This window comes from Virgibacillus alimentarius (genome assembly GCF_017874635.1).
GTDB classification, from domain to species: Bacteria; Bacillota; Bacilli; order Bacillales; family Amphibacillaceae; genus Virgibacillus_B; species Virgibacillus_B alimentarius.
This window is the reverse complement of the sequence record NZ_JAGIKX010000009.1, coordinates 1-57,671: the sequence shown is the minus strand read 5'-3', so window position 1 is coordinate 57,671 and position 57,671 is coordinate 1. Positions and strand designations below refer to the sequence as shown.

The 57,671-nt window shown below is 36.2% G+C and carries 52 protein-coding genes and 1 riboswitch (1 of these 53 running past the window's edge); of the genes, 20 read left to right on the top strand and 32 right to left on the bottom strand.

Going from position 1 to position 57,671, the window contains the following annotated elements; genetic code table 11:
• On the top strand, positions 1-238 hold the end of the coding sequence (locus J2Z81_RS07225; protein WP_226981274.1) for a FecCD family ABC transporter permease. 770 nt of this gene lie to the left of the window's left edge; only the last 238 of its 1,008 coding nucleotides appear in the window; the start codon falls outside the window, past its left edge; it ends in the stop codon at positions 236-238.
• A complete protein-coding gene (locus J2Z81_RS07220) occupies positions 235-1,242 on the top strand; it encodes a FecCD family ABC transporter permease (protein ID WP_226371022.1) in 1,008 nt (335 codons plus the stop codon). Before J2Z81_RS07225 ends, J2Z81_RS07220 begins: the two co-directional genes overlap by 4 nt.
• A gap of 58 nt (positions 1,243-1,300) precedes the next feature.
• Here J2Z81_RS07220 and dapA read toward each other — a convergent pair whose 3' ends face one another.
• Entirely contained in the window at positions 1,301-2,200 is a 900-nt protein-coding gene (gene dapA / locus J2Z81_RS07215; protein ID WP_029267509.1) for a 4-hydroxy-tetrahydrodipicolinate synthase, read from the bottom strand.
• A 118-nt stretch (positions 2,201-2,318) separates the two neighbouring features.
• Positions 2,319-2,497, bottom strand: a riboswitch (Lysine riboswitch).
• A gap of 204 nt (positions 2,498-2,701) precedes the next feature.
• Between dapA and J2Z81_RS07210 the strand changes: the two genes are divergently transcribed.
• The 7 genes from J2Z81_RS07210 (at position 2,702) to J2Z81_RS07180 (ending at position 7,767) form a co-directional block, all read left to right on the top strand.
• Entirely contained in the window at positions 2,702-3,022 is a 321-nt protein-coding gene (locus J2Z81_RS07210; RefSeq protein ID WP_029267507.1) for a hypothetical protein, read from the top strand.
• Positions 3,023-3,111: 89 nt separating this feature from the next.
• On the top strand, positions 3,112-3,576 hold the full coding sequence (locus J2Z81_RS07205; protein ID WP_226371021.1) for a spore coat protein: 465 nt from the start codon (positions 3,112-3,114) through the stop codon (positions 3,574-3,576).
• A 292-nt stretch (positions 3,577-3,868) separates the two neighbouring features.
• Complete coding sequence (locus tag J2Z81_RS07200) at positions 3,869-5,059, top strand: coenzyme F420-0:L-glutamate ligase (RefSeq protein ID WP_029267503.1); 1,191 nt, start codon at positions 3,869-3,871, stop codon at positions 5,057-5,059.
• A 208-nt stretch (positions 5,060-5,267) separates the two neighbouring features.
• On the top strand, positions 5,268-5,753 hold the full coding sequence (locus tag J2Z81_RS07195) for a hypothetical protein (protein WP_226371020.1): 486 nt from the start codon (positions 5,268-5,270) through the stop codon (positions 5,751-5,753).
• Positions 5,754-6,013: 260 nt separating this feature from the next.
• Positions 6,014-6,559, top strand: coding sequence for a PadR family transcriptional regulator (locus J2Z81_RS07190; RefSeq protein WP_226371019.1), 546 nt, complete (start codon positions 6,014-6,016; stop codon positions 6,557-6,559).
• A gap of 60 nt (positions 6,560-6,619) precedes the next feature.
• Positions 6,620-7,321 carry a DUF2306 domain-containing protein gene (locus J2Z81_RS07185; protein ID WP_226371018.1) on the top strand — a complete coding sequence of 234 codons (702 nt, stop codon included), beginning with the start codon at positions 6,620-6,622 and terminating at the stop codon, positions 7,319-7,321.
• Between the two features lie 152 nt (positions 7,322-7,473).
• Positions 7,474-7,767 (top strand): hypothetical protein, encoded by a 294-nt coding sequence (locus tag J2Z81_RS07180; protein WP_198020905.1) that lies wholly within the window; start codon positions 7,474-7,476, stop codon positions 7,765-7,767.
• 311 nt (positions 7,768-8,078) lie between these two features.
• On the opposite strand, the gene J2Z81_RS07175 is transcribed toward J2Z81_RS07180, so the two are convergent.
• Entirely contained in the window at positions 8,079-8,738 is a 660-nt protein-coding gene (locus J2Z81_RS07175; protein ID WP_226371017.1) for an SDR family oxidoreductase, read from the bottom strand.
• A gap of 372 nt (positions 8,739-9,110) precedes the next feature.
• On the opposite strand from J2Z81_RS07175, the gene J2Z81_RS07170 reads away from it, so the two are divergent.
• Positions 9,111-9,995: a fructose bisphosphate aldolase gene (locus tag J2Z81_RS07170; protein WP_226371016.1), complete on the top strand. Its 885-nt coding sequence runs from the start codon at positions 9,111-9,113 to the stop codon at positions 9,993-9,995.
• Between the two features lie 207 nt (positions 9,996-10,202).
• Here the strand turns inward: J2Z81_RS07170 and J2Z81_RS07165 are convergent, their stop codons facing one another.
• From J2Z81_RS07165 to J2Z81_RS07110, 12 genes are all read right to left on the bottom strand, one after another.
• Positions 10,203-11,042, bottom strand: coding sequence for a YitT family protein (locus J2Z81_RS07165; RefSeq protein ID WP_029267612.1), 840 nt, complete (start codon positions 11,040-11,042; stop codon positions 10,203-10,205).
• Between the two features lie 359 nt (positions 11,043-11,401).
• Positions 11,402-12,955: a malate:quinone oxidoreductase gene (locus J2Z81_RS07160; protein WP_226371015.1), complete on the bottom strand. Its 1,554-nt coding sequence runs from the start codon at positions 12,953-12,955 to the stop codon at positions 11,402-11,404.
• Positions 12,956-13,271: 316 nt separating this feature from the next.
• A complete protein-coding gene (locus J2Z81_RS07155; RefSeq protein WP_102416202.1) occupies positions 13,272-13,961 on the bottom strand; it encodes an acetylglutamate semialdehyde dehydrogenase in 690 nt (229 codons plus the stop codon).
• A 299-nt stretch (positions 13,962-14,260) separates the two neighbouring features.
• On the bottom strand, positions 14,261-15,379 hold the full coding sequence (locus J2Z81_RS07150) for a hypothetical protein (protein WP_226371014.1): 1,119 nt from the start codon (positions 15,377-15,379) through the stop codon (positions 14,261-14,263).
• 296 nt (positions 15,380-15,675) lie between these two features.
• A complete protein-coding gene (locus J2Z81_RS07145) occupies positions 15,676-19,257 on the bottom strand; it encodes an ATP-dependent DNA helicase (protein WP_226371013.1) in 3,582 nt (1,193 codons plus the stop codon).
• A gap of 192 nt (positions 19,258-19,449) precedes the next feature.
• On the bottom strand, positions 19,450-21,306 hold the full coding sequence (locus J2Z81_RS07140; RefSeq protein ID WP_226371012.1) for an ATP-binding protein: 1,857 nt from the start codon (positions 21,304-21,306) through the stop codon (positions 19,450-19,452).
• Positions 21,299-22,423: an SIR2 family protein gene (locus tag J2Z81_RS07135; protein ID WP_226371011.1), complete on the bottom strand. Its 1,125-nt coding sequence runs from the start codon at positions 22,421-22,423 to the stop codon at positions 21,299-21,301. The genes J2Z81_RS07140 and J2Z81_RS07135 overlap by 8 nt, the downstream gene beginning before the upstream one ends.
• 124 nt (positions 22,424-22,547) lie before the next feature.
• Positions 22,548-25,505, bottom strand: coding sequence for a type III restriction-modification system endonuclease (locus tag J2Z81_RS07130; RefSeq protein ID WP_226371010.1), 2,958 nt, complete (start codon positions 25,503-25,505; stop codon positions 22,548-22,550).
• A gap of 13 nt (positions 25,506-25,518) precedes the next feature.
• Positions 25,519-27,441 carry a site-specific DNA-methyltransferase gene (locus J2Z81_RS07125; RefSeq protein WP_226371009.1) on the bottom strand — a complete coding sequence of 641 codons (1,923 nt, stop codon included), beginning with the start codon at positions 27,439-27,441 and terminating at the stop codon, positions 25,519-25,521.
• Positions 27,442-28,206 carry a DUF4391 domain-containing protein gene (locus tag J2Z81_RS07120; protein WP_226371008.1) on the bottom strand — a complete coding sequence of 255 codons (765 nt, stop codon included), beginning with the start codon at positions 28,204-28,206 and terminating at the stop codon, positions 27,442-27,444. It lies immediately after the preceding gene.
• Positions 28,207-28,214: 8 nt separating this feature from the next.
• Positions 28,215-31,451: a helicase-related protein gene (locus tag J2Z81_RS07115; protein WP_226371007.1), complete on the bottom strand. Its 3,237-nt coding sequence runs from the start codon at positions 31,449-31,451 to the stop codon at positions 28,215-28,217.
• A 12-nt stretch (positions 31,452-31,463) separates the two neighbouring features.
• Positions 31,464-31,727: a TIGR04540 family protein gene (locus tag J2Z81_RS07110; protein ID WP_226371006.1), complete on the bottom strand. Its 264-nt coding sequence runs from the start codon at positions 31,725-31,727 to the stop codon at positions 31,464-31,466.
• Positions 31,728-31,989: 262 nt separating this feature from the next.
• Here J2Z81_RS07110 and J2Z81_RS07105 point away from each other — a divergent pair, with 262 nt between their 5' ends.
• From J2Z81_RS07105 to radC, 4 genes are all read left to right on the top strand, one after another.
• A complete protein-coding gene (locus J2Z81_RS07105; protein ID WP_226371005.1) occupies positions 31,990-32,193 on the top strand; it encodes a hypothetical protein in 204 nt (67 codons plus the stop codon).
• A 37-nt stretch (positions 32,194-32,230) separates the two neighbouring features.
• Positions 32,231-32,737 carry a hypothetical protein gene (locus tag J2Z81_RS07100; protein WP_226371004.1) on the top strand — a complete coding sequence of 169 codons (507 nt, stop codon included), beginning with the start codon at positions 32,231-32,233 and terminating at the stop codon, positions 32,735-32,737.
• Between the two features lie 25 nt (positions 32,738-32,762).
• A complete protein-coding gene (locus J2Z81_RS07095) occupies positions 32,763-33,524 on the top strand; it encodes a hypothetical protein (RefSeq protein ID WP_226371003.1) in 762 nt (253 codons plus the stop codon).
• A 192-nt stretch (positions 33,525-33,716) separates the two neighbouring features.
• Positions 33,717-34,325: a RadC family protein gene (radC, locus tag J2Z81_RS07090; protein ID WP_226371002.1), complete on the top strand. Its 609-nt coding sequence runs from the start codon at positions 33,717-33,719 to the stop codon at positions 34,323-34,325.
• A 311-nt stretch (positions 34,326-34,636) separates the two neighbouring features.
• On the opposite strand, the gene rlmH (J2Z81_RS07085) is transcribed toward radC, so the two are convergent.
• The 4 genes from rlmH (J2Z81_RS07085) to J2Z81_RS07070 all read right to left on the bottom strand — a co-directional run bounded on the left by rlmH (J2Z81_RS07085) (position 34,637) and on the right by J2Z81_RS07070 (position 36,856).
• Positions 34,637-35,116, bottom strand: a complete 480-nt coding sequence (rlmH, locus tag J2Z81_RS07085; protein ID WP_226371001.1) for a 23S rRNA (pseudouridine(1915)-N(3))-methyltransferase RlmH — start codon at positions 35,114-35,116, stop codon at positions 34,637-34,639.
• A gap of 82 nt (positions 35,117-35,198) precedes the next feature.
• Positions 35,199-35,528, bottom strand: a complete 330-nt coding sequence (locus J2Z81_RS07080; RefSeq protein WP_226371000.1) for a hypothetical protein — start codon at positions 35,526-35,528, stop codon at positions 35,199-35,201.
• A gap of 102 nt (positions 35,529-35,630) precedes the next feature.
• Positions 35,631-36,647, bottom strand: a complete 1,017-nt coding sequence (locus J2Z81_RS07075) for a hypothetical protein (RefSeq protein WP_226370999.1) — start codon at positions 36,645-36,647, stop codon at positions 35,631-35,633.
• Between the two features lie 56 nt (positions 36,648-36,703).
• Positions 36,704-36,856 (bottom strand): hypothetical protein, encoded by a 153-nt coding sequence (locus tag J2Z81_RS07070; RefSeq protein WP_226370998.1) that lies wholly within the window; start codon positions 36,854-36,856, stop codon positions 36,704-36,706.
• A 127-nt stretch (positions 36,857-36,983) separates the two neighbouring features.
• Here J2Z81_RS07070 and J2Z81_RS07065 point away from each other — a divergent pair, with 127 nt between their 5' ends.
• Both J2Z81_RS07065 and J2Z81_RS07060 read left to right on the top strand, forming a co-directional pair.
• A complete protein-coding gene (locus J2Z81_RS07065) occupies positions 36,984-37,775 on the top strand; it encodes a hypothetical protein (protein ID WP_226370997.1) in 792 nt (263 codons plus the stop codon).
• On the top strand, positions 37,759-39,474 hold the full coding sequence (locus tag J2Z81_RS07060) for a recombinase family protein (protein WP_226370996.1): 1,716 nt from the start codon (positions 37,759-37,761) through the stop codon (positions 39,472-39,474). Before J2Z81_RS07065 ends, J2Z81_RS07060 begins: the two co-directional genes overlap by 17 nt.
• On the opposite strand, the gene rlmH (J2Z81_RS07055) is transcribed toward J2Z81_RS07060, so the two are convergent.
• A complete protein-coding gene (rlmH, locus tag J2Z81_RS07055) occupies positions 39,418-39,897 on the bottom strand; it encodes a 23S rRNA (pseudouridine(1915)-N(3))-methyltransferase RlmH (protein WP_226370995.1) in 480 nt (159 codons plus the stop codon). The genes J2Z81_RS07060 and rlmH (J2Z81_RS07055) overlap by 57 nt on opposite strands.
• Before the next feature lie 177 nt (positions 39,898-40,074).
• On the opposite strand from rlmH (J2Z81_RS07055), the gene J2Z81_RS07050 reads away from it, so the two are divergent.
• Positions 40,075-40,434: a Lin0512 family protein gene (locus J2Z81_RS07050; protein ID WP_029265837.1), complete on the top strand. Its 360-nt coding sequence runs from the start codon at positions 40,075-40,077 to the stop codon at positions 40,432-40,434.
• A 114-nt stretch (positions 40,435-40,548) separates the two neighbouring features.
• Here J2Z81_RS07050 and J2Z81_RS07045 read toward each other — a convergent pair whose 3' ends face one another.
• Complete coding sequence (locus tag J2Z81_RS07045) at positions 40,549-41,043, bottom strand: DinB family protein (protein WP_319023825.1); 495 nt, start codon at positions 41,041-41,043, stop codon at positions 40,549-40,551.
• Between the two features lie 163 nt (positions 41,044-41,206).
• Between J2Z81_RS07045 and J2Z81_RS07040 the strand changes: the two genes are divergently transcribed.
• Entirely contained in the window at positions 41,207-41,773 is a 567-nt protein-coding gene (locus J2Z81_RS07040) for a GNAT family N-acetyltransferase (RefSeq protein ID WP_226370993.1), read from the top strand.
• A gap of 70 nt (positions 41,774-41,843) precedes the next feature.
• Here the strand turns inward: J2Z81_RS07040 and J2Z81_RS07035 are convergent, their stop codons facing one another.
• Both J2Z81_RS07035 and J2Z81_RS07030 read right to left on the bottom strand, forming a co-directional pair.
• Positions 41,844-42,140 (bottom strand): 4a-hydroxytetrahydrobiopterin dehydratase, encoded by a 297-nt coding sequence (locus tag J2Z81_RS07035; RefSeq protein ID WP_029265843.1) that lies wholly within the window; start codon positions 42,138-42,140, stop codon positions 41,844-41,846.
• A gap of 181 nt (positions 42,141-42,321) precedes the next feature.
• A complete protein-coding gene (locus J2Z81_RS07030) occupies positions 42,322-44,037 on the bottom strand; it encodes an ABC transporter ATP-binding protein (protein WP_226370992.1) in 1,716 nt (571 codons plus the stop codon).
• Between the two features lie 179 nt (positions 44,038-44,216).
• Here J2Z81_RS07030 and J2Z81_RS07025 point away from each other — a divergent pair, with 179 nt between their 5' ends.
• The gene (locus tag J2Z81_RS07025; protein ID WP_029265846.1) at positions 44,217-44,573 is read left to right on the top strand and encodes a DoxX family protein; all 357 of its coding nucleotides are present in this window, start codon (positions 44,217-44,219) and stop codon (positions 44,571-44,573) included.
• Positions 44,574-44,803: 230 nt separating this feature from the next.
• Here J2Z81_RS07025 and J2Z81_RS07020 read toward each other — a convergent pair whose 3' ends face one another.
• From J2Z81_RS07020 to J2Z81_RS06975, 10 genes are all read right to left on the bottom strand, one after another.
• A complete protein-coding gene (locus tag J2Z81_RS07020; RefSeq protein WP_226370991.1) occupies positions 44,804-46,000 on the bottom strand; it encodes a S1C family serine protease in 1,197 nt (398 codons plus the stop codon).
• A gap of 79 nt (positions 46,001-46,079) precedes the next feature.
• Positions 46,080-46,886: an MBL fold metallo-hydrolase gene (locus J2Z81_RS07015; protein WP_029265850.1), complete on the bottom strand. Its 807-nt coding sequence runs from the start codon at positions 46,884-46,886 to the stop codon at positions 46,080-46,082.
• Positions 46,870-47,808, bottom strand: coding sequence for a two-component system regulatory protein YycI (locus J2Z81_RS07010; protein ID WP_051681335.1), 939 nt, complete (start codon positions 47,806-47,808; stop codon positions 46,870-46,872). Before J2Z81_RS07010 ends, J2Z81_RS07015 begins: the two co-directional genes overlap by 17 nt.
• Before the next feature lie 2 nt (positions 47,809-47,810).
• Positions 47,811-49,094, bottom strand: a complete 1,284-nt coding sequence (locus J2Z81_RS07005; RefSeq protein ID WP_029265854.1) for a YycH family regulatory protein — start codon at positions 49,092-49,094, stop codon at positions 47,811-47,813.
• Positions 49,091-50,923 (bottom strand): cell wall metabolism sensor histidine kinase WalK, encoded by a 1,833-nt coding sequence (gene walK / locus J2Z81_RS07000; RefSeq protein ID WP_029265855.1) that lies wholly within the window; start codon positions 50,921-50,923, stop codon positions 49,091-49,093. The genes J2Z81_RS07005 and walK overlap by 4 nt, the downstream gene beginning before the upstream one ends.
• Before the next feature lie 6 nt (positions 50,924-50,929).
• Positions 50,930-51,634 carry a response regulator YycF gene (gene yycF / locus J2Z81_RS06995; RefSeq protein ID WP_226370990.1) on the bottom strand — a complete coding sequence of 235 codons (705 nt, stop codon included), beginning with the start codon at positions 51,632-51,634 and terminating at the stop codon, positions 50,930-50,932.
• Positions 51,635-51,960: 326 nt separating this feature from the next.
• Positions 51,961-53,337, bottom strand: a complete 1,377-nt coding sequence (gene dnaB, locus J2Z81_RS06990; protein WP_226370989.1) for a replicative DNA helicase — start codon at positions 53,335-53,337, stop codon at positions 51,961-51,963.
• A 36-nt stretch (positions 53,338-53,373) separates the two neighbouring features.
• On the bottom strand, positions 53,374-53,823 hold the full coding sequence (gene rplI, locus J2Z81_RS06985; protein WP_226370988.1) for a 50S ribosomal protein L9: 450 nt from the start codon (positions 53,821-53,823) through the stop codon (positions 53,374-53,376).
• Entirely contained in the window at positions 53,820-55,799 is a 1,980-nt protein-coding gene (locus J2Z81_RS06980) for a DHH family phosphoesterase (protein ID WP_226370987.1), read from the bottom strand. The genes rplI and J2Z81_RS06980 overlap by 4 nt, the downstream gene beginning before the upstream one ends.
• Before the next feature lie 31 nt (positions 55,800-55,830).
• Entirely contained in the window at positions 55,831-56,775 is a 945-nt protein-coding gene (locus tag J2Z81_RS06975; RefSeq protein WP_226370986.1) for a YybS family protein, read from the bottom strand.
• A gap of 294 nt (positions 56,776-57,069) precedes the next feature.
• Here J2Z81_RS06975 and J2Z81_RS06970 point away from each other — a divergent pair, with 294 nt between their 5' ends.
• Complete coding sequence (locus J2Z81_RS06970) at positions 57,070-57,555, top strand: DUF1189 family protein (protein ID WP_029265864.1); 486 nt, start codon at positions 57,070-57,072, stop codon at positions 57,553-57,555.
• Positions 57,556-57,671: the final 116 nt, after the last annotated feature.

Genomic DNA, 57,671 nt, shown 5'->3' with positions numbered 1-57,671 from the left:
AAACATGGCATTCATTGGATTAATCGTGCCACATATCACCCGTTTCATCGTGGGCACCGATTATCGTTTTATTATACCAATGTCAGCAGTAGTAGGAGGCATTTTTATGCTTTTAGCTGATACAGTAGGCCGTACCATTTATGCGCCATTTGAAACGTCTGTCATCGCGATTGTAGCGATTATGGGACTTCCCTTCTTTCTGCTCATTGTGCGAAAAGGAGGAAATGCATTCTCATGATTCATCCAGCTTTCATAAAAAAACAACGCATCTTCCTTTTTATATTGATAATGCTCATTATAGCAACAATGATTGTCGGAGCTGGTGTCGGATATGCTTCGATTTCCTTTGACCGGATCATTCCTACTTTACTTGGTCAGGGTACATTCAAAGAAGCATTTATTTTATTTTCCATCCGGCTGCCGCGCATTTGTATCACCTTACTAGCAGGCATGGCACTTGCTTTATCAGGCGCCATTCTGCAAGGAATTACACGAAATGATTTGGCAGACCCCGGTATTATCGGCGTTAACAACGGAGCTGGCGTAGCGATTACTGTTTTCTTTTTATTTTTTCCAATAAGCAGTGATACGTTTGTTTACTTGCTTCCACTCGTTGCTTTTGCAGGAGCTTTATGTACTACCTGTTTGATCTATATTTTTTCTTACAGCAAGCAATCTGGCCTGCAGCCGATCAAAGTCATTCTTATCGGAGTTGGATTCTCTATGGCATTGTCAGGTATCATGATTGTGCTTATGTCCTCTGCGGACCAAGAAAAAGTCGATTTTATTGCCAAATGGATAGCAGGCAATATCTGGGGAACCGATTGGCCTTTTGTGTTAGCCATCCTTCCTTGGCTAATCATTTTAATTCCATTGACACTATACAAAGCAAATCGTTTAAATCTCCTCCATTTAAGTGAGTCAGCAGCCATTGGTGTTGGTGTACCGGTGGAAAAGGAACGCATCACTTTACTTTTCATCGCAGTTGCGCTGGCAGCTTCAGCAGTATCGGTTACTGGCGGCATTGCCTTTATCGGACTCATGGCACCGCATATGGCAAAAGCCATTATCGGCCCAAGAAATCAATTATTTATCCCCCTTGCCATTCTGATTGGCGGATGGCTGCTTTTGCTGGCGGATACCGTTGGGCGTAATCTGACAGACCCAGATGGCATTCCGGCGGGGATTATGGTTGCATTAATTGGCGCCCCGTACTTTATCTATTTACTTCTAAAAAAATAGAATTTATTATGTTAAAAATCCCATCTGAGAAAATGTCTCAGATGGGATTTTGTGCGATTTAATAACCTGCCACTCGATTATGATATACCTGAAGCGGCTGCAGTGCTGTTTTTACAATGTTGTTTTCTTCCTCATTTAAAGGAATCATTGGCAAGCGAACTCCACCAACGGATACTCCCAACATATGTAAAGCCGCTTTAACCGCTGTTGGATTTGGTGCGATGAATACAGCTTTCATGATCGGAAGCAATTTACGGTGCATGGTAGCTGCTGTCTGGACATCGCCATTTTGATAGCTGTTAACCATCGTCTTCATCTCATTCCCAATGACATGCGAGGCAACAGACACAACCCCATGTCCGCCAATGGAAAGCACTGGCAATGTTAAACTATCATCGCCGCTATATAAAGAAAAGTCACTAGGTGTTTGCTCTATAATTTGTGCCATCTGGTCCAAATCACCGCTGGCCTCTTTCACAGTAACAATATTATCAATCGCTGAAAGTCTCACAATAGTTTCTACGGACATATTGACAACACTTCGGCCCGGTATATTATAAAGCATGACCGGAAGAGAAGTTGACGCAGCAATAGCACTAAAATGCTGATATAGTCCTTCCTGTGAAGGTTTATTATAATAAGGCGTTACAAGCATAATACCGTCAACCTCGCATGCCTCTGCCTTCTTTGTAAGACTGATAGAAGCTCGTGTGTTATTCGATCCTGTCCCAGCGATCACCGGTACCCTTCCCTGAACTACCTCTACAACAAATTTAAATAATTCCACTTTTTCTTCATCTGACAACGTTGGAGATTCTCCAGTTGTCCCAGCCACAACTAAGCCATCCGTTCCATTTGCAATCAAATGATTTACTAATGAGCGTGTAGCTTTAAAATCAATCTCTCCCTGCGCATCGAATGGTGTAACCATAGCCGTTAATACTTGACCAAAATTCATAACCTCACACCCTTTTCCTATTTTATCAGAGGTGATGAGAGCTATTTCATACGACGCAAAAAAGCAACAACGAGGGATTCGCTGCTGCCACAGAAACAGTTTAGTGTATAAACGTTCTATGTGCGATAGCCCTCCATATAGTTTCCTATATGACAGTTCTGCATTTATTCAAGTACAGACCCAGCTCTAAAACCATGAGTATTTTAAAGCTTCGGCAAAATCCCCTTCCCACAATAATCTTCGGATCCCATTATCCTCCTACTATGTACTAATGGATATTGCACCTCTACCCTCACTTCAAAATATAAAGTGAGAAATATCTAGTTAACTCTGATCATAGCAGAAATCTGATTCTATTGCAATACATAAAAACATCCCACTTGACCAGAGGGAGAATCATAGACATTCATTTATTTTCCGGCTTTCTTAAGTTGTCTGCCCTGCCATTCCTACGGCAGCCCGAATATAAAGTAGTAACAGTGCTAAAAGGGGGTGTATTTCTTGGAGAAGATAAATCGAAAAGAATTATATAATCTTTCCAATCAATTCATCGAATTATTTATCACAGATATTTTTTCCAAAAATCAAGTTAACCTGAAGGAAGCAAAAGAAAGAATGACCGATGAGCAACGAGAAAAATTAAAACAAACAGTTGAAAATTTAAAAGAGGAAGTGGAAGGTTTTCTCGACGCAAGTGGTAAAAAAACAGTGAATGAAGAAGAGCAAGAGACAAAAGAAAAGATGGAGTCATCCAGGCCGCTACGTGAAAAATTTATAAATAAAAAAGAAACAAAGAAAAAAGAAAACGAGGATAAGGAGTAAAAAATGTGCGCTTCCTCTAAGGTCTTTGTCCACTCAAAAATGCAATTAGTGCATTTACTATAGTATGAAAGAAGAAAGGAGGATAATTCATGAACAGTAATCAATATCCAACTTCTGAGAAAAAATGGCATGCTCATGATCGAAGTGCACCACATCCTATCGAACCTTGCAACACAAATGATCATGAAAATGAAAATGTTGCTGAACAAGTAGCTGAAATCGACCAAACTTCAAATGAGGTTATCGTGATCCGTGATTCTTGTGACATTACGGTAGAAACAACAGACACCCAGGTAGCTGTTTCCCTGCAAGTAGCCCTACAGGTGGCAATTGCTATTGTAATAAATATTACAATTGCGGACAACAGCCGTGCTGAAGCAGTTACAGCAGATTTACTTGAAACAGCAGATGTCCGTCAAGCAAACCGTCAAAAACTAATTATCGTAAATTCACGTTCCATCGATGTAGCAACAACAGATACGGACGTGGCTATATCCTTACAATTATTGCTTCAAATCCTAGTAGCACTTGTAGTACAATTGGATATTTTATAATAAACAAAGAACTATTCTTTTATATATATATGAGGATCTTTATGCCAATGTTCCTTTTTCATGGTGTAAATAAGGCTACCGCTTCGTTAGCCTTATTTATATCTGTTTTTTCATTTTTTCTTACATTTTTTTGAAACAAGTATTTTTTTAATCATATCGTCTTATACTTTATAGTGGAAATTCTTCCTTTATTGTTAATTTATGAATTAACTTTACTTCTAATACTAAAAAGTTGTATATTACAAGTGGATATTCTTTTTTTAAGTACCTTAAGTCATAAGGAGCGATTATATTGGAAAGAGTAGTTGGAACTGTGGTAAGAGGCCTCCGTTGTCCAATCGTAAATGAAGGGGACAATATTGAGGAGATCGTTGTAGATAGTGTATTAAAAGCCTCAGAAGTTGAAGGCTTTGAAATTCATGATAAAGATATTGTTACATTAACAGAATCAATTGTAGCCCGAGCTCAAGGCAACTATGCTACCATTGATGCGATTGCAAAAGATGTCAAATCCAAATTCGATGATGATACCATTGGTGTCATATTCCCCATTTTAAGCCGAAACCGGTTCGCAAACTGTCTTCGCGGAATTGCCAAAGGCGCTAAAAAGATTGTATTAATGCTCAGCTACCCATCTGATGAGGTAGGAAACCATTTAGTGCATATCGATATGCTTGATGAAAAAGGCATTAATCCTTGGACAGATGTTTTAACTGAAAAACAATTCCGTGATCATTTTGGCTACATAAAGCATACGTTTACTGGTGTGGATTATATTGAATATTATAAATCACTCGTAGAGGAATATGGGATTGAATGTGAAGTCATCTTCTCCAATAACCCAAGAACCATTTTAGATTACACAAAAAACGTCATTACCTGTGATATCCATACAAGAATGCGAACCAAGCGAATACTAAAAGCAAATGGCGGGGAAAAAATTTATGGGCTCGATAATATATTAGCCGAGCCTATTGATGGCAGCGGCTATAATGAAGCATACGGATTGCTTGGAGCAAATAAATCAACAGATGATGCGGTAAAACTTTTCCCGCGTGACTGCCAGCCTACCGTTGATAATATTCAACAAATACTCAAAGAAAAAACAGGCAAAGCAGTAGAAGTTATGGTCTATGGAGACGGGGCATTTAAAGATCCGGTAGGGAAAATTTGGGAACTTGCTGATCCAGTTGTATCACCTGCCTATACAGAAGGGCTTGACGGGAGACCAAATGAGATCAAGTTAAAATATCTCGCGGACAATAACTTTTCCGATTTAAGAGGAGAAGAACTCCAACAAGCAATTTCCGAGTTCATTGATAATAAAAATGATGATCTTGTCGGAGCTATGGAAGCACAAGGTACTACACCAAGAAAACTCACTGACCTGATTGGATCGCTGTCTGACTTAACTTCAGGAAGCGGCGATAAAGGAACACCGATTGTGTTCATCCAAGGCTACTTTGACAACTATACGAAATAAGAAAAAAAGCAATACATCTTCTTGGTGTATTGCTTTTTTATATATATGGTGCCTGTCACTTCCCGAATTTTGTCGAATTGTTATATGGTGCCTGTCACTTCCCGAATTTTGTCGAATGGGTTTATTCTTTTCCATAGTAAACAAATAAACAATAAGAGAAAATATACATATAATACAGGAGACTACTTCAGGGGAGAGGAGCAATAGGATGATACAGTTTAAATCATTTCGCGGGGAAGTTATGGGAATTCAAGATATATCGACTGGAGAATACGGGGAAGGCTGCGTTAAAATGATTGCACTACAAAATGAAGAAGGTGCTCAGGTAAATTTTATTTTGTCGCCAGCAACCTATGTCGTAAACCAGGAGATGATCAAAACAGGAGATATCGTGACCGGATATTATGACGGGAATGCTCCTACCATCATGATATACCCACCACAATACCAAGCGCTTGTTATGGTAAAGGAGTATGCCCATCAACATAGAATGGCAAGTTATTTTGACAGTGAACTCATCAGTCAGGATCATCAACTGAAATTAAACATACATCCTTCTACACAAATCACTACAACAAACGGGCAAGCCTATACAGGCAGTATTGCCAATCGAAACCTTGTCGTAATCTATGGACCATCTACCAAAAGTATCCCTGCACAGACTACGCCTTATCAAGTAATTGTTTTGTGTTAGAGAAAGTCTGTCCATTTTTATTAGAGGCGAATTGGGATCTTTAAGCTATTTACTTTGGTGCATTCCAACAATCCAAGCGGATGACATGATTCATTTTACCTACAGACGATATCATCCGCTTTGCATTCTTTTCTACACCGATGGAAAATCACATCTCCATGCATGCAAATGTTCATTCACCCTTTTATTTATAAAAAACCTATGGTATCATATATCAAAATGATACATATCAAAAAGATACAGAAATGGGATGAACCAACTTGAAATACAATCATACAACTTATGCAATTCTTGGAATATTAACGACAGGTTGCAGAACCGGCTATGCTATTAAACAGCTCATGGACCAAAGTTTAAATCACTTTTGGAAAATCAGTTATGGCCAGATTTATCCAACACTAAAACAAATTGTAAAGGAAGGCCTTGCGACTGTTGATACATTATCAGAGGAGGGGAAACCAAGCAGAAAAGAATATTACCTCACTACAAAAGGAAAACAAACCTTAAAAGACTGGCTACAAAAACCAGTCGAACAAGTACCCGTAGAAAAAAATGAAATTTTACTTAAATTATTTTTCAGCCGCCATCAATCCAATACAAATGCTTTATCGCTTATAAATAATTACAGGGAGAAGTTAGAGGAGAATTATCAGACCTATCAAAACATTGAACAAATGATTGCAAACCAACAGCAAAACCAGGCAGACGCGAAATACTGGCTGTTTACCTTAGATTACGGAAAGCGCGTGACAAAGGCGGCAATTGAATGGTGCCACGCAACCACCACACAAATGAATAAAGGATAAACGAGACGTGGGATCGTGCGCATGAATAAAGTTAGTGCCAAATCAGAAGGAGGTTTTTACATGGAAGGATTATTTATATTTGCTCGCCTACTGCATATCGTCGGTGGATTCCTGGCATTGTTTGTGTTTTGGCTTCCCATTATTACACGTAAAGGCGGAAAGCTCCATACTCAAATCGGCTGGATTTACGTATTTGCAATGGCTAGCGTTTCCATTACTGCACTGTACATGGGAGTTTACCGATTAACATGGGAGCCAGGTCACGATCCGGATACGACTGCGTTCTCATGGTTCCTCCTATTTATTGCCATCCTCAGCGGAGCAACTGCATGGTATGGTCTGCGTGTCCTCCGTTATAAAAAACGAAAAAGAAGCCATCGCCAGGCGATTGATTACATTTTTCCTATTTTGTTGCTTACATCCGGCATTGCAATCAGCATTTACGGCTGGATCATACATTTTCCGCTGCTTCAATATTTCCCGGTCGTTGGCATCTTCCTAGGCGCGACTCAACTGCAATACTGGCTTACATCACCGAAACGCAAATCACACTGGATCGTGGAGCACATCGTTGGTATGCTTTCATGCTGTATTGCTACGATAACAGCTTTTGTCGTTTTCGGGGCACCACGATTGCTAGGAGTCGATTCCGTCAGCTTATTCATCTGGTTCATTCCAACAATCATGATCGTACCGCTTATTATTGGATTTACAACCTATTATGCAAAAAAACTAAATGGTAAGCCGGCGGAAGGTAATTAGAAAAACAATGGAGTGGAGAGCTGCTGAGGTTAGGCTTGATGTTCTTCGACTTCCCTCCCTGGAATGAGCGACTACCGCTATGATGTGAATTTTCCTCTGTCATTGCGCGAGTTCTTCTCTGTATTGCTCAACTTCCCTACTTTTTGCCCGAGTTGAACATATTATGGCTCGACTTCCCACTTTGTTGCGCGAGTTGGACATATTATGGCTCGACTTTCCACTTTAAGTATTTAATTGTTGCAGATCGATTAGAAAATCTATTAGACCTTGAAAAAGACTTCCAGCTAAAAGGCGATTCCGTTTGGAAAAGTTTTAATGCCGGAAAGGAAAAACAAAAGTGGTATAACGTATCGATTATTGAAAACATGTATGCAGATTTAGCAGATGAGGATATACCTGGTTATTTTCTAGAATATGAAGAAACTGTAAGGCGTGTGTTTGGTTGATGTTTATGCGATTGCTTGATTCTAGAGCCTCCCATATGATGATGTAGGAGGCTCTAATCTCTACTTTTCGTTTCTAAGCTCTTTACTAATTGTGTTATCACTAGAGGTGAAATTGCTGTATTTGGATCCCTCTATTATTATAGATCCACCCCATTCCCTGAATCTCCTTAAACAAATAATCATTGGATTAATATTAATATCTCCATACTCCCTTTTAATATGTCAACTCCGACAATAGCCTGACCAATAACTAAATAATTGTTTACTCAAAAAAAGAACTGTTCACCATAGAACAGCCCTCTTAATACCACTTAAATGATATCGATTGCATCCTTAATAGACTTTGCTCCAGTCACTACCTGAAATTCCTTACCAATCGTTTTCTCATTTTCTAGACTCGCAACAATGACACTTGCTACATCTTCTCTAGGAATTTCATTTCTTTCCACTTCAGTTGCTGCCTCTACTTTTTTGGTTCCTTTATCATTTGTTAACCTACCAGGATGTATAATCGTATAATCTAAATCAGTTCGCTTAAGCCATTCATCTGCATAATGCTTTGCTGCTACATATGGCGCAAAGGACGATGAAGCATCCTGAATCGCTGCACGGGTCGTGTCAAACGAACTAATCATGATAAATCGCTTCACACCAGCTATTTTTGCTGCCTCAACTGTTTTAACGGCACCATCCAAATCCACCATAATGGTTTTGTCTTTTCCTGTATGCGGACCAGAACCCGCTACGAATACGATTGCATCGACTCCTTCAGCAGCCTTTGCAATCGCTTCGGTGTCTTGCTCCAGATCGGCCACTACCGTTTCTGCACCCAAATTTTCAAAAAAGGAGGCTTGCTCTTGCTTGCGGATCATTGCCTTTGCTTCTAAGCTATCATTTTCCTGAATAAATGATACAAGATGTCTTCCAATTTGGCCGTTTGCCCCTACTACAAGAATTTTCAATTTATCCATCCTTTCTTTGTAAACCTAGCTATTGTGATTCTCTTATCCCTATCATAAAGGGATAAGAAGGAAGTTGTCTAGATTTACCGTTCAAAATAAGCATGGGGCCAGCCATTTTTTATGTTTTACAAGATTCACTTTGTGATAACATATTGGCTACTTTATAATTGATTTGGACTTATTATGTATTTTTGTAATGCTAAAATATACACTAAAATCCCCTGCGCAGGAACCATTCCAAAATCAAGCACATTTGACTATATTCTTTCCCCTTTTAATGCTAAAATGAATTTGTAAAGGATGCTTCCTTCCTTTACTTTCTAATGCATATTAAATGCTAAGCTGAAAAAGCTAGCACTATAACGATAGAGGAGTGGAATGATGAATCAAAAACAATTTGAAAAAATCAAAAATGGAAAAGGCTTTATTGCTGCTCTCGATCAAAGTGGTGGCAGTACACCAAAAGCACTGGCTGCTTACGGTATCTCAGAAGATGCGTATGCAAACAAGGATGAAATGTTTGACTTAGTGCATGAAATGCGTACACGTATTATTACATCACCTGCTTTTGATTCAGATTTTATTTTAGGTGCTATTCTTTTTGAACAAACAATGGATCGCGAAATTGAAGGTCTGTACACAGGCGATTATTTGGCTGAAAAGAAAGGGGTTGTCCCTTTTCTAAAAGTGGATAAAGGACTTGCTGAGGTGTCCAATGGTGTTCAAATGATGAAGCCGATTAATGACTTGGACGAAACACTTAAACGTGCAAACGAACGTCATATCTTTGGTACAAAAATGCGTTCGGTCATCAAAGAAGCCAACGAGGAAGGCATTCAAGCTGTGGTTGATCAGCAATTCGAAATCGGTAAACAAATCCTAGCAGCAGAACTTGTTCCAATTATAGAACCAGAAGTTGATATTCATAGCCCTGAAAAAGAAAAATGTGAAGACTTATTAAAAGCAGAGATTCTAAAACATCTGAATCACTTAGGTGAAAATGAAGATGTCATGTTAAAATTAACCATTCCTACGAAAACAAACTTATACAAAGAGCTCATTGATCATCCAAAAGTGATTCGTGTCGTAGCACTTTCCGGTGGTTACTCCACGGACGAAGCGAATGCAAAGCTAAAAGAAAATAATGGCCTCATCGCTAGCTTCTCTAGAGCTTTAAGCCAAGATTTAAATGTTAACCAAACAGATGAAGAATTTAATACTGCGCTTCAAAAAGCAGTTAAATCCATTTATGAGGCTTCAATTTAAGGTGCGTAGTTATAAAAGGTCTTCCATGTACGGAGACAATTGAATATCTATTTGCATTGTGAAAAAGAGCGAACGGTTTTATTGTCCGTTTGCTCTTTCTCATTGTAAATGATCTTTAACAGTTCCCAGCTTCGTTCTACCTTCTATCAATCGTTTTGAATCATGAAGTACACAGGTACTCTACGACTGTCTAAAGTTCCTCCATCATTACGATTTTTTTGACCAGGAAAAACTGCCGCCGAAAACATCGCGCACATCATGGATAACGACAAAAGCTTTATCGTCAACAGAATTAATAATACGCTTGAGTTTCAAGAGCTGATATTTGCTAATGATGATATAGGACATATCAGCTTCTTCTTTTAAATATCCCCCGTAGCCTTTAAACACCGTGGCACTTGTATTCATTTGTTGCATAACGACATCCGTGATTTCAGGAGCACGGGCAGAGATTACACTGACTGCTTTTCGAGAGTCAAGTCCTTCCATAACGACATCTGTTGACTTTTTGCCAATGAATAATAGAATAATCGTATACATCGTATTTAATGGACCGATGATAAATAGACCGGATAACACAACACAAGCATCAAGCGTAAAATTCGTCCGTGTCAAATCCCAATCCAGGTTGTGATGGAGCATTCGGGCAATCACACTCGTTCCACCCATGGAACTGCCCGTACGAAAAATCAAACCTGTGCCGACACCACTAAAAAAACCGGCAAATATAGCGGAGACGAGCGGGTCGCCAAGTGGTTCCACACTGCTTTCGGTTATATAAATGAAAAAAGAAATGAGTGGTGCGGTGAGCACTGTCAGAAGTATGTTGCGTTTAGGCAAAACGCGATAACCAATCAATAGAACAATGGATGCTAAAGTAAAGTTCACAATGCCAGGTGACCAGCCGAAAGCATAGTGCAGGATGACAGATGCCCCCGCCAGACCACCATCAGCCAGGTTGTTTGGGATAACTAAGAAGGTTAGCGCTAATGCATATAACAGTGACCCAATGGTAATAAATGTAATGTCCTTTAATAATTTCCCCATCTCTCGCAGCCCCTCTCCTTTATAATTTTCATCGTTAGCCGGCTTATTCATTCTTTGTGAAGAAAATAAAACATGATCATTTTATCTTTCCGGTTGATGTTAGTTGAGCTAACTTAGGATGATTTTACAGTGCAATGTTATGATACGCAAGTTTTTTAGAGCGGGATATGTACTAACTTTATCTAGGACTATTTATAATGCGGTTCAACGCATCTTTTTAACTGGCGTCTTTGACAGTGAAAACGTTTACCGCTCGCAAGGACGAAAAAAGACTCCTCACAAAAGTGAGAAGTCCTTTTAATAGAATAGCAGAGCTTGAATGCTGTAATAGTAATATAGGTTTATTCTTATGATATGCCTTACTCTGCTGTTTGTAAGTTTTCGCTCAGACCAAGCGCTCGTGCTGTTGTAGTATGAATTTCTTGAATAAGTGCTGGATTGTCTACTAATGACTTACCATAAGATGGAATTATTTCTTTTATTTTCGGCTCCCATGCTTCCATATATTGTGGGAAGCATCTGTTGAGCAAATCAAGCATAACGTGAACAGCAGTAGATGCACCTGGAGAAGCGCCAAGCAATGCAGCGACTGAACCTTCAGCCCCTGTAATAAGCTCTGTACCAAATTGAAGTGTACCTTTTCCTGCTTCCGTATCTTTAATAACTTGTACACGTTGTCCCGCAACGACGGTACCCCAATCTTCACTTTTAGCGTTTGGAATGAATTCCCGCAACTCTTCAATCCGTTGCTCTTTTGATAACATAAGCTGCTGGACCAAGTATTTGGTTAATGGAATATTTTTTGCTCCTGACGCTAACATGGTGAAAACATTATTTGGTTTCACAGACCCTAATAAGTCCATATTGGAACCTGCTTTTAGAAATTTTGGTGAAAATCCGGCAAAAGGTCCAAAAAGTAATGTTTTTTTGCCATCAATATATCGTGTGTCAAGATGCGGAACAGACATTGGCGGCGCACCAACTTTAGCCTTACCGTATACTTTTGCATGGTGTTGCTCTGCTACTTCTGGATTATTACATACCAGGAATAATCCGCTTACAGGGAATCCGCCAATATGCTTACTTTCTGGAATTTCTGTTTTTTGCAGTAATGGCAGGGCTCCTCCACCAGCACCGACAAAGACGAATTTTGCAGTATGATATTCAAGGGTACCGCGTTCAAAATTCCGTACTTTCACTTCCCAAGAGCCGTCCTCCGTACGTTTGATATCCTCCACCGTATGATTGTACCTGATACTAACATCTTGACTCTTTAAGTGATCTAACAATTTACGCGTCAATGCTCCAAAGTTAACATCCGTTCCAGCATCCATTTTTGTTGCTGCCATTGATCCATTTGACGTGCGGCCTTCCATAATAAGCGGAATCCATTCCTTCAGTTTTTCCGGATCTTCCGAAAATTCCATGCCTTGGAAGAGGGGATTTTTGGACAGTACTTCAAAGCGTTTTTTCAAAAACGCTACATTATCTTCCCCGTGCACCAAACTCATATGAGGCAACGGCCTGATAAAATCCTGCGGGTTACTCATCTGTCGACTGTTTACAAGATATGACCAGAATTGCTTTGACAGCTGAAATTGTTCGTTAATTTTTAGGGCTTTGCTAATGTCGATCGACCCATCCGGTTTTTCGGGTGTGTAGTTAAGCTCACACAATGCAGAATGTCCTGTTCCTGCATTATTCCACTCATTAGAGCTTTCCTCCCCTGCTTTGTCAAGCTTTTCAAATACCGTAATCTTCCAATCTGGTGCCAATTCCTTTAGCAAAGATCCCAAAGTCGCGCTCATGATCCCAGCGCCAATTAAGATAACGTCTGATGTCGTATGTCTGTTACTCATAATTACCTTCCTTACGATAAGATTTGCAGAAAGGATGCAACTGTTCTTGCTCATTCCTTAACAAGTCAGAACACAAGCCAGTTACACATCTTTTCTTTATTATTTAGAACCTACTTTATAATATATCATTTTCTGATAAAACGTTCATTTCCTATTATACACCCAAAGCTGTCCGAAAAACAGGGGGGACAGGTGTTCAGTCTTGGGAAAATAAATTTAACAGAAGTAAGACTCTTTTTATTTTAATAAGAGGTTACAGATTTTTTTGCAGCTATTTATGGTAAGGTTCACCGTACCGGTTTGTAGGGTAAAATAGGTAGAAAATATAAACACAAAAAAGGGTAGCTATCGCTTATGACGGCTACCCTTTCTATTCTTCTGCTGGATGTTTTTCTATGAACCTAGAAAGATCCGTATCGAATTTTAAAGACTTTACTTTTGCATCAATTAATTCTAAGATACTATGTCCATCCAAGATAGAGTTAAAATCTTTTATATTAAAATCTAGTATATAAACCTTTTTATTGATATCCTCTCTTCTAAGATACAGTTTCTTAACTAAACCCGTTGCATCTTTCCATCCATCACCTGTAATTCCGTGATAAGAAAATATCAATCCTATTTGAGAGTTAGTAGACTCTATTAATGAATAAAGTTTACCTATCCATGTAACACCAATTTTACCCTGATAATTTTTACACTCTGATAAGAAATGCTCTCCTGGTAAATTAAGTAAACCTTCATTTTTGAAATAATTACCTTTGGAGTTTAATATCAATAACTGATCAATTTCATTTGTACTATTACGCAAATTTTGATGAACTTCAAAAACTGCAGATCGGGCTAGCAAAAATCCCACTAAGCTTTCTAATGATTTTCCCTTTTCAACTGTACTAAAATTATTAGACTCATCATGGGTTTCATTAAATCTTGCTAGATATTCCTTATACTGAGACATCTCTTTTTCGTCTAATCTCGTTATTTCTTTATAACGTTTTTCATTTGTATCAAACACTTGTAATAGCAATTCTTTTGGTGTATATCCCGGTTTATTTGACATATTTCACCTTATATATAGCTATACTATTATCTATAGGAGTAAGTTCCTCTCCACAGCTCTCACAGAAGATCTCCTCAGGAATCTGACCTATAGTTTGAAAGATATCACCGGTAAATTGATTACACGAAAAACAATACATCTCATAATTAAGAGACAAATGACCGTCCTCTTTAATTTTCTCCAACAAGGAATAAGTTTCTTTCATTGAGATATTTAATTTCCTTATTAGTACTCCAGGATAAATTATATCCTTTTCATTATACATGGATAGTATTGATAACAATTCCTCAGTTTTTTCATTACTGAGTTTTGCCTTCGCTTTCAAGATCTCCCTTATGCTTGATAATGTACTCTGTAACATTATTCATCCTCTCCATTTCTGTTTGGAGTCCATAATATTGAAGTAGAGTATACCCCTGATTCATATAGTTATGATTGAACTTTACAACAGTTCCTTTTGAATTTGAATCCTTCCAAACTAATGAAATCCACGGTAGGTCAGATGTTTCTTCAGTCTCTAGAATGAAATTCTCGATTAAATTTTTAATTTCATGGTTTTCATTAAATAACTCTTCATTTGCTTTAATGAGTTCCTTTAATTCTCCCAAGAGCGGTAAGACATAATTTTCATTAACACCTGTATCTAAAACTGCTTTTCCTCCGCTTTTTAGACTCATTGCCTGAGAATGTACATTAACATCTTCTTCATCTAAGTTACATATATACTCAATAATTGGAGGAAGGTTAATATCGTCTAATTCACAACTCAAATTCTCATTAAACCACTCTAACACAAATTGGATTTGTTTGTGATAAAAATATTCATCTTGCTTAAAATAACCTTTAATTGGATCGAATCGAATTTCAAGGACATCTAATGTTTTATAATATATTGCAAGTATTGGATACTTTATTTGTTTTTTTGCACCATTAGAAGGGAGGTATCCAGTGAATAGCTTACTGAATTTCAAAATAACTACATTATCATCTATATCAGTCTTTGTCGGTATTACTTCGATGTCTTTATCAGGATCAAATAGCTTATCAAATCCATGCCCTTCATCATCAAAGTCTTGCATTAGCTTATTTTCTAAGAGTTGATTAATTTCATCTTCTTCAAAGTTGCTAACCGAGAAGACCACTGCATACTTGTATGATTTTCGGAATTCTGTTTTTTCAATATAGCCAATTGCTTTTTGGTTTTCTTGTATTGCTCTCGGCAATTTTTCATCATCAGGAACATCAACCAAATTGACTATATTTTGATCATCGAATAAAGTTGCATTTTGATTACTTTTTAAATGTACAATTCTGTCCCTCTCTAATTCTTTTAGGATTTTTCTTTGGGCGTATTTAGGGTAAGTTTCTTTTATTGTAGTAGTTAAAAATTCATTATATTGTTCTAGATTATCTATCAATTAATTCTACCCACTTTCAATAATATTAAAACAAAAGTACTACATTTGCACATAATACAATTTAGATAATTAATTAATATGTATTATTCGACAAAAAATTAAAAAACCCTTTATTTATTTAATAAAAACGTATCTTTTTACCCTTGACGCAAATATTTGAAATAAGATAATATATCTACAGTTCAATCATCATAATCACTGATTGCACTGCAGATAATAGATCAATACTTATTCTACAGTAAATGACACTAATTATATTTTAATTGATATCTATCTCTTTCACCCTTCATAATTCTTTATCTAAGACCATAATGATGCATGGAGAGCTTGCTTGCAGTTGATTGTATTAAACTTTTTGCTTTTATATCTTCAATTATTTTCGTTATTTTCTCTTCCTTAATGCCATCCATATCGTCCGTTGTAATAAGATGATTACATAAGCCCAGTTTTTCATAGTCTTCTTTCCTTATATGCCAGTTATTTACATAGGATCTGTTATCCAACATTCCAAGATGTTCCCAATAATAAGTGGTACCATCGGCAAGGTGTATAGTAAAATCTGGTTTAATGTCGTATTCCTTGTGTGGCAACTCTAGTTTCTCTTCATATTTGAAGGTAAGACCACTTTTTTCTAACGACTTATAAATGATGTATTCCACTTTAGACTTTACATAGTCTCCTTTTTTAGGTTGAAACTTTTTATTTACATCTTCAGGAACATTAAAAATTGATGTGTGCCTGTTATCTATTGCTGAACGGCTCTTAGCAGTTAATAATAAACTTTCTTCTCCATCTTCCTGAACAAATAAAAACAATTTTTTTCTTGCCCTAGTTAACCCGGTGTATACAAGTTCTTTCGAAAGTAATCCGTATTTCCTTGGCAAGATAAAGAATAAATAATCAAAATCACTTCCCTGTGATTTGTGAACAGAGATTGCATAGGCAAGATCAAAATTTTCTTCATCATCAATATAATAAAGTGGCTTTTCTAACTCTTTAAAGAAATAGCGTTTTTTCCACCCTCTATCATGGAATGTAACCAAACCTATAGAACCGTTTGATAGGGTTAGTTTTCTATTTTTATACCAATTATTTAAACGAATAATTTTATCACCATTAACAAATGAAGAAGGAGGCCAATATATTGGGTTTTCTTTTCTCCAATTAGTCTGGATAAATTTATTCATGGAAAGAGTACCATAATGCCCTGCACGATATGGACTTATTATCTGTAAATGATCTAAACTTATTGTTTTTGGGTTATTTTTCTGAACATATCCTGAATCGAGATACAATCCAAAGTCACTATTCATCGCTGATGAACGAGCCTCGTCTTCCTTAACAAGAATTGACTCCAAGGATTGTTGGATGACTAGTTTAAGCTCCTCTTGGGTTTTCCATTTTCTAACAGCTAATGTATCTGACTCAAACTTATCATGGTCAACCTCTTCAAGGATTTCCTCATAAAATTTCCCATTATCTGTGTAAATTTCTGCTAGTTCTAAATTTCTGTTAGCTTGGTTATTGCGATTTTGTGCTACCATTCGACAATTACTTTGTAACCTTATAAAGTGTTCCTGCTTCAAAGATGTATTATCGAAAATATAATCAATAAAATCACGGAATGGTTTTCCGAAACCAATAGGTGGTAATTGAAAAGGGTCACCTACTAATATGACTCTTTTTACTTTTTCAAGGCGAATAATTGAGAATAATAATGTTAATTTAAATAGGTCAATCATTGAAGATTCATCAATAATGATATTTTCTACATCAACCTTATCTTCTTCTCTAATTAAGAAAATCCGTGAATAGTCATCATTAATGATTATGTCCCCAAATTGGTGCTGAAATATAAATCGATCGATTGTCTGTGGACTTACCCGGAGATCTGGAAAAGAATTCTTAATCTTCTCATCCAACCTAAGTGCTGCTTTCCCTGTCGGTGCAAGGACTACGGTTTGTTCACCAAGTTTATGTGCTAAGGTATAGATAATATTTGTTGTTTCTTGGGTTTTGCCAGAACCTGCTTTTCCCGTTAGTAGATACAAAGATTTTTTAAACACATAATTGTAAAGTTTATTTCTTTCATTCCTAAATAATTCTTCATTAACACCCTTTAACTTCTCTATACTCTCTTCTATATAGGACTTAAAATCTAAATTAACTTGATGGTTCACTCTACTAGTTAAATCATTAAATACAACTTTAAGCAGCTTCTCTGCTTTCTTTGTTTCAAGTAAATAGTAGTAATAGATATCTTCGGCTTTTTCCACATATAATCTTTCTATAAAGTGATCTCTATAATCTTGATCTAGTTTTAATATGGATTGTTCATCAAGCTTGATATCATTTTTATAAAATAGTGGATATTGCTTTAATGCTTCAACTATGTTGATGGCACTATCATAACAATCACCGTTCTTTTCACCAATCCTATTTAAGTGATGGATAATCACTGCTCTTAGTCGCTCTGGACTATCAAAATTTATATTTTGTAACTTTCTATCACGCTTTACAAATTTTTTATCAGGAATAAGGCCTATATCAATTTTATATAAATCAATAGGCTCGTCTTGTAAGTCTGGTTCATCTAAGTCATTTTCATCTGCAATGTACTGTTCATATAACAAATATGGATTGTTTGCTAGACCTAAAACAGATTCTTTTTGATCTAATATTTTGTTAATTTGATAGTATGTTAGTTGTAGTAATGACAATGTCTTTATTAGGTTTATGTTTTTCCTAAATAACCGTTGATCATAAACATCAAATAACTCATCACTATACCCTTCTAATTCCTCTGGAACTTCATCCTCTTCCAAACTAGTAAGTAACTTTTGTAAACCCTTATTTTCTTCTACCCAATTAACAACTTTATTTATTGCATTGCTTTCCATATCGAAGTAGTTAAAAATGTGTTTTAGAGATGGATATAGCCCTCTTTTTTTCCATGTCATTTGAATTAAATTGTTTATCTTTTCCAACTGGATCGCCGTCTGTTCAGAATCTGCTATAAAGCCATGCTCTTGTATCTTTAGAATTGATTTTCTCATCTTATAAAGTAAGTACAAACATTTATCATCATCGATATCCATTGCAACATATTTGAATGAAGAAATTATTGCTGGCTCATCAATCGTCACCTTCATATCGTTCAGCTTCTCTTCATCATCCGGATTTTCCTCAACATATTTCAAATAATCTTTATATGGGAGTAATACACCGTGTTCTTCGAAAAGATGAGAAAACTGAAGTGCCCAGTTAATGCTAGGGAAGTATTTCATATTATCATTCTTTGCTCGCCAAGAAGCTAACTCTTCTTCGGTAAAAGGGAAATGTGATGGAACAGGTTTATCAGCAATAACGGAGCACCCCAATAGTAAATACTGCATATCATCTCCCGAAACAGGATTATCGTAGTTAGAATAAAAGAAGATAATCGACTTTTTCGACTCAAACTTGTTTAAGAAGTTTTCAACTCGCGTTTCTAAATCGGGAGGGTAATTTCCATACAAATCTTTATTTTTCTTGCTATGAACAAATGACAGTTTAAAAGGCCAAGTAAAAATAGAATATGGTTTAACCGTTTCCTTTATGGTCTGATTGATACCATGAAAGGCATGACTATGTCTTATATCAAATGTGTTTTTTGAAAAGGCATTGATAGACCAGTAACAAGGTACAGTATAATTAGTTGAAATCTCCTGGACTTCCTCACCCTTATGTTCCATTTCTAATGCGGTATCTCGATTTGTAGCTATACGATCGGCTAATAATGAATGAGTGCCTACACAATATGTATTCGCTTCAGGATTTAGACATATTCGTCCATTCCAATTATTATCATGCCAAGCCATTCTTACAGTAAGATGCATGTAGCGTCCTCCTATACTTATATTTTCCTTTTTACATGTCAAGCAACTACTCTCTTCTTAAAATTAAAAATTTCCATACAGGGCACGGTTCGCCCACTTCTACCGGAGAAAGAAGATACAAGCCCGTTTCTCTTTATCATATATGGTTAAAACAGCACTTGAAATATCAGTTACAAAAGGGTAATACAACTTCTATTTTTCTGATACTAACTCTTCAACCTCAAGAGACTCTACTGAATCGGTTTGTGCATCTTTTATCCATATTTCTGACGGTAATACAGTTTTCGATGGTTCACCAAATTCTTCCCCATCTATTATTACTTCCATAGGAATAGCGAAAGAGTCGCCAACTATTAATGCCACACCTGTTCTTAAAAAGGATAGTCTATTTAATTGGCCATCGTTTAAATATGGAATACTTTTTCTCATTTGATCTAGATCTATATTATTTCGTATTCTATGTAAAATAAAATTATTACATTGTGATAATACTGTTTTAGAAAGTTCTCCTGGCCTTTGGCTAGATAAAATTAAGAAAACACCAAACTTCCTCCCCTCCTTTGCAACCGTTCTAAACATCTTAGAGTAATCTACAATATTATCCTCATACTTTTCTGATATATATTTATGAGCTTCATCAAATATGAAATTATAGCTTTTAGTAATTCTTCCCGTTTCTAATTTATAGTCAAGTTGTTTATTAAAAATATTTCTTAGTATATAACTTGTGAAAAATAATAGAACATCATCATCAATAAAAGAGCAATCGAATACTGTAAAAGTCTTTTTAGTTAACAACATGTCTTCCAATTCTGCTTGTCTAGTAAAATCCACGGAAAAAAGGTTATCAGAGTATGTAGCGTCTAAGCTGTCTATTCGCGTCATTAAGGTTGAGCAAAAAGTTCTTATTTGACTATTGCCCTTAGCTTCCTCTAAAAGCAGCACTAAATCCACTGCTAATTTTAAATCTTTAATAGTCTTAGTTTTACATTCAGTTACTTCTAAACAACTAATCAAATATGAGTGCACATCTTCATATTCATAACCCGTTTTACCTTTAACATAAGCTTTAACTTCGCTTCTAAATTGTTCATCATAAGTTTGTGGTCTGAAATTTCCATACTGGGCATCATAATAAGTTAGACATTCATTAATTTTTTCCGAATCTATCCCTTCCAATAAACCTTTTATTTTAGCTCTTTTAGGAACAGCATCGGTTGACTGGTTATTAAACAATTCCAATGCACAATAAGCTTTAATCCATAAAACATCATTATCATTTGAAGCGAGATGATTGGCTAATTTTAATGCATTTAGTAAAACAGGCCTTTGTGTAGCGTGCGAAGGTTGGAGTAAATTAAACCAATCCTCTATTGTTAAATTCTCTAGATTTATAGAAATATCATTTATTTTCTTTGAATTTGTCATCCCTGATGGTAACTCTGTATATTCACCATGAACATCAAAAATAATGAAATTTGCTTTAGAAATATCAATCTTCGGATTCCTCTTGAGTTCCGCTATCTCATTTAGTAGTTTTCTAACTGTAGTAGATTTACCAGAACCAGTATTTCCTAGCACACTCATATGATTGGTTAAAATACTATCTACGCTAATCTTAGGAATTATATCTTGAGTGGATAGTTTTCCTAGCATAATCGACATTTTGTTATCGGATAACAGTAACATGGTGTTTATATCATTAACATTAGTTAAATAAGCCTCCTCTCCAATAACGGGAAACGTAGACAAACCATACTCAAAACTATCATGTAATATTTCTCCGACAGGTGCAGCTTCGAAATAAGCTTTTTGGCTGAATTTTGACTGTTCTTCCTCATTTAAAGGCTTTTCTTGTTCATACAATCCGATAATTTGGTATATATACTTGTTAGATCCGCTCTTATATATTGTTACGAAATCGTTTAATCCATTTAATGTATACAAATCCCCTAAATAATTATGCTGAATTAATGTGGTGTCAGGAACTTCTATTACAATTTTATTGAAAAAAACTTTAGTGATTACACCGAATGCATGTTTAGTCATCGATACCAACACCTTTCATATATCTAATGATGTTATCAAAATGATGTCCATCATTAAAAGAAGTGCCTTCAGAAAAACAGCCACCTATAATATGAATATTTTTTATATCTTTATGTTTATCGCAAAAAGCTTTTATTTTATCTTCACCAAGATTAGCAAAGACAATTAAAGTAAAGTCCTCATTGCTTAGTGCTTGTGACATAAGCTGGTTAATATGTTGATCCGGGAAACCATAACCTAAAACTATTAAAGTACTATTAGATTTTTGAAGATTAATAGTAAATTCCCTAAATAATTCAGAATAGGGAGTTTGTTGTGTTTCAATATGTTTGTCGATTGTGGGATATATTAAAACGTTTTGTGTATCATGATTAGAATTAGACTCTTGCATCACTTTTTGAGTACCCAAATCATAAAACCAATCTATCGACCCATGAACTTTATACAATTTTACAAACTTCCGGACAATACTCCATTTATCCTTGTAACGATTCATATCATCTACTAATCTATAATTAAATTCAGAAGGGTCGAAAACTCTATTTATAGTTCCCCTGAAGCCATTAGTATATCTGATATTCAATTTTTCTAATGCTATCTCATTGAATAAATCATAGTTGGTAGTAAATATATTTACCGGTGTATAATCCTTGTTACCTCTGACGGAGAATATCTCGTTATAAAAGTCTATATACAAATCCATAACACTCTTATTTGCTTCGTAGTCAATTTTAATACTTTTAACAAGGGCATCCTTGGTCATTAAAAAATTATAATGATAATCTTTAATAGTTTCTTTTGATCCATTTGATTCCTCTAAGAATGTTATAGCAGTATTTAACCAATTTAAGTAATCCTCAATATCATCATTTTCTTCATCATTATATTTACCCATAGCGGCTTTTTTCAATTCTGGCTTTATTCCCTTAAAAGTATCTCCCATTGAAGGTATTGCAGAAAAAGAACATCCAGAACCCAACAGGAAATTTAAGTTATTAGTTAATAATTGTTTTTTTATAAAGGAACTAATTACCTTCTTTTGTTCATTAATAGACAATCCTTCTATAATATCCTGATCACCTTGATAATGATATAAGCTCTCTGGTACATGAGACATTTTTCTATTCCCCCTTAATCGTATAAATGCCTTTAATGTGTTAAAAAACCCCCTACCTAGTATTTAAGCTTAAATTACTACTATTAGGGGGTTATAAGGTATATCTAGTTGTAAATACTCAAAGTTAGACGTTTTCTTTCAATTGCTCATAACTATTAGCCACATCATACTTAACACCATTCTCAAGCGCTGCAAAGTGTTTACGACCACAAGTTATCTTTCCATCCTCACGCAATCTAAGATCTTCTTGATCTGTGCTTCCTTTTGTTTCGATGACGAAGAATAGCTTCTCTACTCCATCTTTTTCAATTAGGATAGCCCAATCGGGATTATAGTTTCCTAAAGGCGTATCAATGACAAACGACCCTGGTAGTTTAATAAATAGCTTTACATCTTCATCGTTATTAAGCTTTTCAGCAAATGCTTTTTCTGTCTCTGAATCATACTTAATATAGTTATAGACAGATTTAGCATTATCAACCTGAACAGCATTTGCTTTCATATATCCAACGAGCTCTTCATTTTCAAATAGTGATTGCTCGTAGTACTCGTGATCACCAATTCTTTCGTATTTAATACCATCAATAATAAGTTTCCGCTTTTCGCGATTAATTATTTTCATTACTGCTTCCATAAATGCTTGTGGGTTCTTTTTAAAATCCTTCAGACGTTCAGACTTTATTAATATATCCACTAGAGTTCGTCGTTTCAGATTCGTTTGCTCTTGAAGGTAGCGTAAAATATCTGGCAGTCTGCGTTCTTCCTCTAACGCCTCATATACTCGCATTGTTCGACCTTCGCCTGTAACCCCAGATTGCTCAACCTTAAGAAGAGCATTTTCTCTTTTTACCTTTCTAGATCTAAAAGGATCTAACTTTTTAATTTCTGAAACACTTTCGTTTATCAGTTTTTCACTATCCAAATCGACTGAATAAGTTGTTTTAAACTTAATCTTGTCCCACAACTGTTTAAATTCATCACCAAGCAATACTTCTTTATTTAATCCGATGTTTATTTTGTCTTTTCCATTAAATACTGGAAGCTTCTTAATCGATTTCTTAATAACCCGTTCTACATCCTCTTTAATCGATTTAAACTCTTCCGGTACATTGAATTTTTCATTTGCTAAGTCCTGCTTTAAAGATTCCTTTACTTTACCTTTTTTATCAATATAATTCTTTTCTAGTAGATATTTAAACATCTTTTCTGACTTTTCATATCCTAGTGTCTGTTCCTTATCATTTTCATCCTTATAAGTAATAGGAGCAAATACTTGCTGAGTAATATACCCAAATTTAACTCCTGTTTCTTCTTCCATTTCCTTTTGCAAGGAATCAGCAAACTCTTCATAAGATTCATTAGCAACCACAGTTAAAATATTGTCATTTTCATCATATACTCGCCGGCCCTCATTATTCACTGGTAATCGGAGACCCCGTCCAATTTTCTGACGCTTTGTAAATGTATCTTTTGTTTCAACCAACGTACAAATTTGAAATACGTTTGGGTTGTCCCATCCTTCTTTTAAAGCCGAATGAGAAAAGATAAAACGAAGTGGTGTCTCGAAACTCAATAGCTCCTCTTTCTTCTTCATAATTAGCTCAAAAAATGATTCATCATCTTTATTAGAACGAAGTGAGCCATCTTTTGTAGTTCTACTATCTTTAAAACGTCCTTTTTTATCCTGGGAGAAATATCCCCCATGAACTTCTGATACATCGAAGTTTGTAAGATAACTATCCTCTTTAAACAATGTTTGATATTTTGGAAGCTTTACCAGGCTCATGTATTCTTCTTCAAACATTTGGGCGTATTTTCCATGGCCCCAAGTACCGTCATCATTATAAGCCCGATAGTTTGCAACCTTATCGATAAAGAACAAGCTAAGTACTTTTATTCCCTTATAAACTAATTTAAGCTCTTTATCTAGATGAGTTCGAATAGTTTCCCGGATTTGGTATCTCTTTAGTAGATCGCCATCCATTCCACCAATCACATCACCTAGACCAAGTACTCTACCATTTTCGAACTCTATGGACTCATTTCCGGGGTAGCAGTCAATTCCTGCTAATACATATCCATGATATAAATCACGTTCACCTGATAATAAGAAAAGATTGTTCTTTTTGTTTGGATCTATTTGTTTACGAACACGATTAACCGTTCCATTTTTCTTTTTTTCATCTAGTTCTATGGTAGCTTTATATCCGCTTTTGTTTGCTACATTTATTAGTTTTATATATGGATCATTATAATCATCATCCGAATTTACGGAGAGTACCTCGATTTTCTTAACCAGTCGTTTCTCATAGGCATCTACTGGATCCAATTTATACATTAGGTTGTATGTTTCTCTATGGGTTGCTGAATAACGTAATTTACATAATGGATTAAGTGATGCTATTGCTTCCTTAGCCTTATCAGTATTATCTACACTTTGAGGTTCGTCGATTATAACTATTGGATTTGTTTCTTGTATAAATTCAATCGGCCGCTTCCCATTCATGGTATCCCGTTCTTGATTAATCAAGTTTTCATTTTTCTTAAACGCATCAATGTTCATTATCATAACTTCAATATTGTTACTAGTTGCATACTCTCGGACTCTTTCTAGTTTGGACGAATCATAGATAAAATAATGGCAATACTGCCCCGGATATAATTCATTAAAATGATCGGCGGTCATTTGAAATGATTTGTATACCCCTTCACGGATAGCAACACTTGGTACTACAATCACAAATTTCGAGAAACCATATTTTTTATTTAACTCAAAAATGCTACGAGTGTAGACATATGTTTTTCCTGTACCTGTTTCCATTTCTACAGTAAAATTCCAATCTTGGATGGCTGCGCTCTTTTTTAGATGGTTCTGCACTTGGATCTTTTGGATATTTTCTAATACTTCTTGTTCCGAGAGTTCGAGTTTATTTCCAATACCTAATTCAGTTTGCTGCTGCCCTAAGATATGTCCCGCACCAACAGAGAAGTTAGAAACTTTTACTGATTGTCCTTTAAAAATATCTACTATTGAATTAACTGCATCTATTTGATACTGTTGTTTATCAAATTTAATTTTCATTACGGACACCTCCTTAGATAACACGAATATCTTCCACTTTATGTCTTTTCAAAATTTGCTGTGCATTAGTTCGAACGGTGTCATCTTTAAATCCCTCGTCGTAAAATACAACACGAGCTGGATTTAATTTTGCTATTTTTTCAATGATATCTAGAGAAAGATTACGTTCCAGGCAAATTAATAGATAACCTATACCAACATCATAAACTGTTTTACCTGCAATTTCTTTTTTCTCAATAGGTGCTGTCAAATTTATTCCATACTTTAGTAACACCTCATAAACAACATCCTCTTGAGTACGACCTTCTTTAACCGGATCAATCATATCTAACAAATCTTTTTCTAAATCTAGGGATTCTTCATCCCAAACATGTAAATTCGTTTCATCTAGTTTAAAAACCCTAAAGCCAACATCTAAGTCTGAATTAGTAGATTTCCCGGTTTCACTTAATATCTGCGTCCCTGCTCTTCTAATGCGCTCTTTACCTATTTCACTTATGTTGGTTGGTTTACCAATTTCCGTCAAGAATTCAAATGCTATCTTTTGCTCTTTATCATCTATATCAATCACTTCTGGTAATTGAACCATTATAAACTTTCTCTTAGAACCTTCTTTCCTATTTATGTTCATAACTGAATGAGCTGTTGTACCTGATCCCGAGAAAAAATCTAATACTATATCATTATGATCGGTTGTGAAAGAAATTAGTTTTTCTATTATAGTAGGGGACTTAGGGTTCTGGAAAATGCCTCTACACAATAGATTCTCGAGTAATTTTGTTGAAGCACGTCCATCTTCATAAATTACTGATCTTAAAATATCTTTCACACTTTCAATTCTTTTTTTAGGTTTAATAAGTGTTGTTTCATCTTCTCCAAACATTATATCGTTGTTATTTATCATTCTAATCATTGTATCTTTTGGAAATCTAAATCCTTTTTCAGGTACCTTACATGCCTTTTTTGTAATAGGATGCAATATTTCATATTTATACCCACCAAATTTTGTGTTGGCAATATCACCATCATGAAACACACCTTTTTCATCAACATTATCGTAATGAGTTACTTGAGGTAAATTATCCTTATTCTCTCTTATCCATTGTCTCAACTCTATCTGAATTTCACTTGGATTATTACCCAATTTCTTCTTTAATTGAATATACTTTTCTTGGATTTTCTCAGCTGCCTCACTTTTAGCAAACCACTTTGGTTGCTCAGACCTATTCTTTGCATAACATAATATATATTCATGTTCAGTATTAATTTGAGTTGCATTATTATCAGTTGCTGTTTTAAAAATAAGATTACCAATAAAATTTTCTTCTCCATAAATCTCATTGCATATTTTGTATAGATTTGCATATTCCTTATCATCGATACTAATAAATATTACCCCGTCGGACTTTAGTAAATTTTTTGCGATTTTTAACCTTGGATACATCATATTTAACCAATCAGAGTGAAACCGACCGTTAGTTTCTGAATTAGACTTCATATTTTCTTTTACTCGTTCTTTATAGCTTTTTACATTATCACTAAAATCATCTTTGTACACAAAGTCTTTCCCTGTATTGTATGGGGGATCAATATAAATCATCTTTACTTTATTTCGATATGAATTTTGTAGGACACGTAAGACCTCTAGATTATCGCCTTCAATATAAAGGTTTTCTGTTGTATCCCAGTTAGAACTATCTCCTTTACAAGGGAGTAAAGTTCCTGTAGTTTGCTTCTGCGCAAGTTTAATAGCCTCAATTTTGCCATTCCATGTAAGCTCATAACGTTCTTTATCTTTTTCAACATGCTCACCAAGAGTTAACATGAACTTGTCCATATCAATTTTTCCCTCTGTAAAAATATCAGGGAATAACTCTTTCATTATTTCAATATTAGCCTTTTCTACATCTAACGTTTTTCCATCAAGCTTTTCCATTTAACACAACTCCTTAATTCGAATTAATACCCGATCTTCTTCTTGTTTATATTTTTTTATCTTCATATGAAGTTCCATCTTTTCTCCGAAGTCAAGCTGTTCCTTTTGTAACTCCTGAAGTTGATTAATATTCCTATTGGTATCCTCCAATGAATCTATTAAAGGTATTAGTTCATCTGATGACACCCCTATATTGGGATATTTTTGTATTTGCTCAATTAATGAACTCATCCTAATAGCAGAATTCACACTATCGTAAAAACTATAAAGATTACTATACGATAAGTTGTTAAAATTGATCCTACCTATAAAGCGTTGAACCGCTTCACCTTCATCCGTTAAATTAATCCAAGGTGAATTAGTAACATTTTCTACAACTACCTTAGTTTCATCATTTTGATTAAGCCTTTTGTGAGCTGTACTAACACTGAGATTCTCATTATCATCTGTTGCTAAAACTACAATTGGATTGGGCATAACTTTATGAAAAATATTTATCATTCTTTCAAATCGCTTTGTAGATTTAAACGATGCTAATAGCCAATAAATCTCTTCATAGCGCCTATCACTATTAACAAACTTTGGTACATTTAGTGTGTCCTGTTTACAGATGCTAAGCAAATAGATGCTCTCTATTTCAGTTGTAAATAACTCTTTTTCAGCAGCCTTTAATTGCCCTTGTTCATGAAATTGCTTTTTTGCTATTTTACGATTAAAGATTGTTTTTTGGGGCATTTGAAAAAAGCTAATTATTTGATCACGCACTAACTCACCTACTTTACAATGAGATATGAAACCAATTCAAAATCTTCTACTCTTTGCGTCGTGTCATAGGATAGGGATGATTCTCCTATACTAAATAATGAGGCCATTCCAATTTCCTCATTTTTACCAATGATGAAATCTATAGCTGAAGATAACATGGACTGGTATTTTTCCATATCAGAGTTATCATCGGTTTCCTGCTCGAAGTTATTTATTAGTTCTGGGAATACTTCGTTTTGACCAAGGCATAGCTTTCGGTATAAATCTAATATTTGTTTACTCTTTACATGACTAAATGAAATACGTTCATTTTCATCAATATAAATTAAATAATATGGTTCTAAAGCACTTTGATCCTGTATAACTGCCTTCTGATTAATCTGACGAAGGCAAAAAATGATTCCGGGATTAATATCAGATTCAGATTCTGCACCACCTGATGCTATTGCATATAATCCTAATGGAGCTTTCTCAATTACCTCTCTGTGATTTTCCATATATTCCACTAAATCCATTTTAAAATCATTTAGGGTTAGATCTGTAATTGAAAGTCCACCTGACATTTCTTCTAAGTCAATTACTTCCTCTTGAAGTTGTTCAAGCTGCTTTCGGCGGTATTCAAGGTCGTTCATTTTTTCGCCTTTGTAATCAATAACATTTTCTTCCCCTGTTGCAGATATATCAACAAGTGCCATACGCCCTGTTACACGTGCTTCCAAGTTTATATACTCATCCAGTTCCATATTCGGCCAAAAGTTTACTAACTGTATTTTATCGTTTATAGACCCAAGACGATCAATTCGTCCAAAACGTTGAATTATGCGTACAGGATTCCAATGTATATCATAGTTAACTAGATAATCACAATCTTGTAAATTTTGACCTTCTGAAATACAATCGGTAGCAATTAATATATCTGTTTCTTCCGTTGCATCAGGATAAAGTGCCTCTCGCCCTTTTGATTGTGGTGAGAAATGTGTTAAAACTGCATTCAGATCTTTTGTCTTAACACCTTTCATCGTAGTTTTATTGCTGCCAGAACCCGTAACTAACGCAGAATGTACCTTTAAATTATTTTGTACCCAGTCTGCTATATTCTCATATAAATAATTTGCTGTATCTGCAAATGCTGTAAAGATAATTATTTTTTTGTTCTGTCTGTTAATTGGATTTTGAATTTTATTTGCTATATGTCTCTTTAAATATTGCAATTTTTCATCACGGTTTGGTTGAACTTTAGCCGCTTCTAATATTATTTGCTCTAAATACGTCTTATCGTCTTCAAGTGCTTGTCTCCATTTAATACGATCCATATCCTGTATTAATACTTTTACCTTTGAACCTATCAGCATATCTTCAATTTCATCGTCTTCAATGTTTATATCGCTAATATTCAAAGAGCTATCTGTATATTCTTTGTAATGATCTAACTTGTATATAAGATCGTCAATTCTATGAAGTAATGATGCGATAGTCTTACCAAATGAATATATGGAACTTTCCATTCGCTTTAATAGATTAACACGCATCAGGTTTATTAAACTTAGTTCACGATCTAATTGAGTTAAAACCGATTTATTACTTATTACAGTATCGTATTTCTTACTATATTCAGCCCTTTTCTCGGGTAAAAGATATCGTAATGGTGCATAGGCACTAAGATTCAATCTATTAATATTTTTGTTTACTTCCTCCAATGGAGGGAACTCATATAGATTGTCAATCGGCGCATGTTCATTAATTGGTTTTAAACGTTTAGGGAATTTACCTATTTCTTTTAAATCATAGTATTTTTCAACGTGTTTCCTAGAACGAGCTATGGTTAATGAATCCAGGAGTTTAAAATAATCACTATTCAACATTTCTAATAATCTATCTGTATTGCGTTCTTCGTCCTCCAGTTTCAGCCACTTATTAAATGCTGTTTGTGCTCTGCGTAGAGATGTTTCAATACTATGAATGCCTACATTTTCCAGCGCATCATCTTTTCCTTCTGTTATGAAGGCTACTTGGTTTTTCAAATCTTTCATTCGGTTATTTACTGGAGTTGCTGATAACATTAGAGCTTTTGTTTTTACACCTGCTTTAATTACTTTGTTCATTAATCTTTGATAGCGTGTTTCATGATCTTTCCTTGCATCGTTGTTACGGAAGTTATGTGATTCATCGATTACAATAAGATCATAGTTACTCCAGTTGATAGTCTCTAGGTTAATATCCCCGGACATTCCATTGTAACGACTTAAATCTGTATGGTTTAGAACATCATAATTAAACCGATCAGCAGCTAAGATGTTTCTTTTATCGTTAAGTGTATAAATCGTCCAGTTTTCACGTAACTTTTTCGGTGCCAATACTAATACACGATCATTTCTTAGTTCATAATACTTAATTACCGCTAAAGCTTCGAAGGTTTTACCAAGACCAACACTATCTGCAATAATACATCCATTATGTTTTTCTAGCTTATCGATTGCACCAAGCACTCCATCTCTTTGAAATTTGTATAGTTTGTTCCATACAACTGTTTCATGAAAGCCAGTTTTTGATTTTACTATTGTATCTTCATCGAGCTCATCTAAGTAATCTCTAAATATATGGTAGAGAGTAACAAAATAAATAAACTCAGGATTATGGTCTTGGTATAGCACCTCTAATTGATTAAGTAATTCCTCTTTTACATCTTCAAGTTGATTCTTATCTTTCCAATAAGTATCAAACCATTGAATGTACTGCTCAGTCATTGTTTTTTCATCTGTAAACGTAGTAAGAGCGGGTTCATTTGAATAAGTAAACCCAAGAGTACTACTCCGGAAATTTGAACTACCAAACATGGTAAATGAATCATGTCTAGAATTCTGCACATTTATCATATTCATAGTTGGAACTGAAGTTTTAAATGATTTTACTTCTACTTTTTCGCGGATCCACTGAGCACACTCTTTTGCAATCTTACTCTGAGTTAGAAGGTTTCTAAATCCTGCTTCGTCTTCAAATCCTGAAAGACCCCGTTCCCTCTCTAGTTGATTAGTATTTTGTTTATTGTCATGAGGTATCTCGGTAAATGAAGGCTCAGTAAATAGAAATTTCACATGATCTACTTTTGATAATTCTTTTTTTAATGCATTAAATGCATAGATTGTAAAGTAAGCAGACATGATTGATAACTTTGCGTTAGATCTAATATTTTCTTTGATAGTTTCACCAATTGATCCCATTTTCTTATTATCTAGTAGCTTTTGCATGACTATATCCCCTCAGAGTACATTATTATCTTTTATACTATCAATTTTGCTAAGTATATTAGTTACAATATTTAACCTTCTTTTTCCGCACTGTTGAAGAATAATTGTGGTGTATTTCCCGTTTTTCATAAACTTATCATTGTTGGTCTTATATAACTGATGAATTAATTCAGTCATCTGGCTCTCATTAATCCCATCTTCCCAGTATTTATCTATTATTTGGTTAATAGTGGATGCTAGATCCCTTTGTGTTCTTTGATACAACTTAACTTCCACTTTGAAGTTCACCTACTCTTACTTTTTTTATACTTTATTTTTATTCTATAGGTAGTCCATTAGTAACACAATAGAAATGGAGAAAATTACACATATTTTCCCGAAGCACCTGCACTCATATATGAAAGGGGGTACCCATCTGTTTCATGCCCCACCCCTTTATATAAACCGTTGTTTATCCAGTTGGATAGATAACGGTTTTTTTGCATTACAGAGACGACATGCGTGGTGAGAGGAGCGCACTATGAAAGGAGGAATGGAGATGAACAACTCATTGATCAAGATCCTAATTGAAGCTAAGAAGCTAAACAAATGGATCCCTGCAAAGTTCCTAGTGAAGTACGACATTCAAAAGGTTAATCTATCAGAACTTGAGGATGATGGACTCATTCTGACTATGAAAAGTAAGTCAGATGGAATGGTATTGAAGTTAACACTCAAGGGTTATCACCACTTCAACAGCTAATTAGGATTATCCAATAACATTTAGGAGGAATTTTATTATGCGGAAAAACTTATGGCTTGATCATGAATTGATTAATGGGAAAAGAGTTCCTATTCCAGAGATTAAAACAATCTATCAATCGTTATTAAATGAAGATGAAAGAATTAAAAATGAGATAGTAGATGCTATTGAATGCAATGACTACGTTAGGCTATCTCATTTACTAGTTAGTAGAAATAAGATCCAAACAGCGCTAAAGGAAGTCGTGGCCTTACATGAAGATGATTTGAAAAACTATGTTTCTACTAAAGAGCGAGTTTCTTATGCACTAACCAATGCTGCTGAATCACTGGAATCAAGAGGAGAAGATGTACTTTTAAACGTTATTAAGAGCTTAGAAAATATGAATCAGTCTACACATAGTTTGGTAACTAAGTCATTAGATTTCTCATCTAAAGCATTCAGTAAAGGTAATCAAATAAATCATAAGGCAGGAAAGTTTCTTGTGAAGAAAACGTCGCAAGGACTATCAAAACTTGCAGATGCAATTAATAAAAAATCTTAATCTATTGAAAGGAGGTGAGAAACATATGAAATCAAGTATGCATTTCCAAAGTGACAATATAGTACCATTCTCTAATCATGAATCTGAAATAGTTTCACTACCTAATATTGTTGTATCGACTATCGAATCCAAACGCCGTGTACAGGAACTCCAAACGTTTGTTGAAGAGGTGATGGTGAAAGGTGTTGATTATGGTTTAGTAGATGGATTTTCAAAGCCTACATTACTTAAGCCAGGTGCCGAAAAGCTATGCGATGTATTTGGGTTCTTGAAAACAGCAGATGTCGTCAATCGTATCGAACAATGGGAATCAGGTATATTTGCTTATGAAGTGAAGATGACACTAATACGCAAAGACAATGGACTCGTTGAAGCTGAGGGCCTGGGATCATGCAATAGCAAGGAATCTTCCTTTCAGCAACAAGACCCTTATACAATCGTCAACACAGTATTGAAGATGGCAAAAAAGAGAGCGTTGATAGACGCAGTTCTATCTGCAACACGTTCAAGTGGTATCTTCACTCAGGACATTGAAGATTTTCCGCAAGCAAAAACTAAGGCAAGTAAAGGAGGTGGTGAACAAGCAACAAAGGCTCAATTACAGAAGATTTTCCGTATCGTCGACGAAATGGATATGCCAACAGATGTTGCAAAAGAATTGATGAAGATGACTTTTAGTGTTGAGCGTAGTACACAGCTAACCAAGAAGCAGGCATCAGACTTTATCCAAGATTTACTGGTGCTGAAGGAGGTGAGGACTATGGATGGTCAAAACAATATTGATTAAAAGCACATGGATTGCAGATGCGGTCGATGTGCTTTCTTTTGCACAAAAATAGATGAGCTCATCGGCACATGAACTCATCTAAAAGTGTCACTCAACAACAGCATATTGCAGAAAATGTATTAACTCAATTGGGAGGGACGATATCGTCTCTCCTTTTTTAATTCAATCAAACAATTAATGGAGGAATTTAATATGAACAATTCAATCGATAAAATCACTTTTAGAAATCTATTAGCAACAACAACTCGTGAAAAGGAAGATAGTTATGTAGTGAATGAACTATTCAGCCGCTTCCCATCCATTCAGGAGTTATTAGCTGTAACTGAGAATGAATTGCTACAAATCAAAGGTATTGGGAAAGTAAAGGCCAAACAAATCATTGCTGCTTTACAACTTGCCCGCATGAACCCTTGCCCAGTCGAACAAAGATTTACAATTCGCTCACCTGAAGATGCTTATGATTACCTAAAAGATATGCAATATTTGCAGCAGGAGCATTTTGTGGTTCTGGGCTTAAACACAAAAAACCAGATAGTCTTCCGTGAGACAGTATTTGTTGGCTCATTAAATGCTAGTATCGTACATCCGCGTGAAGTGTTCAATCATTTAGTACGCCGTAGCTGTGCAAGTGCAATTGTGGGGCATAACCACCCTAGTGGAGACGTTTCACCAAGTATGGAAGACATTAATGTAACAAAACGCTTAGGCGAGGCTGGGAAGATGATGGGTATCGAGATTTTGGATCATATCATCGTCGGTCATGAAAAGTATACTAGTTTGAAAGAAAAAGGATATCTATAAAAAAATTTTTCAAGAAAGTCAGTGAAGGTGCTAGAGATAGCGCCAACACTGGCTTTTCTCTTATTATTCTCAATTTATGGGCTAAAGATGGAAATAGTCAGCACTTTTCTCGTAGGTACCTCTTTGTAATTTAACCTTAAACCTTGAATTATAAGGGTTTTCTAAGGATTTTGTATAAATATTAAAATCTGCTAAAAAACCAAAATAGCCATTCACTATGTATTAATCCGCTATAACCCAGAATTGTAACATTGAAATTTGATATATTTTATAAATACCCTGCCTTCGGATATGAAAACTATCTTTATAAATCATTTATGATAAGGTTCATTTTTCTGTATTTTGAATGCACGGTATACCTGCTCCAATAAGATTAGTTTCATGAGTTGATGTGGAAATGTCATTTTTGAGAACGATAATTTTTGATCGGCGCGATTTAAAACATCATCACTTAATCCATTTGATCCACCAATAACAAACGAAATTTGACTCTTACCATGTATGCTCAGCTTCTCCATTTCACTAGCCAGTTGTTCTGATGACCAGTTATCTCCTTGTATATCAAGAGCAACAACATATTGATTCGGTTTAATCTTGTTTAAGATACGTTCTCCTTCTTTTTGTTTCACTTGATGCAGTTCCTTATCACTCAATTGATCAGGGGCTTGCTCATCACTTACTTCGTCCATTGTTAATTTACAATAAGGACGCAATCTTTTTTCAAACTCAGCAATGCCAAGCTTTATGTACTTTTCTTTTACTTTACCAACACTTACAATCTGTATTTGCATTAAAAATCTCCTCTTCATAAGATTATTCAGCTAGTACCTTGGTACTTTTCAAGGCACTAGCTTGTATTCATATTTACGCGTACTATAAACCTTTGTTATTCATTATTCGTTCTTTCTCCATTTTATAAATATAAGGAATACGACTTGATATATCAGTAAAATCAATAGACATAATAAATCGCTCATATTTAAATACCAATGCGTCCAATATCTTCTGATTAACTTCATCATTAACCTCTACAACGGATAGCCCATCTATCTTTTGCGGGAGATTAACTATATACATTTCTGCATCATCATCTATTTTTAATATAACGTCGTTCATCGTATGTATTGAGTCAAGCTTAACCCGACCAACTGCTAGTATATCATGTGTTGGAAAGGTATCTATAATATCTACAATAACACTCATTTTACACGCTCCTCTATCATTATTTCTACACATTAATGCATTGATGCAAGTTTTAGCAAATGCTATAATCAAATCAACTTATAATTTTATGGCTGTCTACTGTTATATCAATGCAGTGGCAGTCTTTTTTTGTGGTAATACTCTTAATGGAGGCAGCATGCTATCTCCAATAAGTAATACATCGGTTCCAAGAATACCTCTTAATTGCCTTTTTCTCTTTCTGAAGGTTGATGCAGCATATTTGTTTAAGCACTCATCTTCACCACTAAACAGCAACTCTGTAGCAAATGCTATTAGAGATGATTTGGTTCTGAGTGGGATGGTTTCCTGGTTTATAGCATCTATCACTTGCTGCAATGATGTGTATTTCACACCACTACTTAATCCATTCCGATCCAACCCCTTTTGCAATATCTTAGCCGCTACATCTATAGTCAAGACTTCCACAGCCTTTCTTCCGGGACTTATTTTACGTATTTCAGTATCCGAAAGCTCAATTTCATATCTAAGTATGCCTTTTGCTCTCTTTAAATGCCGGGCCTTATCAGGATATTGGCGTTGTTGTTCCACCTCCGCCTCTTTATCGTAAATCTTCTCTTTCTTCTTGGTAGCCTTCCATTCTACCGATTCAACCCTATCACTACCCTTAGCGTTAAACGTTCTCTTTTGATATTTCGCTATTGAACGAGCGGACATAGCATTTAAATATCGACTCTTTAGATGGCCAACAATAAAATTCTTACAAACATGCACCTTTTCGGTCACCCAAGTACTAATTGATGGTACTCTTGAAAGATTAATTTTGAGCTTTACAGATATATATTTACGCATCATTTTAAAAAACGTGTCAATATCATCATCTTGTAACTCGTTAACATTTGAACCATATATAAATGAAGGAATGGAAGTCTCTATTTTTAACCAACATTTAGAGGGTTCGTCTTCTTTGTAAGTGTACCTGATAAATGGAAGACCCTTATGGTCACTATCATATAGCTTCTTAAAGATAGTTTTATTTGCCTCTAACCTCCTTGAAGAAACCGTTTCATTCCAATCTATATTATCTATTTCCTGTCTAGACAACATTAAAGGTACTGCTATCTTCACAGTATCAAACATGTATATCACGCTCCTTAAGTAGCTAGTTGTGCACGTATTACATAGAAAACACAAATCTACTTCTTATTATTCAATTGCTCATACAGAATATCTGCTATCCTATGAATAAACTGATTACCTTTTTCTTCTTTCTCAATGAGCCAATCAGCAATGCTCTCTTCATTACTTAAGGAGATATTACATTCTCCCACATTAATTCTTTCATTCAATTTAGGTCACCTCGCTTTCTTGATTGAAATCATAACACAGCGATATTAAAAATATCAATACCCCTATCTAATATTTTAATTTTGTGGTATATTATATTTAGAAAATAAAATGACAGGAAGTGAAACAATGAAGAAGATTACCTTAAATAAGACAAACCTAACGGATCTTTCAAGTCTATCTATTGGAAAAAGAGTACGTTATATTCGCGAACATCTTCAAGACGAGTGTGGGAATTCTTTTAGTGGAAAAAGCGTAGCAAATCGAATTCAGTTATTTTCCCAATCTACCTTAACAACGATTGAAAGAGATAAAACGAAAGATATTCCATCTAAGGTTTTATACGCCATTGCCAAGGACTTTGGGGCAGACTTATACATGTTTTTTGATGACTTTTATAAAAATAGAAGCCTTGAATCAGTTGTCTTAATTCCATCTTTATATAACAAAGATGATCCTGCTAAGGAAACTAAGGATGATAGTGAACTCCTTAAAACTCAAATGGCTATAGAAACTAATCCACTACTTGAAAACGAATACGCAATAAAAACGACGGTTAGTAAAGTAGCTTCTAACGAAGATGAACAAATAACGTTTATCTTTAAGAGTAGAGTAAAATATACCGAACAACATTTATTTTACTTGCTCTCCCATATTATTAATCAAATTAATACGATAGATGTAACTATCGAACCAGAACTTGCCGATAGTAGTAATCAACTAGATTCCATAAGACTAGCTAAAGATTATATTCAATATGGGAAAACTTCCTTACATGCATTTCCATGGTATTCAAACAAAGGCAAATTAGGATTAGATAACAAAGCCTTTGAACAAGCAGTTAGATATACAAATATGTTATCTGATAATCTCAAATACAATCCGGAAGAAAGGGAAGAGAAAAATGACCAATCCAACTAAAGCTGCATTATATGCACGAGTTAGTACAGAGGAACAAGCAACCGTGGGTTATAGCATCCAAGCACAAATTTCTGAAATCGAAGCTTACGCTAGAAAAAATGAATTAGAGATAGTCGAGAGATATGTTGACGAGGGATTTAGTGGAAAGAATATTTCTGGGCGCCCCCAAATGAAGCAACTGATTAAAGATATAGATACTAATAAATTTAGTACCATTATCGTTTATAAGATAGACCGTATTTCACGCAAGACAAAAGATGCCTTGGAAATTTCAGACCAATGTGAACAAGGAAATATTAGCTTAATTAGTGTCACAGAACCTTTTGATTTCGCAACTTCATTAGGAAAATTTGTCTACCAAATGGTTAGTAATGTATCTGAGTTGGAACGTAATATGATTGTTGCTAGAGGAAAAATGGGCATGATCCAACGTGCCAAAGAAGGCTACTACAATGGAGGTAGGGTGTTAGGATACGATAGTGTCAATAAGGAATTAGTCATCAATGAGGAAGAAGCACATGTAGTCCGATTAATATTTGATTACGCAGAGCAAGATTTAGGGTATAAAGCAATTGTAAGTCGCATAAATACCATGGGCTATAAAACAAAACGAGGATACGATTTTTCTATAAATACAATCAAAACCATTTTAGATAATCCAATTTACATTGGGCAAATTAGATATAATAAATATCAGGACTGGGCAGAAAAGCATCGTAAAGGAATAAACAAAGATTATATTATATCGAAAGGAAAACACGAACCAATCATTTCTCAGGAGCAATGGGATCGTGTTCAACAATTTCGAAAAAAACGCTCTGTAAAGCCCGCACGTTCCAATAAACCTTATATATTAAATGGTCTAGTTCGGTGTCCTAAATGTGGATATGGAATGGTTTCTGCATCATCGAAAGGCTCAAAAGGTAAAAAGTATCGTTACTATGTATGTGGACTATTCCACAACAAAGGTAGTAAAGCATGTAGTGCACATTCTATACGCGCAGATCTTGCTGAGCAGCAGGTGATGGAAGAATTAAAACGTATTGTATCTGAACCATATGTATTAAATCAGATTATTGATAATGTTAATGAGCAGCGTAGTGATGCAAAGACTCCTATTAATGATGAAATTAAGGTGCTACAATCTAAGCTAAATAAAGTAGAAGTTCGAATTAACAACATAACGGAGCAATTAATGGATGATCCTTCGTTAGTAGCCATTTTTAAACCTAAGCTAAAAGGGCTTACTGAGGAACAGGGAGACTTTCAAAACAGACTAGAAGCTTTAAATAGCGAATTGGGGGAATGTGATACAACACCTATAGATGCACAGGCACTTCATCACCTTTTAAGTAACTTTGAGAAAGTAATGCAGGATGCTGATCCTGAAAGACAAAAGGCATTATTCCGCTTAATCATCAAGAATATACAGATTAGTAAAGAGGCACCACGTGGGATTGGGAGACATATAGAGAAGATAAATCTACACTTTGACTTTACAATGGAAGGTTTAGAGGAACAGTCATTGGAACTATTGGATGCAGTTGGTATGGATTATATTGAGCCAGTGGAGAGTTGGATGCTGGAAAAAAAGGATGGTAAAATGTTGAGCGAAATGATGGATTCGCTTAACATTTTACCCTTAAAAGATGTACGGTTCCCCCCTCATAATCCGAAAAGCCCGGTACACCTGCTCTAGCAACACCAGCCTCATCAGTTGATGCGGAAATGTCATTTTAGAAAAGGACAACGCAAGATCACTCCGCTTCTGCACCGCTTCGCTGATCCCGAGTGACCCGCCGATCACAAATACTATTTTGCTCTTTCCGTAGGTCGCAAGCCCGTCCAATTTCGATGCGAGTTGCTCAGAACTTAACATTTTCCCGTTTATTTCCAGGGTGATGACAAACGCATCTTGAGAAATATTAGACAAAATGCGTTCACCTTCTTTTCGCTTCACTTCCTGCATTTCTAATTCGCTCATCGTTTCCGGAGCTTTTTCGTCTGCTACTTCAATGATATTTACTTTGGCATAGGCACCAAGGCGTTTTAAATATTCTTTGATGCCTTCTTTTAGATGTTTTTCTTTTAATTTTCCAACAGATACGATTGTTATTTTCAACGCCTAAACTCCCTTTTTTCGCATTCTCTCATTACTTCCTAGTTTACCAAAAATCTTTCATTTGCCATAATGTGTTTGATCCTATTTTCTCTTGGGAAAGGTATTTATATAGTGAAAATAAAGAAGAACTGGATATGCTTAACATATAACGGATGGAAAGGAGCGGTTCATATGAAAATGGAACAAGTTTTATTTATCCAAACAGGGATGGGCATTGATGTACATGGTCAGGATATTACAAAGGCTGCCAGAAGAGCGGTTGAGGATGCGATTTATAAAAATTCCATGCCTGGGATTGAGAAAAGTCTTCCAGAACAGCGTTTGGAGAATATGAAAGTGAATGTAAAGGTTGCTGTTCCGCTTGATCGAAATAAATTAGATGTTGATCACATTAAAGAAGTCATACCGTATGGTTCTGTTCATGTTGAGGTTACAGATGGCGGGATGGCAACAAGCAGCGGGATTATCTTGGATGATAAAGGGGATGAAAATGATTTAATGTATATGGTGAATGCGGCAGTTGAAGTTGGTTACTAAAAATATATTTCCCTTCTTTCGCCCTCCATGTTTAGGGAGGGCTTATTTGATGCTTCTATTAAAAGAGAGTCCATGCCTTTTCATACGCAGAAGTTAGAACCCCTTTCACCTTATTTACCTTACAAGTTCTTGCTTTACTTCTTCTATTTGTTTAAGATGCCTTTTTTCGTGATAACCGATAAAGGGGATCCACTGCTTCAAACTTAAATCGCCAAATGCCGGGTGTGGATACGTTCTTTGTTCTAAAATCTTCGCTTCTGCAGATTCAGCCAGCTTCGTTAAATCCGCTCTGGAAGCCGCTAGTTTTTCTTTCATTTCATTCAATGTTATAAATTCATTAGATGGCTGAGCAAATGATGGAGCCTTTGCTTTCGTAGAACGATCCACAGACATTTCGATCGGTTTCTTTGATACCTCTTTGTTTTCACCATTCTCGATTTGATCAGCAATCGAATGGGTAACGGCCTTTTCGATTAAATACAAATGCTCAAGTACCTGCATAATCGACCAGCGATCTTCTTCCACTTTCTTATTTAATACTTCATCGGATAAACCACTGACTACATCCAATATTTCCTGACGTGCTTCGGTATTGATATCCAAGATCATTCACTCCATGAGATAAGATTTTTATATGTATCATTTTACCATATTCAAAAATATCTGGGCTAACATAAACGACAAGTGCATATGTTGAAACGAAAGATCCCCCCTTAACTTCCTGATGGACCATGGTATAATTGTAAAAAGTAAGTACAAAGAGGTGTTTTCCATGTTTATCAAAGACGTTAATGAAGATATTTCCCTGAGAATGCTATCGATTCGAGATGCAGAAGCACTGTTTCAAATAACCGATCAGTCACGGGAGCATTTGCGCCAGTGGCTTCCCTGGGTAGATGAAACGAAAACCGTTGAGGATTCACGCAGTTTTATTAAAAATTCGTTTCAGCTATATGCGGATGGAACCGGGCTTACAACTGGAATATTCTATCAAGAGGTGCTTGTGGGGGTTGCCGGTTTTAATAAGTATGATTGGAAAAATCGTATCGGGTATATTGGCTACTGGCTTGCGAGTGCATATCAAGGACATGGAATTATGACAAAAACGGTGCATACATTAGTCGATTATGCATTTCATGAACTGGAATTAAATCGGATTGATATTCGGGCTGCGAAAGAAAATAAGCGCAGTCGTTCGATTCCTGAGCGCTTAGGGTTTACAGAAGAAGGGGTAATAAGGCAAGGGGAATGGCTTTATGATCATTATGTAGACCATGTTATTTACGGCATGCTAAAAAGGGAATGGGTAAAAGTGGAACATCCTCCTACCGGGAAATAGGCTAGGAAGATGTTCAACATTTCCCGGGAAATATCGACATAATCTAACATCATTTCCCCATTATTCTCTTTTATTTTTCAGCCTGTTCATACAATGCATCAAAGTGCTTTACCATTTCAAAATCTACGTCTGTTAGTCCTTTTGCTTGCCAAGAGGAAATTTTTAGCGTGACCATTTTATAATCAATCGAGATAAATGGATGATGTTGTTTCGATTCCGCATATTCAGCAATTTGATCCACGAACCTTACTCCGGCCAAGTAATTTTTAAACCGGTATCTTCGCTCTATCCACTTTTCATCTACCCGTTTCCAATCTGGGACTTGTTCAAGTTCTTTCCTGATTTGGTCTTCACTTAAACGTTCCATTTTATCCTCCTTATTAACTACTTTGAAGATTCTCCGGTCTTCCTTATATTCCCTTTTACTATAAGTCAAAACCTATTCTAAAGCAAAATTCTGAATTTTTATGCACAACTTATCCACAGTTGTGGACAAATGAAATAAAAACAGAGTTCTGCCATATTGCAGAACTCCTAATCAAAACTTTTTATTGCATTTGTACGCGGTGCAGATGCGCAAATATCCCATTATGCTGGATCAGTTCATCATGTGTTCCGTTTTCCGTAATCCCATCCTTTGTAACGACCATGATTCGGTCAGCATTTTTAATCGTTGCAAGCCGGTGAGCAATGATTAAGGTTGTCCGGTCTTTCGCTAATTCATTTAATGCTTTTTGAATGATCATCTCCGTTTCCGTATCGAGTGCTGAAGTTGCTTCATCCAAAATTAAGATGGGTGGATTTTTTAGAAACATCCTTGCAATGGCAATCCGCTGTTTCTGACCGCCAGAAAGCTTCAATCCTCGCTCTCCGACTTGTGTTTCGTAACCATCTGGAAGTTCCTTAATAAATTCTTCCATATGTGCTTTACGTGCTGCACGTTCTATTTCCACGTCGGAAGCACTCAGGTCACCGTAAGCAATATTTTCGCGTAGTGTTCCCGTAAATAAGAATACATCTTGCTGGACGATTCCGATTTGATGCCGCAAAGATTCCTTTGTCATATCACGTATGTCCATTCCGTCTATGGTAATGCTTCCTTTATCTACATCATAGAATCTTGGAATGAGGGAGGAAATCGTTGTCTTTCCGGCTCCTGATGGACCAACAAATGCGATGGTTTCTCCAGCATGAATATTAAAATTCATGGATGTTAAGACGGGGCTCTGCGTTTTTTCATAGCTGAATGTTACATTGTTAAACGAAATATCTCCTTTTAGCGACCCAACAGGCTTGGCATCTTTACGATTTTCTACTTCTGGTTCTACATCCAACAGATGAATAAATCGTTTAAAGCCTGCCATCCCTTTCGGATAGAGTTCAAGGAGAGCACTAATTTTTTCAATCGGTTTAAAGAGCACATTCATATATAAAACAAATGCGACTAATTCACCGTAGGATAGTTTATGATTAAAGCTCAGCCAAGCACCAATGACAAGCACAACTAAAATAACGAAGCGCATCAGCATATGGATATTAGCGGATACGAATGCCATGACCCGGTATGCGCCCAGTTTTGCCGTCCGAAAGCTGTAATTATCCTTCGTAAAACGCTCCATTTCAAATTGCTCGTTCGTAAACGATTGAACAACACGAACGCCAGCTACCGCATCCTCCACTCGAGCATTTACATCAGCAATATCAAAGTACATCTTCCGCCACGCGGCACTCATTTTTATATTACTGTATGCAATCAGACCGATTAAAATGGGAACGATGATCAAAATAATTAGTGCTAATTGAAAATTAACCGTAAACATGATCCAAAATGCGCCGATAAATGTCATCGCTGCGATAAAAAAGTCCTCCGGTCCGTGATGGGCTAGTTCCCCAATATCAAATAGATCATTGGTAATCCGGCTCATTATATGGCCTGTCTTTGTATTATCAAAAAAGCGAAAAGATTGACGCTGCACATGGTTAAATAATTCCTGCCGCATATCTGTCTCAATATTAATTCCTAACTTATGCCCCCAGTAAACCACCACGTATTGCAAAAATGTGCTGAGGATGTAAACGAAAAATAGTAGGATACTGACGGTCACGATTACATTCCAGTTACCTCCAGGCAGTAAGTCATCAATAAACCACTGAACCGCCACTGGAAAAGCAAGCTCCAGCAATGCAACGATCACGGCAGAGGTAAAATCAATTATAAATAGGCGCCGATGCGGCTTGTAATAAGAGAAAAAGCGTCGAATCATTCCTACACTTCCTTTAGGTTAGATCGTCCTGTTTATTTTTTAGCGTACCAACAAGATTATATGGTTATTCCTCTCATTTAGCAATAAGAAAAGCAAATTTCGCAAAATAGTTGTAAAGTTTGTCCACTTAGCTGCATAGATATGTACTGGTTCGATCTCTTTTAGGATGGAGGTGCATCATGTCAAAGTGGGTCTATTATGCAATCGGTTATGTATTTATCACGTCAGGGCTTCTTAAATTACTTGTATCCGATTTTGAAGTTATGTTTGTCGGTTTAGGGCTTCCTTTTCCAAGTATAACGTTGCTTCTTGTTGCCATTGTGGAAATCACAGGGGGAACGCTTATTTTAGGAAGAAGATATATGAAAATAGCGAGCATTGCACTAATGACAATCATGCTCGGGGCCATCTATGTGACCAAAGTACCAATACTCTTAACAGAAGGATTTTTGTCATTCGCCTTTGAAGCGAGGCTCGATATTGTTATGCTTCTTTTATTAATTCCTATTTTGAGGTACCGCGAAGTAAACGCGTAAAATTTATCCAGTTGATGTTGATAAATAATCCACAGAGTTATCCACATATGCACAAGTGTTCCCTGCTATTTTGATGATTTTTGTCGAAATTATACTATATATAGATTTTCATTATCTTGTTCTCCACATTTGTGCATAACTAATTAAAAATTGTGGACAAAGAGGAAAGTTGTGTATAAGAAAAGGCTATCTCCTTTTTCTAGGAAATAGCCTTTTATGGTCATACTTAGTTAGTCCTGCTCCGTCAGTTTCAATGTTTTTTCCTGTTGTTTCCCATCTCGATAAAATGTGATTTTCACTTTATCTCCGACTTCTTTTTCTTGATAGAGAATTTTTCTTAAATCAATCATGTTCATCACTTCTTTTCCATCTAGCTTGGTGATAACATCCAGGCGCTCCATGCCTGCTCTATCTGCAGGTGATAAAGGATCGACACTCCAAATGTACACACCACCTTCAACTTCTTTAGGAAGATCCAATGTTCGATTCCACTCGGATTGTGGTACTTCATCTAATGAGTATATTTCCACTCCTAAATAGGCTCTTTTTACTGTTCCTTCTTTTTCTAATTCATTAATGATGGGGCCTGCAGTATCAATAGGAATAGCAAACCCAATGCCCTCGACAGCCTCCTGATGGATTTTCATGGAGTTAATTCCTATCAGTTTGCCGTCAATATTAATCAGTGCTCCTCCACTGTTACCAGGATTAATGGCTGCATCTGTCTGAATCACTTCTGCTTGCCAATCTGCGCGTCCGTCCTGGTTAAAATCCTGAGGAATTGTACGTTGTTTTCCACTAATTACACCTTGGGTGACAGAGCCGGAAAACATTTGTCCTAATGGGTTTCCGATCGCAATTGCTGGTTCGCCAACCTTTACACTACCGGAAGTCCCCATTTCAATTACCTTTTCCACATGCTTGCTGTCCATTCGAAGAACGGCTAAGTCTGAAAATAAATCACTACCCATTAAATCTGCTTCAATATGTGTGTCATCAAATAATACCACCTCGATGGCGTCTGCTCCCTCAATAACATGGTGGTTCGTTACGACATAGGCATATCCATCTTCTTTTTTATAAATTACTCCAGATCCCGAACCAGCTTCACTAACTTCTTGCTGCTGCCAGAAATCCGCTGAGCGTTGGATGTTTGTAACACCTACAACTGCTGGACTCACTTTTCCTACAACATCCGTTATTTGAGTAGATACGTCAACATTAACTTGTTTATTTGTGACATTATTTCCATTATCACTTTGACGCACTTCTTCTCTATTATCGGGTGTAAAGTTAGAATTCATTAGATTTGGCATAACAACAACCACTAATAAAATTCCTATAATGATTCCAAGAAGTATGGGAATTAACCAACGGCGATTCTTTTTCCGTGGACTTTTTGGGTAGTGATCGTTATAATAACCCATTTAACACCATCCCCTTTTTCATGACACCTCAACAAAACGTAAAACCGAACTTTCCTGTATTACCTCATTTACAAATAGATTAAACGGATAAGTACTTTTCTGTAGCTACATTATACATTGCTGTTGGTGTTTTTGGATCTGTATCGAATAAATCAACGTTGATGCCACGTTCTTTTAGTATTTGATCAACAGACATTCGAGCCAGATCTTTCATATTATTATCTTGACTTAAATGTGCTAAATAAATACGCTTTGTTTGATTTCCGATAATGTCACTTAATGCCAATCCTGAATCTTCGTTGGAAATATGTCCTGTATCCCCTAAAATACGCCGTTTTACATTCCATGGATAACGTCCCATTCGTAGCATGCTCACGTCGTGATTTGCTTCAAATATGTAGGCATCCGCATTTTCGACCGTCTTTTTAATTCGCTCTGATACATAGCCTAAATCGGTAACGAGAGCTACCTTTTTATTATTTTTATGGAATGTATAAAACATTGGCTCTGCTGCATCATGGGAGACACCAAATGATTCAACGTCCATATCACCAAATGTTTCTACAGTTTCCATACCGAAATGGAATTTTTGATCTACGGATAGCTTTCCGATTGAATTTTCCATCGCTTTCCATGTTTTTTCATTAGCAAAGATTGGCAAATTGTATTTTCTAGCAACAATACCGAGTCCTTTTATATGATCAGCATGTTCATGTGTTACTAAAATCCCATTTAATGTCTTTGGATCAACATTGACTTCATTTAACAGCTGGTCAATTTTCTTTCCGCTTAAACCTGCATCAACTAATAATTTTGTTTGATCGGATTCAATATAAAATGCATTTCCTGTACTGCCTGATGCCAGTACACTAAACTGAAACGTCATCTTCCTCCCCCCGATGAATTATTTCAAGCTTTTTCTCAAGCTGATTTAAAATACTGCCCTTTACCTTTTGATCACCTTTTAATTGACGGATACCTTTTACATATTCGGTAAGAACGTCGCTAATAAAGCTGTTCTCATCACTTGAAAATACAAATCCTTCGATTGCATTGACAAAATAATTTTTCTCCTCATTTACCGTCACTTTCCATGTTGGTACAAATACTTGAACACCATTTGCTAAGGGGACTCTCGTATGAAATCCAATATTGACTTTCGTTATTTCATCCCCTGCATTTAACGTATTTGCTTTATACAATGTTTCAATGGCTTTAATCGGTTTGATTAAGGTTTTCTTCTCTGCACGCGGTTCTGCATCTCCAAGCATTGTCTGCGTATAATAAATCATTTCATTATCATCATTTAAAAAGACTAAGACCATTCCATTTTGATTAAAATAAATCGGTCTTTCCTTTTTCTCTTGAAAGAAGAAAAGCACATTCAAGTCCTTATTCCAATCCCAAAATGTATATTCCTTTGGGTAAATGATGGATTTCTTAACCGTTTCCTCAATCTTTTCTTCCGAGTCACCTGGTGATATCGGAACAGGGTCTTCAAATTCAGAAATAATAAAGTTCTTATCAACGGATAAAGGTTCTTGATTTTTAAACCCTTCTACTTTCTTAAGGTCGTCTGTTGAAAAACTTTTTGGCTTCACAGATAAAAATGACTCATCAGAAACCTTCTCTGGCAATGAATTTATTTTAATATCTTCTGATTCAAGCTGTTCTTCAATTGGTGAATCTTGTCGTTCTAGCACTCCTATATTGGACTGCGATTGTTTATCAAAAAACTGAAATAATAAATACACATCAAGGACAAGGAAACAGAGGATAAATAGTGTTTTTATTTGGCTCCATTGCATCCTCAATTCCCTCCTTTATCACGGTCATCATTCATCTTTATTTCTTGCCAGTGGCCCTTATAATTTACATACCATGCGGGCTCAAGCATTAAGCTATAAGTTGCATTGTCTAAATAGGATAATTGATAGCCGACTTGAATATCGCTAATTTTATCAATTTCATACTCCGACTCATTTTGAAGGAAGAAAATAACGTCACTGCCTGATGGCAATGTAACCGGATCTTCCCCTAGGCTATTATTTAAGATGAAAAGGGGCCGCCGGTACTGATGCAGTTCTTGCTCACGCCATACTTGTTCAATAACGGATAAATCATTTCTATTATAGACTGGATACCCGTCATAACGCATTCGAAAACGAAGGCTATTTGCCGATCTGTCGATTTTCTCCAGTTTATACGTATTTGTCCAACCCTTATGTTCATTAACATTGGAGATGCTGCTATCTAATAAATCGGCTGGATCCATTGGGTCAAAGTTTGGGTTGATCGGATTGATAAACTCCATATTTTTCTCATCATGCATCACGCTCAGACCACGCTGTCCGTCCGTAAAATATGCTTCGCCAACATTCGCACTTACCAGGGATGGGTTACTAAACAAGGCGTTTACAAGCATATCCGGATCAGTGCCTTTTACTGCCATGGAGCGTTTTTTCATTTGTACGTCATTCTTTGGCAAATAAATTTTTTCATCGCCAGGCTCAAATAATACATATTCACTTAGATCGTCGAATTGAGATAAGGCTGACCACAAAAGATCATATTTGCCAGTATTATCAATCATAGCGGTCGCTTGTTTTCTTTCATCGACTGACAAAAATGTTACATGTAAGGTTGTAGCCGATGGATCAAAGGTAATGAATATACGTTTAAACGACCAGTTGGGCAAAGGTTCATCCTTGTTCAATGTAAATAGACTTGGCAGCATCTTAACCGGGATTGCATCAGGGAAAATGAGCTCTACCATGTATTTATTGGATGGAATAGAAGCGTCACTTACAGTTAAGTCATACAACACCCATGACTGCATATCCTTATATAAATTTTGACTGTTTAATGGGTCTGTGTATGAAAAATAACGTCCATTATTATGAAAAATAATCGATCTGGGCTCGATTAGACTCTTTTTCGTTTCTTCTATCCCTCCGATGTCGACTTCGTTCACATAGGAAGTGTCATACGTAAGTTCATTATTTGGCTGATAAGTCCACAGCCCAAATGTAAGCAGTAAACTTAATCCTACTAGAACACATAAAATAAATGTTTTAACGGATTCCAATTTCATTTGCGATCTCCCCGCTTTTGATTCATTAGCGGAAGTGTAAAAAGCACTGTTGTGCCTTTTCCTTCTTTACTTTTCGCCCATATTTTCCCGTAATGTGCTTCCACCAATTCTTTGGAAATAGCTAAACCTAATCCAGTACCGCCAAGCTTTCTCGTTCTTGCTTTATCTGCTCGATAGAAACGGTCAAATATTTTATCCAGTTTATCATACGTTATTCCTAGCCCCTGGTCTTGAATACTGATTAGTAAACGGTGTCTTTGTTTTTCTACTCGCAGCCGAATTGTGCCACCCTCAGGTGAATACTTAATGGCATTCGATATAATGTTATCCAAAACCTGCGTCATTTTATCTTTATCCATCCACACAAAATAGTGTTTTTTCGGTAATTCCCTCTGAAGTGTTATATGTTCCGGAATATTCATATCAAATCGATCAATGACCTCATGAAAATAAGCGATAAAGTCTATTTTTTCCTTATAAATGGAGTATTCTTTATTATCCATCCTGGAAAGCTGCAATAAGTCATTAACCATCCGGATCATACGCTCCGTTTCATTTTGAGCTACGCTTAAGAATTTAGGCGCAATTTCCTTATCTTCCCATGCGCCATCTGCTAATGCTTCCATATAACTTCGCATGGTTGTTAATGGCGTACGTAATTCATGGGAAACATTTGAGACAAATTCTCGTCTTTCCTGCTCTACCTTTTCTTGTTCCGTCACATCACTTAGAACAGTAATTAAACCTGTCACTTCGTCTTCTTCATCATAAATTGCGGAGAAATTTGCACGAAGCAAGTAAAACTCCTGATCATCACTTAAATCAATAAGAATGGAGCCACTATCCTGCAATTCGGTAAGGTCGACATTCTTTTCCTCTAGTGGCAGTATATCAAGTAAAAATTTACCCGCTATCTGATCGGGACTTTGTCCTATAAATCTTGCAGCAGCTTCGTTTACTAATGATACGTACCCTGCCTTATCCGTAGAAATGACGCCTTCTGTCATATTCGATAAGACAGAACTTAGCTTTCTTCTTTCCTTTTCCGTTGTAGCCCGTGATAGGAGCAGTCGGTCATTGAGATCATTAAAGGTCTCTGCAAGCTGGCCAATTTCATCGGTACCATACACATTAACCTTTTGTGAAAAGTCACCTTTCCCCATTGTCTGCGCCTGTCTACGCATCTCTACGATTGGCTTTGTAATGGTCCGGGCAACTAAAATTCCTAGCAGTGCAGATACAATAATTGCCAAAATGGAGCCTTTTAAGAAAATCTCATTAATATTTTGCAGCTGGTCATAGACACCTTCCAGTGAGGCTTCTAAATATATAGAGCCAATCACATTTTCTTCTTTATCATATATAGGAACAGATTTTATAAAAACCCGATTTCCTGTTTTTGCATTTCGTAATGTATTATCTAAAGAAGATCCAAATTTAAGGGTTTTTTGTACAATGTCTTCCGTTGTTTTCTTTCCAATAATATCCCGGTTTTTATAGTCGTTACTGCCTATGACACGGCTTTGGCTATTGATCACTTGTATGTTCGTAATCGCATCCGTTCCAACATCCGTGACAATCGTCTGTACTTCTTCCTCCAGCGTCATTTCACCTTCGTCGTCAGTACGATCTTTATTAAATGCCTGTTCTAAATTATAACTTAAGAGCTCCACCCGATCGTTCACAGACATCTTGAAATTTTCAAGGAGCTCTGATTCTAATTCTCTAGCGACATAGGAACCAATCACTTGTACCGCTATAAGTAATAATAAAATATATATAATAATAAATTTTAATTGGATGGAGCGGAAAAAACCAACCTTCTTCATGCACAACTACTCCTGCTCAGGATTACGCAAATAATACCCAACACCGCGACGGGTAACGATCCAAGTTGGATTACTTGGGTTTTCCTCAATTTTTTCGCGTAGTCTTCTTACCGTAACGTCAACGGTACGTACATCACCAAAATAGTCATAACCCCAAACGGTTTCAAGTAAATGTTCGCGGGTCATTACTTGTCCGATATGGCGGGCTAAATAATGCAATAACTCAAACTCACGATGCGTTAAATCAATATGTTCTCCGTCTCGCGAAACAGAATATGCATCTGGATGAATAACCAGTTTGCCAATAATAATGTTTTTTGAGGGCTTCACTGTATCGTCAGGAGCTTGCTGTTGTCTGCGTAAATTTGCTTTTACACGTGCAATCAACTCCCGGTTGCTAAAAGGCTTGGTTACATAATCGTCAGCACCAAGTTCAAGACCTAACACTTTATCTATTTCTGAATCTTTTGCTGTCAACATAATAATTGGCATGGTTTGTGTCTTCCTGATTTCCCGACACACTTCATTTCCATCCTTGCCTGGAAGCATAATATCCAGTAGGACGAGATCAGGCTGGTCATCCTCAGCAAGTTCGATTGCTTTATCCCCATCATAGGCACAAATTACCTCATAACCTTCTTTTTCTAAATTAAATTTTAAAATATCTGCAATTGGCTGTTCATCATCTACTACTAGAATTTTTAATGCCATGCTATTCACATCCCTTTCTCACTTTAGGAAAAAAATAAAATCTATGTCATTATGGGTTGTCTATATTTTCAAACATACTCTTGATCTATTTTATCGTACTTTCCATAAAAAGTCTTACTTTGAAATTAATGAAAGCGGGTTTTCATATCTTTCAACTACTGATTTCCTTCCTTTTTTCAAAGATAAACTTTTCAAGTAGTAGCGATCTTTTAGACGTTTAGCAAATAACAAAAAGAGACGGATACTCATACATCTTATCATGTAGAATCCATCTCTGTCTCTCTGATTCAAAATAGTTGATGCGTTACAGCTTGCGTAACACCCTTTTATGCTTGTTGCATGGATACTGGCGGAATATCACTAGAATCATAACGATGATCTAAATCAACGAATTTATTATATTCCTTTACGAAGGCTAACTCGACATTGCCAACCGGACCATTCCGCTGCTTAGAAATAATAATTTCGATAATATTTTGCTTTTCTGATTCGGAATCGTAATAGTCATCACGATATAGAAATCCGACAATATCCGCATCCTGCTCAATACTTCCTGATTCCCGCAAGTCAGACATCATTGGACGTTTATCTTGCCTTGACTCTACACCACGGGACAACTGGGATAAAGCAATTAGCGGGACATTTAATTCACGGGCAAGTCCTTTTAAGGAACGCGATATTTCTGATACTTCCTGCTGTCTATTTTCCTTGGAATTTACACTTCCCTGGATTAACTGCAAGTAATCGATTAAAATCATTCCGAGTCCGTGTTCCTGCTTTAACCGGCGGCACTTGGAACGAATTTCACTTACCCGGATTCCTGGAGAGTCATCAATGAAAATTCCAGCATTTGAAAGACTCCCCATCGCCATCGTTAATTTACTCCAGTCTTCTGCTTCCAGTTTTCCTGTTCGTAAGCGCTGTGCATCAATATTTCCTTCTGCACAAAGCATACGCGAAACGAGTTGATCTGCGCCCATTTCCAAGCTAAATATAGCAACACTTTCGTCCGTATTAATAGCTACATTTTGAGCAACGTTAAGGGCAAATGCCGTTTTACCTACAGATGGACGAGCAGCGATAATGATTAAATCGTTTCGCTGAAATCCAGAAGTGATCCGATCCAAATCTCTAAACCCCGTTGGTATGCCGGTCACATCACCATCGTTTTGATGAAGTTGTTCAATATTATCATAAACTTCAATTAGGACATCTTTTATCGCTTTAAAAGAGCCTGAATTTTTACGGCTGGAAACTTCTAGTATACTTTTTTCTGCTTCATTTAGGACATCCTCTACTTCGTCTTCTTTCGCATAAGTAGTCGTTACGATATCTGTAGCCGTACGTATTAAGCGGCGTAACAACGCTTTTTCCTCTACTATTTTACTATAGTAAATGATATTTGCTGCTGTTGGTACACTACTGGCTAAGTCGGTAAGATAGGAAACCCCACCGACTTCATCTAATGTTTTTTCGTTTGAGAGAGATGTTGTTACGGTAACTAGATCAATAGGTTCTCCCCGATCTGAAAGTTTCATCATTGTTTGGAAAATACGTTGGTGTCCTGCTCGGTAAAAATCATCGGGCATCAACAATTCAGACGCTTGTGAAAATGCTTCTGGTTCTAAAAATATTGCCCCTATTACCGCTTGTTCCGCTTCTATATTATGTGGAGGCGTTCGGTCATTCCACTGTTCGCTCATTGTTTTTCCCCCTTTAACCGAGAGATTTCTATGATGTTATTTTTCCTCTGTAACATGAACATTAATCGATCCAGTTACCTCTGGATGAAGCTTTACAGGGACAATTGTATGCCCTAATGCTCGAATTGGCTCATCTAATTCAATTTTCCGTTTATCAATTTTATGACCATGTTCCTTTTTTAGTGCTTCAGCGATTTGCTTACTTGTGATCGAACCAAATAGACGTCCGCCTTTTCCTGATTTTGCTTTTACTTTTACAGTGAGGTCTGCTAGTTTATCTTTTAAATCGATGGCTGCCTCTTTTTCTTCCTGTTCTAATTGTTCATCTTTACGTTCTTTTGCTTCTAAAGCTTTCAGATTACCTGGTGTTGCTTCAATTGCCAGGTCCTTCTTAAGCAGGTAGTTACGAGCATATCCGGTTGATACTTCTTTTACTTCTCCTTTTTTGCCTGTACCTTTTACGTCTTTCATAAAGATTACCTTCATGATGATTCTCTCCCCTCAAAGTATTCTTCAAGTATATCTTTTAAAAATGCTTCCGCGTCATCAATGGTTGTATCCTCTATCTGTGTAGCAGCGTTTGTTAAATGTCCGCCTCCATTCATTTTTTCCATAATGATTTGGACATTGACATCACCTAGAGACCTGGCACTAATTCCTATTTTATCATCTTCACGCTCACAAATAACGAAAGATGCATTGACACCACTCATCGTTAAAAGCGTATCCGCTGCCTGAGCAATAAGTATTTGCCCATATCGCTCTCCCTTTTTCGCCTTGGAAATGGCAATGGATTCACGGTAAATCTCTGCGCGTTCGATTAATTTGCTTCGCTTAATATAAACATCCAAGTCTTCCTTCATCAGCCTTTGAACTAAAACTGTATCAGCACCCTTTGAACGTAAATAGGAAGCTGCATCAAAGGTTCGTGACCCTGTCCGTAATGTGAAGCTCTTCGTATCAACAATAATACCAGCTAATAAGGCTGTAGCCTCAAGCATTTTAAGTTTTAATTTCTTTGGTTGATATTCCAGTAACTCTGTAACTAATTCTGCTGTGGATGATGCGTATGGCTCCATATAAACAAGTGTCGGATTTTCAATAAAATCTTCTCCCCGGCGATGGTGGTCAATGACTACTTTAAATTCAGCTTTCTGCAGCAAACGTTCATTGGAAACCATCGCTGGTTTATGTGTATCTACGACAACAATTAAACTGCGGCTCGTTAGAATATCTTCAGCTTCTTCTGGTTCCACAAAATGCTGCCAAATCGCTTCCTCCTGTTTAATGGCACGCATCAAGCGCTGTATCCCCGTATTGACATCATCTGGATCATAAACAATATGACCGTCAACATCATTTGATTTTGCAATGTTTAAAATACCGATAGCTGCACCAAAAGCGTCCATATCGGGGGCTTTATGCCCCATAATAATGACATTATCACTTTCTTTGATAAGCTCCTTTAATGCGTGGGATATGACACGCGCTCTTACGCGAGTCCGTTTTTCCATCGGATTTGTTTTTCCGCCATAAAATCGAACTTTTCCTGTTTCATCTTTGATCGCTACCTGGTCTCCCCCGCGCCCTAACGCTAAGTCCAGACCTGATTGAGCCGTTTCTCCAAGTGTTGGCAACGGCATATTGCCAACACCAATGCCAATACTGAGCGTAACAGGATTCTTCTGGGCTTGATCCGCGTTTAATTCACGTACTTCATCCAGAATATCAAATTTGGAGTCCTCGAGCTTCTTCAGTATCTCTTTCGTCCCCACCGCTAGAAAACGATCTTGAGACGTACGTTTTAAATAAAATCCATAAGCATGTGACCAATTATTTAAAACGGAAGTTACTTTGGAATTAAGCTGACTCTTCGTTGTATCATCCATGTTTTGCGTAATTTCTTCATAATTATCGAGATAAATAATGGCTAAAACCGTTTGTTCATTTTGATACAGATTTTCTATTTCCGTCTGAGCTGTGCGGTCAAATAAATAAAGCAACCGTTCATCTTTCTTAATCACTGCTTGAAATCTATATCCTTCTAGTTCAAACCAATACTCATCTTTATTTTCTTTAATATGCGCAATTAAATCTTCTGCGAGTGTATTTAGAGAATTTCCGACTAATGTATCATCTGCAGCGAATCGATTCATATAGGGATTGGCCCATTCAATTTTATACTCTTCACTAAATAGGAGAATACCAATTGGCATTTCCAATAATGCCTCTTCCCCAACCTTTTTGATGCGATGAGAAAGGGTTGAAATATATTTCTCTGTTTCATTAATTAATGTTTGCTCCGTTCGGATACTATAGTAAAAAGAAACAGCTAGTAATATCGTCATTACGATTCCTAGTTTCCACTCGAAATACCAAATTAGCCCCAATAAAATAATGGAAAGTATATAGATCATCCATAAATGACTGCTAAATGTTGGTTTTTTCTTTACATCTGACATGAAAAATTCACTCCTACTATTTAACAACCGTTTATTTTTTACGTTGAGCTATCCGATCCCTAAGCCCAAAACCTAAATCAATTATACCTATGATCCGTACGAAATAAAGGAGAAGAAATGGTAAAAGCAATGTCAGAACTACGCTAAGTATTGGAATTGCTTTTGACCATTTTTTATAGTTTGCATAGAAAAAGATAAATGACAACCCTTGTATCGTCATCAACACACCTGTTAATGTGAAAATATTTATCACGGCTAAGTAAAAAACACTGTTAGGATCCAAATCAATAAACGTAAATAGTAAGGCTACGAAGTAAACCCAAATTATTACAACTGGGAACCGTAATGAACGGAAAGGCGGAAAACGAAATTGTCTATTTTCCAGCCGATTAATTAATTTATAACTAACCCATTGAGTCAGAAACGCGAATACAATAGCTATAAGAGCGAGTACAACTGGAAACAAATCTTGCATGAGTTCAATCTGATCCTTGAGAAGTTCCTGAGCCTGCGTTTGATCTGTTATTCCGTATTGCCCCATAATCTCTTGACTCATTTCCATCGAGTCATTAACCATGATATCAATTTCTTCTAACCAATTGATTTGTAGCACAAGCTGTATAAAAAGAACTACAAATAATAACCCTGCAATAAAGCCAATTGCTCCTCTTCCCCATGTTTCATATGGGGATAATCCTTGATGGATTGCAGTACCAATCAAAATTCCTGCGATTCCTACTAAGACAGTTAAAGGTAATGTCACGGAAGTTTCGAAAAACAATGTAAAAAGAATCGCAGCTGCCAACATTAATAAAGAAGGCTTCCAGCTATATTTAAACGTATATAGAACAAATGGTATCGGCAGTAAAAATATAGCAATAACGATAAAGGCAGGAATAAACCTTGCCATTAATAGAAGTAAGATGAAGATCCCTGTAAATAGAGCCCCATCTGTCATTTGTTTCGACTGATTCATTTTTTGCACCTCAACAATTGATAACATAACTTAAAATACATATTTTTTAGCTTATTGGTAAGTTTGTCATTCTAATATGATAACATGATTTTGACCGTAATTGGCCCTGGAAATGATAAAAAATATTTCCACGTCATTTTTGAAAAGTTTCTTACTATATCATGCACTTACTATTCTTTTTATAGGATTCCCATTATAATAAAAGGATGAATCAATTTTATCAATTATATCTTCTAAAAGTCGAATATCTTAACTTTATTTTTTTAGTGGCTTTTGGTAAAAAGGATGAATATCATGGTCTTTTGGAAAACATTTTTGCATAGCCTTCAGCTTCCTTCTAAAAATGCAATGTTTAAATTAAATCGAACAGGGATGGATATTGCTGTCCTGTATATGTTTATGCTCTTGCTTCTGGTTTCAGTGCCTTCCCTGATCGACCGGCTAACAACAACCGGCCAACCAGGTTCGGATTTAAATTTACTGTTCTTACTGATTTACTTTTTTATTTTTTATTATTTACCGATGACAGTCATCGTTTTTCTATTGCTTTCCTTCGTTGCCTATATTGGCACATGGATAGCTAAATTCATGCAGCGAAAATTAAAGTTCCCATTACTCTTCAAAATGTGTGCTTATATTTCCACTGTACCATTTATTCTATATACCATCGTTGCAATCCTCTTTCCAATTGATGATACTTTTTTATGGTTTGCTCTATTGTATACGTTTATTTTCTTGGTTAAGATGATTACTGTTTACCCGAAACGCAGAGTACGCTAAGAATCAACTCGTTATTACAAAAAATCGAGTAGGTGACTAACCATTACTTGGTTAGTCGACCTCTCACACCACCGTACGTACGGTTCCGTATACGGCGGTTCAATCTCTTGAGTATC

Excerpts from the sequence above, each read along its gene's own strand:
- J2Z81_RS07115 (WP_226371007.1), bottom strand. The coding sequence starts at position 31,451 with ATGCAAAAGCTACTAGATAATAAGAAAATGGGATCAATTGGTGAAACT.
- J2Z81_RS07135 (WP_226371011.1), bottom strand. The coding sequence starts at position 22,423 with ATGTCTCATGTACCAGAGAGCTTATATCATTATCAAGGTGATCAGGAT.
- J2Z81_RS07040 (WP_226370993.1), top strand. The coding sequence starts at position 41,207 with ATGTTTATCAAAGACGTTAATGAAGATATTTCCCTGAGAATGCTATCG.
- J2Z81_RS07160 (WP_226371015.1), bottom strand. The coding sequence starts at position 12,955 with ATGAGCAAGAACAGTTGCATCCTTTCTGCAAATCTTATCGTAAGGAAG.
- J2Z81_RS07220 (WP_226371022.1), top strand. The coding sequence starts at position 235 with ATGATTCATCCAGCTTTCATAAAAAAACAACGCATCTTCCTTTTTATA.
- J2Z81_RS07195 (WP_226371020.1), top strand. The coding sequence starts at position 5,268 with ATGATACAGTTTAAATCATTTCGCGGGGAAGTTATGGGAATTCAAGAT.
- yycF (WP_226370990.1), bottom strand. The coding sequence starts at position 51,634 with ATGGCATTAAAAATTCTAGTAGTAGATGATGAACAGCCAATTGCAGAT.
- dapA (WP_029267509.1), bottom strand. The coding sequence starts at position 2,200 with ATGAATTTTGGTCAAGTATTAACGGCTATGGTTACACCATTCGATGCG.
- J2Z81_RS07145 (WP_226371013.1), bottom strand. The coding sequence starts at position 19,257 with ATGCATCTTACTGTAAGAATGGCTTGGCATGATAATAATTGGAATGGA.
- J2Z81_RS07075 (WP_226370999.1), bottom strand. The coding sequence starts at position 36,647 with ATGTTTGATACTGTGAAGATAGCAGTACCTTTAATGTTGTCTAGACAG.
- J2Z81_RS07140 (WP_226371012.1), bottom strand. The coding sequence starts at position 21,306 with ATGACTAAACATGCATTCGGTGTAATCACTAAAGTTTTTTTCAATAAA.
- J2Z81_RS07025 (WP_029265846.1), top strand. The coding sequence starts at position 44,217 with ATGTCAAAGTGGGTCTATTATGCAATCGGTTATGTATTTATCACGTCA.
- J2Z81_RS07010 (WP_051681335.1), bottom strand. The coding sequence starts at position 47,808 with ATGCAATGGAGCCAAATAAAAACACTATTTATCCTCTGTTTCCTTGTC.
- J2Z81_RS06980 (WP_226370987.1), bottom strand. The coding sequence starts at position 55,799 with ATGTCAGATGTAAAGAAAAAACCAACATTTAGCAGTCATTTATGGATG.
- J2Z81_RS07205 (WP_226371021.1), top strand. The coding sequence starts at position 3,112 with ATGAACAGTAATCAATATCCAACTTCTGAGAAAAAATGGCATGCTCAT.
- J2Z81_RS07005 (WP_029265854.1), bottom strand. The coding sequence starts at position 49,094 with ATGAAATTGGAATCCGTTAAAACATTTATTTTATGTGTTCTAGTAGGA.
- J2Z81_RS07030 (WP_226370992.1), bottom strand. The coding sequence starts at position 44,037 with ATGATTCGACGCTTTTTCTCTTATTACAAGCCGCATCGGCGCCTATTT.
- rplI (WP_226370988.1), bottom strand. The coding sequence starts at position 53,823 with ATGAAGGTAATCTTTATGAAAGACGTAAAAGGTACAGGCAAAAAAGGA.
- J2Z81_RS07065 (WP_226370997.1), top strand. The coding sequence starts at position 36,984 with ATGAAGAAGATTACCTTAAATAAGACAAACCTAACGGATCTTTCAAGT.
- dnaB (WP_226370989.1), bottom strand. The coding sequence starts at position 53,337 with ATGAGCGAACAGTGGAATGACCGAACGCCTCCACATAATATAGAAGCG.
- J2Z81_RS07155 (WP_102416202.1), bottom strand. The coding sequence starts at position 13,961 with ATGTCAAATAAACCGGGATATACACCAAAAGAATTGCTATTACAAGTG.
- rlmH (WP_226371001.1), bottom strand. The coding sequence starts at position 35,116 with ATGCAAATACAGATTGTAAGTGTTGGTAAAGTAAAAGAAAAGTACATA.
- J2Z81_RS07105 (WP_226371005.1), top strand. The coding sequence starts at position 31,990 with ATGAACAACTCATTGATCAAGATCCTAATTGAAGCTAAGAAGCTAAAC.
- J2Z81_RS07095 (WP_226371003.1), top strand. The coding sequence starts at position 32,763 with ATGAAATCAAGTATGCATTTCCAAAGTGACAATATAGTACCATTCTCT.
- J2Z81_RS07125 (WP_226371009.1), bottom strand. The coding sequence starts at position 27,441 with ATGGAAAAGCTTGATGGAAAAACGTTAGATGTAGAAAAGGCTAATATT.
- J2Z81_RS07175 (WP_226371017.1), bottom strand. The coding sequence starts at position 8,738 with ATGGATAAATTGAAAATTCTTGTAGTAGGGGCAAACGGCCAAATTGGA.
- J2Z81_RS07060 (WP_226370996.1), top strand. The coding sequence starts at position 37,759 with ATGACCAATCCAACTAAAGCTGCATTATATGCACGAGTTAGTACAGAG.
- J2Z81_RS07035 (WP_029265843.1), bottom strand. The coding sequence starts at position 42,140 with ATGGAACGTTTAAGTGAAGACCAAATCAGGAAAGAACTTGAACAAGTC.
- J2Z81_RS07015 (WP_029265850.1), bottom strand. The coding sequence starts at position 46,886 with ATGACGTTTCAGTTTAGTGTACTGGCATCAGGCAGTACAGGAAATGCA.
- J2Z81_RS07170 (WP_226371016.1), top strand. The coding sequence starts at position 9,111 with ATGAATCAAAAACAATTTGAAAAAATCAAAAATGGAAAAGGCTTTATT.
- J2Z81_RS07020 (WP_226370991.1), bottom strand. The coding sequence starts at position 46,000 with ATGGGTTATTATAACGATCACTACCCAAAAAGTCCACGGAAAAAGAAT.
- J2Z81_RS06970 (WP_029265864.1), top strand. The coding sequence starts at position 57,070 with ATGGTCTTTTGGAAAACATTTTTGCATAGCCTTCAGCTTCCTTCTAAA.
- J2Z81_RS07100 (WP_226371004.1), top strand. The coding sequence starts at position 32,231 with ATGCGGAAAAACTTATGGCTTGATCATGAATTGATTAATGGGAAAAGA.
- J2Z81_RS06975 (WP_226370986.1), bottom strand. The coding sequence starts at position 56,775 with ATGAATCAGTCGAAACAAATGACAGATGGGGCTCTATTTACAGGGATC.
- walK (WP_029265855.1), bottom strand. The coding sequence starts at position 50,923 with ATGAAGAAGGTTGGTTTTTTCCGCTCCATCCAATTAAAATTTATTATT.
- J2Z81_RS07185 (WP_226371018.1), top strand. The coding sequence starts at position 6,620 with ATGGAAGGATTATTTATATTTGCTCGCCTACTGCATATCGTCGGTGGA.
- radC (WP_226371002.1), top strand. The coding sequence starts at position 33,717 with ATGAACAATTCAATCGATAAAATCACTTTTAGAAATCTATTAGCAACA.
- J2Z81_RS07050 (WP_029265837.1), top strand. The coding sequence starts at position 40,075 with ATGGAACAAGTTTTATTTATCCAAACAGGGATGGGCATTGATGTACAT.
- J2Z81_RS07130 (WP_226371010.1), bottom strand. The coding sequence starts at position 25,505 with ATGAAAATTAAATTTGATAAACAACAGTATCAAATAGATGCAGTTAAT.
- J2Z81_RS07165 (WP_029267612.1), bottom strand. The coding sequence starts at position 11,042 with ATGGGGAAATTATTAAAGGACATTACATTTATTACCATTGGGTCACTG.
- J2Z81_RS07080 (WP_226371000.1), bottom strand. The coding sequence starts at position 35,528 with ATGAGTGTTATTGTAGATATTATAGATACCTTTCCAACACATGATATA.
- J2Z81_RS07045 (WP_319023825.1), bottom strand. The coding sequence starts at position 41,043 with ATGATCTTGGATATCAATACCGAAGCACGTCAGGAAATATTGGATGTA.